The sequence below is a fragment of the Mesonia profundi genome (assembly GCF_031085155.1).
Lineage (GTDB): Bacteria > Bacteroidota > Bacteroidia > Flavobacteriales > Flavobacteriaceae > Mesonia > Mesonia profundi.
In genome coordinates this window covers 1-57,671 of the sequence record NZ_JAVHUL010000003.1, presented here as the reverse complement: position 1 = coordinate 57,671, position 57,671 = coordinate 1, and the positions used below count along the sequence as shown (strand labels likewise).

The 57,671-nt window shown below is 36.7% G+C and carries 50 protein-coding genes (1 of these 50 running past the window's edge); 24 read left to right on the top strand and 26 right to left on the bottom strand.

The window, feature by feature from the left end:
- The 5 genes from RBU60_RS01925 to mfd all read left to right on the top strand — a co-directional run.
- Positions 1–233: the 3' portion of a patatin-like phospholipase family protein gene (locus RBU60_RS01925; protein ID WP_308862938.1), read on the top strand. Its footprint begins 1,003 nt before the window's first position; the window shows 233 of its 1,236 coding nt (coding positions 1,004–1,236); its start codon lies beyond the left edge, outside the window; the stop codon is at positions 231–233.
- Between the two features lie 78 nt (positions 234–311).
- Entirely contained in the window at positions 312–902 is a 591-nt protein-coding gene (locus tag RBU60_RS01920; protein WP_308862937.1) for an N-acetylmuramoyl-L-alanine amidase, read from the top strand.
- 53 nt (positions 903–955) lie between these two features.
- Positions 956–1,381, top strand: coding sequence for an NRDE family protein (locus tag RBU60_RS01915; protein WP_308862936.1), 426 nt, complete (start codon positions 956–958; stop codon positions 1,379–1,381).
- A gap of 2 nt (positions 1,382–1,383) precedes the next feature.
- Complete coding sequence (locus RBU60_RS01910; protein WP_308862935.1) at positions 1,384–1,707, top strand: hypothetical protein; 324 nt, start codon at positions 1,384–1,386, stop codon at positions 1,705–1,707.
- A gap of 98 nt (positions 1,708–1,805) precedes the next feature.
- Entirely contained in the window at positions 1,806–5,183 is a 3,378-nt protein-coding gene (gene mfd / locus RBU60_RS01905) for a transcription-repair coupling factor (RefSeq protein ID WP_308862934.1), read from the top strand.
- Positions 5,184–5,228: 45 nt separating this feature from the next.
- Here the strand turns inward: mfd and RBU60_RS01900 are convergent, their stop codons facing one another.
- Complete coding sequence (locus RBU60_RS01900; protein ID WP_308862933.1) at positions 5,229–5,588, bottom strand: YraN family protein; 360 nt, start codon at positions 5,586–5,588, stop codon at positions 5,229–5,231.
- A gap of 173 nt (positions 5,589–5,761) precedes the next feature.
- On the opposite strand from RBU60_RS01900, the gene RBU60_RS01895 reads away from it, so the two are divergent.
- Positions 5,762–7,618 (top strand): S9 family peptidase, encoded by a 1,857-nt coding sequence (locus RBU60_RS01895; RefSeq protein ID WP_308862932.1) that lies wholly within the window; start codon positions 5,762–5,764, stop codon positions 7,616–7,618.
- Positions 7,619–7,752: 134 nt separating this feature from the next.
- On the opposite strand, the gene RBU60_RS01890 is transcribed toward RBU60_RS01895, so the two are convergent.
- The 3 genes from RBU60_RS01890 to RBU60_RS01880 all read right to left on the bottom strand — a co-directional run bounded on the left by RBU60_RS01890 (position 7,753) and on the right by RBU60_RS01880 (position 12,358).
- The gene (locus RBU60_RS01890) at positions 7,753–8,730 is read right to left on the bottom strand and encodes a YfaP family protein (protein WP_308862931.1); all 978 of its coding nucleotides are present in this window, start codon (positions 8,728–8,730) and stop codon (positions 7,753–7,755) included.
- Between the two features lie 198 nt (positions 8,731–8,928).
- A complete protein-coding gene (locus tag RBU60_RS01885) occupies positions 8,929–11,010 on the bottom strand; it encodes a TonB-dependent receptor family protein (protein WP_308862929.1) in 2,082 nt (693 codons plus the stop codon).
- 55 nt (positions 11,011–11,065) lie between these two features.
- Positions 11,066–12,358, bottom strand: a complete 1,293-nt coding sequence (locus RBU60_RS01880; protein WP_308862928.1) for a PQQ-dependent sugar dehydrogenase — start codon at positions 12,356–12,358, stop codon at positions 11,066–11,068.
- A gap of 126 nt (positions 12,359–12,484) precedes the next feature.
- Between RBU60_RS01880 and RBU60_RS01875 the strand changes: the two genes are divergently transcribed.
- A complete protein-coding gene (locus RBU60_RS01875; RefSeq protein WP_308862926.1) occupies positions 12,485–12,718 on the top strand; it encodes a hypothetical protein in 234 nt (77 codons plus the stop codon).
- Positions 12,718–13,035, top strand: a complete 318-nt coding sequence (locus RBU60_RS01870; RefSeq protein ID WP_308862925.1) for a type II toxin-antitoxin system RelE/ParE family toxin — start codon at positions 12,718–12,720, stop codon at positions 13,033–13,035. The genes RBU60_RS01875 and RBU60_RS01870 overlap by 1 nt, the downstream gene beginning before the upstream one ends.
- Before the next feature lie 181 nt (positions 13,036–13,216).
- On the opposite strand, the gene RBU60_RS01865 is transcribed toward RBU60_RS01870, so the two are convergent.
- The gene (locus RBU60_RS01865; protein WP_308862924.1) at positions 13,217–14,113 is read right to left on the bottom strand and encodes a S66 peptidase family protein; all 897 of its coding nucleotides are present in this window, start codon (positions 14,111–14,113) and stop codon (positions 13,217–13,219) included.
- Positions 14,114–14,285: 172 nt separating this feature from the next.
- Here RBU60_RS01865 and metG point away from each other — a divergent pair, with 172 nt between their 5' ends.
- Entirely contained in the window at positions 14,286–16,346 is a 2,061-nt protein-coding gene (gene metG, locus RBU60_RS01860) for a methionine--tRNA ligase (RefSeq protein WP_308862923.1), read from the top strand.
- Positions 16,347–16,562: 216 nt separating this feature from the next.
- A complete protein-coding gene (locus tag RBU60_RS01855) occupies positions 16,563–17,465 on the top strand; it encodes a histone deacetylase family protein (RefSeq protein WP_308862922.1) in 903 nt (300 codons plus the stop codon).
- Here the strand turns inward: RBU60_RS01855 and RBU60_RS01850 are convergent.
- The 4 genes from RBU60_RS01850 to RBU60_RS01835 all read right to left on the bottom strand — a co-directional run bounded on the left by RBU60_RS01850 (position 17,462) and on the right by RBU60_RS01835 (position 20,483).
- Positions 17,462–17,929: a CBS domain-containing protein gene (locus RBU60_RS01850; protein ID WP_308862921.1), complete on the bottom strand. Its 468-nt coding sequence runs from the start codon at positions 17,927–17,929 to the stop codon at positions 17,462–17,464. The genes RBU60_RS01855 and RBU60_RS01850 overlap by 4 nt on opposite strands.
- Before the next feature lie 307 nt (positions 17,930–18,236).
- A complete protein-coding gene (locus RBU60_RS01845; RefSeq protein WP_308862920.1) occupies positions 18,237–19,058 on the bottom strand; it encodes a ferritin-like domain-containing protein in 822 nt (273 codons plus the stop codon).
- 28 nt (positions 19,059–19,086) lie between these two features.
- A complete protein-coding gene (locus RBU60_RS01840; RefSeq protein WP_308862919.1) occupies positions 19,087–19,860 on the bottom strand; it encodes a ferritin-like domain-containing protein in 774 nt (257 codons plus the stop codon).
- A gap of 287 nt (positions 19,861–20,147) precedes the next feature.
- Positions 20,148–20,483, bottom strand: a complete 336-nt coding sequence (locus tag RBU60_RS01835; RefSeq protein ID WP_308862918.1) for a single-stranded DNA-binding protein — start codon at positions 20,481–20,483, stop codon at positions 20,148–20,150.
- A 175-nt stretch (positions 20,484–20,658) separates the two neighbouring features.
- On the opposite strand from RBU60_RS01835, the gene RBU60_RS01830 reads away from it, so the two are divergent.
- Positions 20,659–21,432, top strand: coding sequence for a nitrilase family protein (locus RBU60_RS01830; protein WP_308862917.1), 774 nt, complete (start codon positions 20,659–20,661; stop codon positions 21,430–21,432).
- Here RBU60_RS01830 and RBU60_RS01825 read toward each other — a convergent pair.
- A complete protein-coding gene (locus tag RBU60_RS01825) occupies positions 21,419–23,038 on the bottom strand; it encodes an Ig-like domain-containing protein (protein WP_308862916.1) in 1,620 nt (539 codons plus the stop codon). The two genes, RBU60_RS01830 and RBU60_RS01825, sit on opposite strands and share 14 nt — an antisense overlap.
- Positions 23,039–23,086: 48 nt before the next feature.
- Complete coding sequence (locus RBU60_RS01820; RefSeq protein WP_308862914.1) at positions 23,087–23,773, bottom strand: ComF family protein; 687 nt, start codon at positions 23,771–23,773, stop codon at positions 23,087–23,089.
- Positions 23,774–23,828: 55 nt separating this feature from the next.
- On the opposite strand from RBU60_RS01820, the gene RBU60_RS01815 reads away from it, so the two are divergent.
- Both RBU60_RS01815 and RBU60_RS01810 read left to right on the top strand, forming a co-directional pair.
- Positions 23,829–24,710, top strand: coding sequence for a hypothetical protein (locus RBU60_RS01815; RefSeq protein ID WP_308862912.1), 882 nt, complete (start codon positions 23,829–23,831; stop codon positions 24,708–24,710).
- Positions 24,711–24,764: 54 nt separating this feature from the next.
- Positions 24,765–26,306 (top strand): glycine--tRNA ligase, encoded by a 1,542-nt coding sequence (locus tag RBU60_RS01810; protein WP_308862911.1) that lies wholly within the window; start codon positions 24,765–24,767, stop codon positions 26,304–26,306.
- A gap of 53 nt (positions 26,307–26,359) precedes the next feature.
- Here RBU60_RS01810 and RBU60_RS01805 read toward each other — a convergent pair whose 3' ends face one another.
- A complete protein-coding gene (locus RBU60_RS01805; protein ID WP_308862910.1) occupies positions 26,360–29,740 on the bottom strand; it encodes a hypothetical protein in 3,381 nt (1,126 codons plus the stop codon).
- A gap of 144 nt (positions 29,741–29,884) precedes the next feature.
- On the opposite strand from RBU60_RS01805, the gene RBU60_RS01800 reads away from it, so the two are divergent.
- Together RBU60_RS01800 and RBU60_RS01795 are read left to right on the top strand one after the other, a co-directional pair.
- Positions 29,885–30,646: an exodeoxyribonuclease III gene (locus tag RBU60_RS01800; RefSeq protein ID WP_308862909.1), complete on the top strand. Its 762-nt coding sequence runs from the start codon at positions 29,885–29,887 to the stop codon at positions 30,644–30,646.
- An 11-nt stretch (positions 30,647–30,657) separates the two neighbouring features.
- Positions 30,658–31,623, top strand: coding sequence for an OmpA/MotB family protein (locus RBU60_RS01795; protein WP_308862908.1), 966 nt, complete (start codon positions 30,658–30,660; stop codon positions 31,621–31,623).
- A gap of 404 nt (positions 31,624–32,027) precedes the next feature.
- On the opposite strand, the gene RBU60_RS01790 is transcribed toward RBU60_RS01795, so the two are convergent.
- From RBU60_RS01790 to RBU60_RS01780, 3 genes are all read right to left on the bottom strand, one after another.
- Positions 32,028–36,089: a T9SS type B sorting domain-containing protein gene (locus tag RBU60_RS01790; protein ID WP_308862907.1), complete on the bottom strand. Its 4,062-nt coding sequence runs from the start codon at positions 36,087–36,089 to the stop codon at positions 32,028–32,030.
- Between the two features lie 177 nt (positions 36,090–36,266).
- Positions 36,267–36,635, bottom strand: a complete 369-nt coding sequence (locus RBU60_RS01785) for a response regulator (RefSeq protein ID WP_308862906.1) — start codon at positions 36,633–36,635, stop codon at positions 36,267–36,269.
- Positions 36,636–36,642: 7 nt separating this feature from the next.
- Positions 36,643–38,943, bottom strand: coding sequence for an ATP-binding protein (locus RBU60_RS01780; RefSeq protein ID WP_308862905.1), 2,301 nt, complete (start codon positions 38,941–38,943; stop codon positions 36,643–36,645).
- Positions 38,944–39,134: 191 nt separating this feature from the next.
- On the opposite strand from RBU60_RS01780, the gene RBU60_RS01775 reads away from it, so the two are divergent.
- The 4 genes from RBU60_RS01775 to arsM are packed head-to-tail and all read left to right on the top strand — an operon-like array spanning position 39,135 to position 42,015.
- Positions 39,135–39,632 (top strand): rhodanese-like domain-containing protein, encoded by a 498-nt coding sequence (locus RBU60_RS01775; protein WP_308862904.1) that lies wholly within the window; start codon positions 39,135–39,137, stop codon positions 39,630–39,632.
- Positions 39,633–40,232, top strand: coding sequence for a TIGR04282 family arsenosugar biosynthesis glycosyltransferase (locus RBU60_RS01770; protein WP_308862903.1), 600 nt, complete (start codon positions 39,633–39,635; stop codon positions 40,230–40,232).
- A 1-nt stretch (position 40,233) separates the two neighbouring features.
- Positions 40,234–41,043, top strand: a complete 810-nt coding sequence (locus RBU60_RS01765) for a purine-nucleoside phosphorylase (protein WP_308862902.1) — start codon at positions 40,234–40,236, stop codon at positions 41,041–41,043.
- 3 nt (positions 41,044–41,046) lie between these two features.
- On the top strand, positions 41,047–42,015 hold the full coding sequence (arsM, locus tag RBU60_RS01760) for an arsenosugar biosynthesis arsenite methyltransferase ArsM (protein WP_308862901.1): 969 nt from the start codon (positions 41,047–41,049) through the stop codon (positions 42,013–42,015).
- A 129-nt stretch (positions 42,016–42,144) separates the two neighbouring features.
- Here the strand turns inward: arsM and greA are convergent, their stop codons facing one another.
- Positions 42,145–42,621, bottom strand: coding sequence for a transcription elongation factor GreA (gene greA / locus RBU60_RS01755; protein ID WP_308862900.1), 477 nt, complete (start codon positions 42,619–42,621; stop codon positions 42,145–42,147).
- A gap of 122 nt (positions 42,622–42,743) precedes the next feature.
- Between greA and RBU60_RS01750 the strand changes: the two genes are divergently transcribed.
- Positions 42,744–43,184: a Rieske (2Fe-2S) protein gene (locus RBU60_RS01750; protein WP_308862899.1), complete on the top strand. Its 441-nt coding sequence runs from the start codon at positions 42,744–42,746 to the stop codon at positions 43,182–43,184.
- A gap of 79 nt (positions 43,185–43,263) precedes the next feature.
- Here the strand turns inward: RBU60_RS01750 and RBU60_RS01745 are convergent, their stop codons facing one another.
- Positions 43,264–43,968 carry a T9SS type A sorting domain-containing protein gene (locus tag RBU60_RS01745; RefSeq protein WP_308862898.1) on the bottom strand — a complete coding sequence of 235 codons (705 nt, stop codon included), beginning with the start codon at positions 43,966–43,968 and terminating at the stop codon, positions 43,264–43,266.
- A 95-nt stretch (positions 43,969–44,063) separates the two neighbouring features.
- Complete coding sequence (locus RBU60_RS01740) at positions 44,064–46,460, bottom strand: TonB-dependent receptor (protein ID WP_308862897.1); 2,397 nt, start codon at positions 46,458–46,460, stop codon at positions 44,064–44,066.
- A gap of 278 nt (positions 46,461–46,738) precedes the next feature.
- Here RBU60_RS01740 and RBU60_RS01735 point away from each other — a divergent pair, with 278 nt between their 5' ends.
- A complete protein-coding gene (locus tag RBU60_RS01735) occupies positions 46,739–49,159 on the top strand; it encodes a hybrid sensor histidine kinase/response regulator (protein WP_308862896.1) in 2,421 nt (806 codons plus the stop codon).
- On the opposite strand, the gene RBU60_RS01730 is transcribed toward RBU60_RS01735, so the two are convergent.
- The 8 genes from RBU60_RS01730 to RBU60_RS01695 form a co-directional block, all read right to left on the bottom strand.
- Entirely contained in the window at positions 49,156–50,523 is a 1,368-nt protein-coding gene (locus RBU60_RS01730; RefSeq protein ID WP_308862895.1) for a sigma-54-dependent transcriptional regulator, read from the bottom strand. The genes RBU60_RS01735 and RBU60_RS01730 overlap by 4 nt on opposite strands.
- Before the next feature lie 136 nt (positions 50,524–50,659).
- Positions 50,660–50,977: a hypothetical protein gene (locus RBU60_RS01725; protein ID WP_308862894.1), complete on the bottom strand. Its 318-nt coding sequence runs from the start codon at positions 50,975–50,977 to the stop codon at positions 50,660–50,662.
- Positions 50,978–51,217: 240 nt separating this feature from the next.
- The gene (gene arfB, locus RBU60_RS01720) at positions 51,218–51,622 is read right to left on the bottom strand and encodes an alternative ribosome rescue aminoacyl-tRNA hydrolase ArfB (protein WP_308862893.1); all 405 of its coding nucleotides are present in this window, start codon (positions 51,620–51,622) and stop codon (positions 51,218–51,220) included.
- A 1-nt stretch (position 51,623) separates the two neighbouring features.
- Positions 51,624–53,132, bottom strand: coding sequence for a DUF4301 family protein (locus RBU60_RS01715; RefSeq protein WP_308862891.1), 1,509 nt, complete (start codon positions 53,130–53,132; stop codon positions 51,624–51,626).
- Complete coding sequence (locus RBU60_RS01710) at positions 53,122–53,694, bottom strand: ATP-binding protein (RefSeq protein WP_308862890.1); 573 nt, start codon at positions 53,692–53,694, stop codon at positions 53,122–53,124. The genes RBU60_RS01715 and RBU60_RS01710 overlap by 11 nt, the downstream gene beginning before the upstream one ends.
- Entirely contained in the window at positions 53,655–54,287 is a 633-nt protein-coding gene (pnuC, locus tag RBU60_RS01705) for a nicotinamide riboside transporter PnuC (protein WP_308862889.1), read from the bottom strand. Before pnuC ends, RBU60_RS01710 begins: the two co-directional genes overlap by 40 nt.
- Positions 54,271–54,531 carry a thiamine-binding protein gene (locus RBU60_RS01700; RefSeq protein ID WP_308862888.1) on the bottom strand — a complete coding sequence of 87 codons (261 nt, stop codon included), beginning with the start codon at positions 54,529–54,531 and terminating at the stop codon, positions 54,271–54,273. Before RBU60_RS01700 ends, pnuC begins: the two co-directional genes overlap by 17 nt.
- Positions 54,532–54,605: 74 nt before the next feature.
- Complete coding sequence (locus tag RBU60_RS01695; protein WP_308862887.1) at positions 54,606–55,235, bottom strand: 4'-phosphopantetheinyl transferase family protein; 630 nt, start codon at positions 55,233–55,235, stop codon at positions 54,606–54,608.
- Between the two features lie 62 nt (positions 55,236–55,297).
- On the opposite strand from RBU60_RS01695, the gene ahcY reads away from it, so the two are divergent.
- From ahcY to RBU60_RS01680, 3 genes are all read left to right on the top strand, one after another.
- Positions 55,298–56,614, top strand: a complete 1,317-nt coding sequence (ahcY, locus tag RBU60_RS01690) for an adenosylhomocysteinase (RefSeq protein WP_308862886.1) — start codon at positions 55,298–55,300, stop codon at positions 56,612–56,614.
- 127 nt (positions 56,615–56,741) lie between these two features.
- Positions 56,742–57,098, top strand: a complete 357-nt coding sequence (locus RBU60_RS01685; protein WP_308862885.1) for an ISAon1 family transposase N-terminal region protein — start codon at positions 56,742–56,744, stop codon at positions 57,096–57,098.
- A 55-nt stretch (positions 57,099–57,153) separates the two neighbouring features.
- The coding region (locus tag RBU60_RS01680) for an ISAon1 family transposase (protein WP_308863016.1) at positions 57,154–57,671 on the top strand (518 nt) is incomplete at its 3' end.

Here is a 57,671-nt window from a genome sequence, read left to right as displayed (position 1 = left end):
TTAGCACCATGCGTCAAATACACGATTATGATTTCCTCTTGCGCAATCCCGATTATAAACAACTAATTTGCCACATCGATGCCGATCTTCAATACAACTGGTTAAACTTTAATATGTCTTTCCAAGATCAACAAAACCTATTGCTGATGGGCGCACGAAAAGGATTAGCATTTCTTCAAAACTTTGACTGGAATGCGTACAAATCCGTCAGGGAAAAAATACAAGAATGCTAAGATTCATCAGAGAAAAACCCGAAAATATTTAAAAATTTCTTAAATTGTTAGGTGAATAGCAACTAAAAGGGATGTTTTATGCTTGTATTGTTAGATAACGGTCACGGCGGACTCATAAACGGAGTCTACCAAACTCCCGGAAAGAGAAAACAATGGAACGAAGGCATCATTTACGAAGGTGAATTTAATCGCGCTATCGTTAATGGCATTATTGAAGAACTCACCCGTTTGCAAATACCCTACATCAATATTGCTCCAGAGTATTGGGATGTTCGATTGGTGACTCGGGTGAAACGCGCCAATGCTTATGCACATTTACCCTGTTTTTATTTGAGTGTTCATGCGAATGCTGGCGGAGGGGAAGGCGCAGAAATTTTCACCTATTACCGTCAAACAAAAAGCGATGCGATTGCTACGGTCTTTGGAGAAGAATTTAAAAAAGAATTTCCTTCTGAAAAATTGAGAACCGATTATAGCGATGGCGATTTAGATAAAGAAGCGTCATTTTATGTGCTTCGGAAAACCATGATGCCCGCTATTCTTACCGAGAATTTTTTTATGGATAACTGGAGAGAGTTTTCAGAGATTCTAAACACTCCTCAAGGGAGAAAAAAAATTATCGATTACCATATAAAAAGTATCCTTCGGGTGCGGGAAGAGTTGTTTTGAAACTTCAATTAAAGCTTATGAAAAAAATAAAAATTATATACAGCCTCTGTTTCATGAGTATTTTCTTAGTGTCTTGTGAAGGACTAAGAACCGCAGCATTTGACCAATACTCCTACCAAAAAGCAACCGAAATTAAAGTAGAAGCCGCCAATTTATTAGACAGCGCTGTTTACCCTTATGCAGAACACGAACAGAAAGTAGAAAAACTGCGGGAAGACTTACAAAAAATTATAGAATACGAGAAAAATAAATCCTATAACGACATTAGCTTAGCGATGTGGCAAATCCTTTCTGATGAAGAAAAAAATCTACTCGCGGGTTTGCTAAAGCGCTGGGAAAATCAACAACAACTATCCCCTGCTTTTGTACAAGAATCTAAAGCCCAAGTGATGGAGGCCATCAATTTGATTATAAAATATGAAGCTGCGAAAGACAAGACTTCCAAAGCGCAATTACAAAAACTCATTAATACCTACTAATTATGGATTTTGAAGAACTATTAAAAGAAATGCGCAACAGCCTCTTGCTTCTGGTAAGAGAACAATACGCTGACTTTTCAAAAGCCGGAGAAGACACCGTTACCCAATTTTTAGAAGATGCTAGAGAAAAACTCAGAAAATGGACGTTCCTCTTGGCGGAAGAACTCATCACTCCCGCAGAATATGAATGGCTTTTAAAAAGCCAAAAAGATCTTTTTTTGATGCATACTTTATACAGTGCAGGAATCTCAAAAATTAGACTGGGTATTTTTAAAAACAAAGTCATCAATACCATTACCGATGTTGCGATTAAAGCTTTGTTGTAGTCACTAGGACAGATAAATCCCTTAAAAAACCATAAACAAAGCGTTAAAAATAATTAGTACTCTTGTGAACTAAGTTAGAAGGAATTACCTTTGACGGAATGAGTTTATCTAAGATTACCGAGAAATTTTCACGGCTCCCGCAACAGCAGGAACTGGAAAAAGCTATTGCCCAGCCCAAAGAAATCACTGCCAAAATACATGCGAAAGGTCTCGTGGGTTCTGCGCTCTCCTTCGCTGTAGCCAATGCTTTTAAAGCTTCAGAAAAACCTTTTTTACTCGTGTTTAACGACAAAGAAGAAGCGGCTTATCACCTCAACGATTTAGAACAGCTAGTGGGAGAGAAAAACGTTTTGTTTTATCCCGGCAGTTACCGCAGGCCTTACCAATTGGAAGAAACCGATAATGCCAATGTGCTATTACGGTCTGAGGTGCTTAACCGCATCAACTCGCGTAAAAAACCAGCGGTGATCGTTACCTATCCAGACGCCTTGTTTGAAAAAGTGGTGACCCGAAAAGAATTGGATCGCAGCACGCTCAAAATTAATTTGGGCGACGAACTCTCTATAGATTTTGTGAATGAGGTGTTGTTTGAATACAAATTTAAACGCGTAGATTTTGTAACTGAACCTGGGGATTTTTCGGTGCGGGGAGGAATTATTGACGTATTTTCTTTTAGCAACGATGAACCTTATCGCATAGAGTTTTTTGGGGATGAAGTAGATAGTATTCGTAGTTTTGATGTAGAAACGCAACTTTCTACAGAAAAGGTGAAGAAAATTTCGGTGATGCCGAATGTAGAAAACAAACGCCTAGAAGAAATTAGGGATAGTTTTTTACATTATATCGCGAATAAAACCGTCGTTTTCATTAAAAATCTCGATTTATTAGGCGCAGAACTCGATAAATTATTCGGTAAGGCCGAAGAAGCTTTTCAGAATCTTTCTGAAGATATCAAGCATAGCGAACCAAAAGAATTGTTTTGCAGTACCCAAGAAATTCAGCAGCAACTGGATGAATTTTCTACCGTAGAATTTGGTAGTCAGGCGTATTTAAATCCGCAGCAGCGAATAGAATTTCATACCAAACCTCAACCTTCTTTTAACAAGAATTTTGACCTACTCATAGAAAACCTTAGACAAAACCATTCCGCAGGGTATACCAACACTATTTTTTGTGTGAGTGCCCAACAAGCTAAACGCTTTCACGACATTTTTGAAGACCAAGGGGAAGAGGTGCATTATAAAACCATCGTGTTTTCTATGTTTCAAGGTTTTGTGGAAGAGGATACCAAAACCGTTTGCTATACAGATCATCAAATCTTTGAACGTTACCATAAATTCCATCTTAAAAATGGGTATGCCAAGAAACAGGCCATCACCATAAAGGAATTGACGAATCTGGAAGTGGGCGATTATGTAACGCATATTGATCACGGAATTGGGAAATTTGGCGGACTCCAAAAAATAGATGTCGAAGGAAAACAACAAGAAGCCATCAAGTTGATGTATGGGGAGCGGGATATTTTATACGTTAGCATTCATTCGCTTCATAAAATCTCTAAGTTTAATGGGAAAGATGGGAAACCGCCAAAAATCTATAAGCTTGGAAGCAAAGCTTGGAAGACTTTAAAAAATAAAACCAAAGCTCGCGTAAAGCATATTGCCTACAATCTAATTGAGTTGTATGCCAAAAGACGCCTGGAAAAAGGATTTGCTTTTGGCCCCGATTCGTATTTGCAACATGAATTGGAAGCTTCATTTATCTATGAAGATACGCCAGACCAAAGCACGTCTACCCAAGCGGTAAAAGAAGACATGGAAAGTGAACGCCCTATGGACCGTTTGGTATGTGGGGATGTAGGTTTTGGAAAGACCGAGGTTGCCATTAGGGCGGCTTTTAAAGCGGTAGATAATGGCAAGCAAGTAGCGGTTTTGGTGCCTACTACAATTTTAGCTTTTCAGCATCAACAAACCTTTACGGAACGCTTAAAAGATTTACCAGTATCTGTAGATTACCTAAATAGATTTAGAACCGCCAAAGAGCGTAAACAAGTACTCGAGGAACTGGAAAACGGGAAAATAGACATCATTATTGGAACACACCAGTTAGTGAATAAAAACGTCAAGTTTAAAGATTTAGGCCTGCTGATTGTAGATGAGGAGCAAAAATTTGGCGTGGCAGTAAAAGACAAATTAAAGACCATCAAAGAAAATGTAGATACGCTTACGCTTACAGCAACGCCTATCCCGCGTACCTTGCAATTCAGTTTAATGGCGGCGCGGGATTTAAGCACCATTAATACGGCTCCACCCAACCGTTATCCTATAGAAAGCCACGTGATTCGTTTTTCTGAAGAGACGATTCGCGATGCGGTTTCGTATGAAATTCAGCGAGGCGGACAAGTATTTTTTATTCATAACCGCATCGAAAACATTAAAGAAGTGGCCGGAATGCTACAGCGTTTGGTTCCCGATGCGAAAATTGGCGTAGGTCACGGCCAAATGGAAGGTAAGAAACTCGAAAAGCTGATGTTGAGTTTTATGAATAATGAATTTGACGTGTTGATTTCTACCACCATTGTAGAAAGCGGTTTGGATGTAAGCAACGCCAATACCATTTTTATCAATAACGCCAATAATTTTGGTTTATCAGATTTGCATCAGATGCGAGGACGCGTGGGACGAAGCAATAAAAAAGCTTTTTGCTATTTTATCACTCCGCCTTATTCGGTGATGACCGATGATGCTCGGAAACGCATTAGCGCTTTAGAGCAATTTTCTGAATTGGGTAGCGGCTTTAATATCGCGATGAAAGATTTAGAAATTCGGGGTGCCGGAGATTTATTAGGAGGCGAGCAAAGTGGCTTTATCAATGAAATAGGCTTTGATACCTACCAAAAAATATTGAGTGAGGCTATTGATGAGCTAAAAGAAAATGAGTTTAAAGACTTGTACGCCGATCAAGAGAAGCCAGAAAATAAGGTGTTTGTAAAAGAAACGCAGATTGACACCGATTTTGAAATTCTTTTCCCCGATGATTATGTGAACAACATTAGTGAGCGCTTAAATTTATATACCAAACTCAACGAATTAACTACCGAAGAAGAACTACAAGAATTTGAAGTGGGACTAAAAGATCGTTTTGGAGAATTACCTACAGAGGTCGTAGATTTATTAAATAGCGTGCGTATAAAGTGGATTGCTTCGCAGATTGGGATTGAAAAAATCATTCTAAAGAAAGGCAAGATGGTTGGTTATTTCATCGCAGATCAGCAATCGGCTTTTTATCAAACCACCACCTTTACGAAGGTTTTGCAATTTGTGCAAAGTCATCCGCAACAATGCATCATGAAAGAAAAAGACACCCGTAAAGGCTTACGTCTTTTACTTACCTTTGATAAAGTGACCACGGTAGAAAGAGCCTTAGAAGTTTTACAGCCGCTAAAACCGAAAGAAGCTGTAGCAGAAAAGGTTTAATTTTTCTTTACGGAATTGTTTAAAGGCTAAAAGTAAAATAACCGCTTAAAAATGTAAAAAAGCATCTTCCAGATGTTCCAATCTGGTGCCGCTCTTATTTTTAATAATAGCTACAATATCAAATCGCACGTCCACGTCTAAATCATTTGCATTCACATAGTGGTCAATGGCTTTTACCAGTTGCTGAATTTGCTTAGGTTTCACAAAGTCTTGAGGATTTCCAAAATCTGGTGTACTGCGGGTTTTAACCTCAACTGCACAAAGGGTATCTTTCAGTTGAGCAATAATATCCACTTCCGCTTTTTGAAATCGGTAGTTGCGTTCTAAAATTTTATAGCCTTTTTTCAGTAAAAAATCTGCGGCAAGCTGCTCTCCTTTATTTCCTAAATCGTTATGCTCTGCCATTTTTTTTAATTTTCCTCTTCTAAGATACTCAAATTAATTCAGTTGTAATTCCCTCCGATAAATAGGTTTATTTGCTAACTTTGAAATTGCTTTTTTAAAAGCACCTCCCTAAATCTAATATGATGAGAACAAGTCTAGTTATTTTAAGTTTAATATTGAGTACCAACCTAGTTATGAGTCAGCAAAAAATGACCCCAGAAACCTTATGGAGCCTAAAGCGTTTAAGTGTAATGGGCGTAGATGAAGCCCAAAAGAATATCTATTACAAATTAAAAATTCCTAATGTAGAAGAGAATAACTTTGACACCGAGTTTTATAAAATATCCATTACAGGCGGTTCTGCTACCAAAATTAGCGAAGATGCCGTAGAGGTAGTATCCAAGAACATTTCTCCTAATAAAAAATATGAGCTCTTTGACAAAACAGTACGTATAGAAGAGGTAACGGGAAAAAATCGTTATAAAAATCTACCCAAATCCAATGCTTATGTATATACCGATTTGGATATTAGACACTGGGATACGTGGAATGACGGTACTTATAGCCATGTTTTCTACAAAGCAAAAGACGCCAAAGAGGAGGAAGGTATCGATGTGATGCCAGAGGAGCCTTATTATAGTCCACAGCGCCCATTTGGCGGGGATGAAGATTATATTTGGGGTCCAGATAGCGAACACATTTATTACGTAAGCAAGAAAGTAAAAGGGAAGGCATACGCACAAAGCACCAATACTGATATTTACAAGTACAACCTTAAAACAAAAAATACCGAAAACCTTACGGAAGAAAATAAAGGTTATGACATGCAACCTGCCTTTTCTAAAGACGGAGCGCTCGCCTATTTACAAATGAAAACCGAAGGCTACGAGGCCGACAAAAATGATATCATCATTTTAAAAGATGGTGTAAAGCAGAATTTAACCGCACAATGGGATGGTACGGTTTCTAGCTTTACATGGAATAAAGATGCTAAAAGCGCTTATTTTACGGCTCCAGTAGATGGTACTATCCAATTGTTTGAAGTGGATTATCCCGGCAAAAAACGAAAAATGCCCCAAGTAAAACAACTTTCTAAAGGGGATTTTGATGTAAAAAGTATCGTGCTGCAAAAAGAGAATAAGCTCTTCGTAACGCGAACCGATATGAATCATGCAGCAGAGTTATTTACTTTCGATTTGAAAACGAAAAGCTTTACACAACTCACCCACATTAATGATGAAGTTTATAAAAGCTTGGATCTACCCAAAGTCGAAAAGCGTTATGTAACCACCACCGATGGAAAAAAAATGCTGGTATGGCTTATTTTACCGCCTAATTTTGATGTCACCCAAAAGTATCCAACCTTGGTGTATGCGCAAGGCGGACCTCAATCGCCACTTTCTCAATTCTACTCCTTTAGATGGAATTTTCAATTGATGGCTTCTCAAGGTTATGTCGTGATTGCACCAAATCGTAGAGGAATGCCAGGACACGGCGTGGAGTGGAACGAAGCGATTAGTAAAGATTGGGGCGGACAAGTAATAAACGATTACCTCAGCGCTACAGATGAATTATCCAAAGAATCTTTTATAGATGAAAACAGGATGGCAGCCGTAGGCGCTAGCTTTGGAGGCTATTCTGTATTTTACCTTGCCGGAATGCATAACAAACGCTTTAAAACTTTTATTGCTCACGACGGTGTTTTTGACACCAGAAGCATGTATGGAACCACCGAAGAATTATTTTTCGTCAACCATGATTTTGGAGGTGCCTATTGGGAAAAAGAGAATGAGGATGCTCAAAACACGTATGGAAAGTTTAATCCCATCAATCACGTGGCTAAATGGGATACGCCTATATTTATTATTCAAGGAGGAAAAGATTATCGAGTACCTATTGAGCAAGGTTTGGGAGCCTACCAAGCAGCACAATTGCTTGGTTTAAAAAGCAAATTGTTATACCTCCCCGAAGCAAATCATTGGGTTTTAGAACCTCAAAATGCCTTGGTATGGCAACACGAATTTTTTAATTGGTTAAAAGGTACTTTGTAAGAAAGCAGTCTGAATTTTAAACATTGCTGCTGTATATTTAGGATTCACTTTCCAAGTTCTCTCAAAAAAAAGACAGACACCATCTAAATTGATGATGCCTGTCCTAACAGCTTAGCTTGATTAGTTAGTTTAACTTATCTATTCTGAGAGAATTCAAGTTTTCTTTTAGCTGATTCTGTCATTGGTTTTGGCTGAAAGTTGGTTTCTACCTGTGCAGGTCTTGAAGAAGAACCTTCTGGTACTTCAAAAGAAAAAACAGGGTTTATATCATTTTCAATTCCTGAACCACCTCCATTACTAGGAAAGTCTACGGGGAAAGTTGCATTAAACGGATTTTGTGTAGAAGTTGGAATCTCCACTCCGTTTAGATAAACCGATGCCACATAATTTGTCGCAATACTTGGGTCGCAATTAGAGTACATATCTACATATACATAATACGTACCAGCATCTAATTGTGCTTCTTCAGGATAGGTAATATTTTCGTTGTTAATCCCATCAATAGAACAAGCTGGATTAGAATCTAAATCTAATTCTCCACCATTGCTGCTATTCATACTTCCGTAGTAAATATGTTCTCCATCGGGCTCAATAAGGTGTAAATCTACATCTTTATCATTATCAAAAGAAAGACTAACTTGTAAAGTACCTGTCCCTACACTGGTCACCATTAAATTAGCAATAACAGCCTGACTCACTTGATTATTTTGGTCTAAATAAGCCAAGCGAACGCTAAAGTTCTCCTCTTCATTTAACTGACTAATCTTTAAGATAAAGCTTTGATCTAAGTCAGAACTACTCTCAGGAGTAAGCTCAAAGTATCCCAATTCATCTACAGCACCTATATATATTCTCTCTGCAGGCGTACTGGTTTGAATCGTTGCGTAAGAAGTTCCTCCAGGAATAACATTGGTATTCATGTTGAGAATCTCTAAACTAGCCTCTGAACTTGCCGTGGGGAAATCTCTATTCTGCAAAATAGCATCTTGCACGTTAAACAAATTGTCAACGGTCGCATCAATTTCATTATTAGCATCGTCATCGCTACTACAAGCACTAAAAGCAAGTAATACGAAAACTAATAATCCATAAGTAAGTATCTTTTGTTTCATAACTATAAAATTTAGTTTTTAAATATTTAACTAATTTAACACGTTATTCTTACATATACTAATCAGAATGTACGAATAGTACGTAATAATGTATATTCTGTAGAGATCTGCTTATAGATTACTTTTTAATTTTATCCTAATTATTATAAATCAAGTTGAGGGAGATCATAAAAGCATTTACAGAGGTACTAAATTCTTTTAAAGTTTATAACTCAAACTTAATCCGCCGTAAAAATTCCGATTGTTACCAGGGTAGAAATACCGAGATTCTTTCCCTCCAAAACCAACCGCATTGGGAAGAATGCTTGCCGCATAGCTTTCGTTTAGTACATTATTTATACCTAGATTAAAATCCATCTCAATTTTCGGAAGCAACTGTAAACGATAAAATGCTTTTAGATTCAGCAATTGATAAGCATCGCTATAGACCAAATTTTCATCATTCAGAGGAATTTCAGCAACCCAAAGCGCATTGGTATTTAAGCTGAAATGTTTAAAAATAACGGCATCTACTCCAAGGTTAATTTTATGATCTGGCATTCCGGTTAATTCATTACCGCTAAAGTCTTCTCCTTCATCGTTAAAATCATCAAAGGAATACGCATTTAATTCCGCGGAAGCGTAAGTTTGAAACTGAAAATTTTGGTTTAAATTCCAGTTGTATCTTAATAAAAACTCTAAGCCATTATGATTGGTTTTTCCCGCATTCTTTCCTATATATTGATCATTTTCTACACGTTCGGCCACGAGTAAATCACTCACTTGAATGCTATACAAAGCCAATTCGATATATAAATTTTTCTCCCAAGAGCCTTTAAAACCGAGTTCATAATTCCATCCTATTTCTGGTTTTAACGTGTTGTTGATATTCCCTCGCGGAGTCAAAGTTTCGTCCACCGTGGGAATAGAAAATCCTTTGCTTAGATTTATATACACATTTTTCTGCGGAGTGATTTCGTACAAGGCTGCTGCTCGCGGAGCTACAATGCTTTCAAATTTCCCTTCACTTGTGGGCGTTGCGACTTCTTCCGTAAAGAGATTGGTTAACGTGTAATTGGTCGCGTTGATATTGAGCCCGCCAACCAACTTTAATTTTGGTAAAACTTGGAGTTCTCCTTGCGCAAAAACATTGTAATAATTACGGTTTTGCTCAAGATTGCTAATCATTACTCCACGCACACTTCCTTGATTAGGAAACTCTTCGTATAAATTTTCAAAATTGCTACCCGAGTAATTCTCCTGAAGAATCTCTGCCCCAATACTGGCTTTTATAGGAAGTTGAAACACCTGATCTCGATACGTAAAACGCGTTCGTGCGCCTAGATTATAGGCTTTTTGTTTTAAAATATCGAAAGGTCGAGGCTCGTAAGCATCTTTATAATTAGTGAAGAAACTGGTAGTTTGCGCTAATTTCTCTGAAAATTGGTATTCGTAAGAAATTCCTAGCAGAAAACGGTCATAAGATTCATAACCCTGAGCAGTTTTCCAAGTAAAAGCAGCTTGCCGCGGATTTTCTTTAAATACCGACAAACTGATCGAACTCGAGATATAAGCTTTTAAGCGCGTGAAATTTCCTAAAATATGAAGTTGAGACTTTTCTGAAATTTGAATACTGCTATTAAGATGAAAAGTTTTTCGATCATAATCGGCATTTTCCCGATAACCTTCTTGCTTTAAATGGTTGTAGCTCGCAAAAACCGAAGCATTTTTCTTCGCATATCCTAAGCTCGCCGTTTGCTTTTGCAATCCATAACTCCCAAAAACACTAGAAAGTTTGGTAAAAGATTGATTCTCGCTAGACTGAAAAGGCATCACTTGAATCACGCCGCCTAAACCAGAGCCGTACAGACTAGAATTGGGTCCTTTAATAATTTCTACACGATCTACCGCTTCTAAATCAATGTCGTTCAAAACGGTTTCTCCGTCACCTGTGCTTAACGGGATTTCGCTAAAATATGCTTTCACGCGATTAGTGCCATATTGTGCTCTAGAACCAATCCCCCGAATCGTAATTCTATTGGTATTTAAAGCGCCCGCTTGCGTATAAACTCCGGGAATCCGATTAAAAATTTCGGTGAGCAGGTTGGTTGATCCTCGGTTGAGTTCGGGTGTTTCTAAGAGATTTACCGCAGCTGGGGTTTTAGTGAGTTCTCCTTGCAAACTAGGTGCTTTCAAAATAACCTGATCCAACAGCGTACTATCTTGGTATTTTTGCGCTTGAGCATTCCAACAAGAAAAGATAACGAAAACAAATCCGTAAAGAAAAAATGGTGATTTCAATAAATTGGGGTTTTTAGACGAGGTAAAATCTTATTTACTTGTTTATAAATAAAATCTATTTATCTGCCGAAACGCGCCAAATAATTCCCGAATCATCATCGACCACCAATAGATCTCCTTGCTGAGTCTGAGTTACGCCAACAGGTCTTCCCCGCACTTCTGAAGCTTCTTCATTCGCAATAAAACCAGTAAGGAAATCTTGCGGCTTTTGAGGCTTTCCGCTGGCATCAAAAGGAATAAACACCACTTTATAACCGCTCAATACCGAACGATTCCAAGAACCATGCTGACCTACAAAAGCTCCGTTTTTATAGTTGGAAGGAAAACTTTCTCCCCTATAAAAAGTAAATCCAATCGAAGCCGTATGTGCCCCCAGTGGTACATCTGGAACTATCGTTTTTTCTACCATCTCTGGATGCGGATCTTCTTCCCAACGCGGATCTCTAATTTGTCCGTAATACGCATAAGGCCAACCGTAAAAACCACCTCCTTTTACACTAGTTGCATAATCGGGCACCAAATTATCGCCTAAGTTATCGCGTTCATTGACTGCTGCCCAAAGATCTCCCGTTACAGGATTCCAATCGATTCCAATAGGATTTCTAATTCCTGAAGCATAGGTTTTCTCGCCAGAACCATCTGGATTAATTTCTATAATTCTTGCACGACGCTGCTCTTTTTCCATTCCATACTCCCCCACATTGCTCGAAGAACCAACGGTAATGTAAAACTTGCTTTTCTCTTTATTAGTAATGAGATTACGCGTCCAATGGTGATTGTAACCTCCTGCAGGAAGCTCTATAATTGTTTCTCCTTCTCCTTTCAACTGATTTGCTCCTTCTTGATAAGGAAATTTCACTACGCCATCTACATTGGCTACATAAAAATGCCCATCATAAATCAACATCCCAAAAGGCTGATTAAGACCTTCCTTAAAGACGTGCTTTTCATCGGGAGAACCGTCGTTATTGGTGTCTCTAAAAAGAATGATTTTATTGGCACTAGTTTTAGCACCATCAGATTCTGCTACGAAGGTATCGCCGTTTGGCCCTATATAAATCCAACGCGGATGTTCTAGGTCTTCAGCAAATCGTGTTACGGTAAAACCTTGCGGTGCGGTAGGAGTTTCTCCCTCTTGCCACCCCACGTTTTTAGAAACTTTAGCCACTGCTTCAGTTGCAAAAGGAGCCTCTAAAGTAAGTTCACCAATGGCAGTTTTCACCGTTGTGGCAGTACTGTCTTGAGCGATTTCTTCTTTCTTATCGTCAGAAATTTTGGTGTTGTTTTTACAACTATACGTGAAAAGAGCGGCCATAATTAAGCTGCTAAAAAGGAATTTTGTTTTCATGGAATTGAATTTGTTACTAAAGTAGAGGAAAAAATGGTAAAATACAGTTGGCAACAGGCTAAAAAAATAGCTTTGACAAAAATATTGAATATTAAATAAATTGTATATTTGATAAAAATGCAACTTATGGACATTGAAACACGAAAAATAGAATTTGTTCAGGAGTTTTTAAAACTTCAAAGCGAAGAGGTAATATCAAAATTTGAAAAAATCCTAAAAAAGGAAAAAGAGTCCTCTAATGATTCTATTGAAAATTCAATGACAAAAGAGGAATTAAACGCTCGAATTGAAAAATCAGAATCAGATTTCAAAAACAAACGATGTAAGAAAACCTCTGAACTTTTAGAGAAATATCGATAATGGAATTGGAAATAATCTGGGCGGAATTTTCCGAATTTCAACTTGATAAAATATTCGAATATTACAAAAAAGAAGCAAATTTTGATATTGCATTAGAAATTATTGAAGGTATTTTAAACGAACCTGAAATACTCAGAAAAAATCCATTTGTTGGACAAAAAGAACCGCTTTTAAAAGAAAGAACAATAGAATATCGCTATTTGGTTTATAAAAGTTTCAAAATCATTTATTCTGTTGATGAGAAAAATGCGAAAATTAAAATTGCTGACGTTTTTGGTACAAGACAATTTCCAGATAAGATAAAAAGAAAGAAATAAAGACAGTTACCAGCACCTTATATATCATATCTGCATTTCTTCTCAACAGAATTTGATTATAATTGGAAAACCTTAAGTCTTTTGATTTGGATAGTTGAGTGCCCGAAAAATACTGCCTAACTTGCACGATACTGGTGATATAAAAACACTTAATTAAACGAATAATCTACTGATAAAAATATTAAAAGTAGCTCACGTGACTCTCCTTAGCCTCCACTTGCAATCTTACTTTTCTTCCCAAAATTAAGGCTTGATTGTCTTCTATATGTCCCGCAAGAAAATTAAAAGCTACTGGAAAATCGTATTCGGCCGTGATTTCGGCGATAATCTCCTTTGCGGTTTTGCCAAAAGGAACAGTATTGTCATTCATATCATTCATTCCGCCAATAATCAAGCCGCTAATTTGATCAAACCAGCCGTTACGTTTCAGGTTTTGCATCATTCGGTCGATATGGTAAAGATATTCATCCAAATCCTCTAGAAACAAAATTTTTCCTTTCAGATCTAAATCCGATTCACTTCCGATAAGGGAAAAAAGAACCGACAAATTTCCCCCTACAAGTTCTCCCTTAGCAACGCCTTTTCTGTTGAATTCCGAAGACGGAAAATGATAATCGAAATCTTCTCCAAATAAAGCTTTCCTTAAAGTTTCTCGGCTCGCTTCACTTTTGGTTTCTACACCCAAACACATCTGTGCGTGTAAGGTAGATATTCCTAAGTTATTGATTTGAGAATGCAAGGCGGTAACATCGCTATAACCCACAATCCATTTTGGATTTTTTGAAAAGTTAGAAAAATCGAGTAAATCTAAAATTCGCACCGTTCCATAACCTCCCTTAGCACACCAAATCGCTTTGATGTTGGGATCCTCCATTTGTTGTTGCAAATCTGCCGTCCGCTCTTGATCAGTTCCAGCAAATTGATGTTCTTCCAGTCCAATGCTAGATCCCATCATAGTAACTAAACCCCAAGATTTTAGAAGAGAAATTGCGGGTTGCAATTCTTCTGGAGTTACTTTTCTAGCTGTGGCGACGATGGCAATTTGGTCTCCTTGATTAAGTTTTGCTGGTATTTTCATAGATATCAATTTCAGAAAATGAAAGATAAAAAAATCTCTTCATTTCCCTAGTAACAAATCAAGAAGGATGGATAAAAAATAACACGCATCAACACGAGTGAAATTTAGTTTTGTGGAGTTTATTTAAAACGATGCTTTCCTTACCTTTGTGGCCTATTAAAAATCAGAAAAAATGAGCACACCCAAAAGATATACCATTACCGCCGCATTACCTTACACCAACGGACCCATTCATATTGGGCACTTGGCTGGAGTTTATGTCCCTGCCGATATTTACTCTCGTTACTTAAAAATGCGAGGAGAAGATGTGGTTTTTGTTTGTGGTAGCGATGAACACGGGGTGCCCATTACCATAAAAGCTAAAAAAGAAGGGATTACTCCGCAAGATGTAGTGGATAAATATGACGGAATTATCCGTAAATCTTTTCAAGATTTCGGAATTGAATTCGACAACTATTCTAGAACTTCGGGAAAGACACATCACGAAACGGCTTCGGCATTTTTTAAGAAATTGTACGAAGACGGCAAGTTTATAGAAGAAGTAACCGAGCAGTTGTATGATGAGGAAGCTAAGCAATTTTTAGCCGATCGTTTTGTGGTGGGAACCTGCCCTAAATGTGGTTACGAAGAAAGCTATGGTGATCAATGTGAAAAATGTGGTACTTCTCACAATGCCACCGATTTGATTAATCCAAAATCGGCGATTACAGGAAATATACCTACCTTAAAAGAAACGAGACACTGGTTTTTACCCTTAGATCAATATGAACCTTGGTTAAAAGAATGGATTCTTGACGGACATAAAAAAGATTGGAAGTCTAATGTTTACGGTCAGTGTAAATCTTGGATTGATGATGGCTTGCGTCCGCGTGCCGTAACTCGGGATTTAGATTGGGGAATTCCTGTGCCCGTAAAAGGCGGCGAAGGAAAAGTACTTTATGTGTGGTTTGATGCGCCTATAGGATATATTTCTGCCACCAAGGAATGGGCAGAACAAAATAATAAAGATTGGGAGCCTTATTGGAAGGACAAAGACACCAAACTGGTGCATTTTATAGGGAAAGACAATATTGTTTTTCACTGTATCATTTTTCCTACGATGTTAAAAGCTGAAGGAAGTTATATTTTACCCGATAATGTGCCTGCCAATGAATTTTTGAATCTCGAAGGCAACAAGCTTTCTACTTCTAAAAATTGGGCGGTTTGGTTACACGAATATTTAGAAGATTTCCCAGGCAAAGAAGATGTGTTGCGTTATGTGTTAACGGCCAATGCACCCGAAACTAAAGACAACGATTTTACGTGGAAAGATTTTCAACAACGTAATAACAGTGAGTTGGTCGCTATTTTTGGGAATTTCATTAACCGTGTGGCGGTGTTGACTCATAAATATTATGAGGGTAAAGTTCCCGCTGCTGCGGAATTAAAAGAAATAGACGAGCAAACTTTAGCCGAATTAAAAGCTTATCCTGCCGTTATTGCAAGTTCTATAGAGAAATATAGATTTAGAGAAGCTCAAGCCGAAATGATGAACGTGGCTAGATTAGGAAACAAATACCTAGCCGATGAAGAGCCTTGGAAAACCATTAAAACCGATGAAGCACGTACCCAAACTGTGATGTATGTAGCGCTTCAAATCGCTGCAGCTTTAGCCACTTTATGCAAGCCCTTCTTACCGTTTACTTCTACCAAACTGAATAAAATGTTAGCCCTAGAAAATGCGAATTTTGATTGGAATTCCATCTCTTCAGAAGAAGCTTTATTAAAAGAAGGGCATCAAATTAAAGAAGCTGAATTGCTTTTTAGTAAAGTGGAAGATGAAGAGATTCAGAAGCAATTAGACAAATTAGAAGCGACTAAAAAAGCAAATGCTGCCGAAGTTAAAGCCGCAGAACCTCAAAAGGAAATCGCTACTTTTGACGATTTTACCAAATTAGATTTACGTGTGGGAACGATTGTGGAAGCCGAAAAAATGCCGAAAACCAAAAAATTATTGGTCTTAAAGGTAGATACGGGAATCGATGTGAGAACCATTGTTTCTGGAATCGCCGAAAGTTTTAAACCCGAAGATATCATAGGAAAGAAAGTTACAGTTTTGGCGAATTTAGCACCTAGAAAATTACGCGGCACGATGAGCGAAGGGATGATTTTGATGACCGAAAATGCTGAAGGAAAATTGGTATTCGTAAATCCTGATGAAGAAAAAATGAACAACGGAACGGTCATTTCTTAATTTGTAGAGGTGATTATGTACTTAAATACTCGAATATAAAAGATAGCTATGATGTCAGGTTGAGCGGAGTCGAAACCTCTTGTTGAAACCGATTAGATCATACCGCGACACAGCTTACCCTACTGTAAAGATGGGCTCTGCAAAAGCTTTTATAAAGGGAAAATATATGCGGAATTAAATAGTAGACTTTTTTTAAATCTACCCTAATAAACAATCATGCTCAAAATCAGTTTTCATCCTAGTTACATTCATCCGCTGCCTGCACGGCATCGTTTTCCTATGGAAAAATACGAATTGCTACCTCAGCAATTGTTGTATGAAGGAACTTGCGAAGCAGAGAATTTTTTTGAACCCGAAGTTTTAAACGATAAATATTACCTAGCCGTTCACGACCCCGAATATTTTTATGATTTTATCAATTTAAAATTAAGTCAGAAAGAGATACGAAGAACGGGGTTTCCGCTTTCGCGGAGTTTAGTACATAGAGAATTATTAATTGCGGGAGGAACCTTACAAGCCGCAAAGTATGCGTTAGAGTATGGCGTGGGAATGAATATCGCAGGAGGGACGCATCACGCGTACACCAATAGAGGTGAAGGTTTTTGTATGCTTAACGATCAAGCGATTGCCGCAAAATACCTACTAAACAAAGGCTTGGCGAAACAAATCTTAATCATTGATTTAGATGTGCATCAAGGCAATGGTACCGCAGAAATTTTTAGAGAAGATGCTTCGGTGTTTACCTTTTCCATGCACGGCGCAAAAAATTACCCTTTTAAGAAAGAAGAGTCTAATTTGGATATTGGATTGCCCAATGAAACCGAAGATGAAGTTTACCTAGAAAAATTAAAAACAACTTTACCGAATTTAATTGAGCTGGTAAAACCCGATTTTGTGTTTTATTTAAGCGGTGTTGATGTGTTAGCCACCGATAAATTAGGAAAGTTAAGCTTGAGTATTGCTGGTTGTAAGGAAAGAGACCGCTTTGTGCTACAACTTTTAAAAGATGCACAACTCCCAACCCAAATAAGTATGGGTGGCGGTTATTCTAAAGAAATTAAATATATCGTAGAAGCACATGCTAATACGTATAGACTAGTGCAAAATATATTTTTTTAGCTTTTCCAATTGTGTCCGTGCAAGGCCAAAGCCGTTTTTAAAACATTCTTCTGACTCACTAAACCTATGATTTTGTTTTGGTGGCAAACAGGAAAGCGTCTTATTTTTAAGGTAAGGAATTTGTTAGCCAGGTCAAATAAGTGCATATCTGGATCAACAGTTTCCACATTTTTAATCATATAATCTTCTACATTAGTGGCTTCCATGGGTTGGTTGTAATACCGCGATTCAGAAATTTGTTTGATACAATCCCCTTCAGAAATAATGCCTATTAACTTACCATCTTCATCCACCACGGGGCCACCAGAAATCCCCAATTTCACCAAAGCTTCCATAACCTCTAAAATAGGTTGACCTTTTTTAAACGTGGTAATATCTTCTGTCATAAAATCGCGCACCGTAATTTTTTCTGCCTCAGCTGCTTCTTTTCCTACATGATTCCCTTGAAAATTTTTGATTCCCATAATTTATTTATTTTCAGTAATTTATACCAATTTAATTTTGAAATGTCGTACAGAAAACGAAGCTGCTTTTTCATTCTATGACGCTGCGATTGGTTTGCATAGGCATAGCTATTATGAGCAACCCGTCCGACCGGAACGGGCGGGGGAAATAGAACGGAAAATGAACGAGTTTAAATGCGACATTACATTGTTAATTTGGTATTAAATATAGCGAAATCAGTTGAATAAAGAAAATGAAATTTGTAATAAAGAAAAACGCCCCGAAGACGGAGCGTTTTTATACTTGTTAGAACCTAAGTGGTTAGCATTAAGAAACAATAAATGTTCCTGCAATCGCAAGTACTTCATCCATAGTTAACGGCTCGTCAAAAGCTTCTGTTAAGGCATTGTCTCCCCCCAGAGAACCAAATGCCCCAGAAAGCTCCACTCCTCCTTGAGAAGTGTTTTCTTCCCCTGCATAAATCGCACTAAATGCTGCTGGAAGTGTATTTTCATTTTTGGTAATTAAACCTTTTTCTCCTCTCATTCTTCTTACTTGTGAAGCATGACGTGCTTCTACAGAGTGAACTTGAAGTGCATAAGTCAATAAGGTGTTGTCATTTGCTAATGCTCCTGCTTGACCTTTAAAAGCTCTTACTCCCGTATCTTCAAACCCTTGCGCTAAAGCCATGAAAGTTTCATAGTTTTGAAACGTATCAAGATTTAATCCTCCTGGTGCTCCTGTAAAATCAAAAGTAGGCTTCAAATCACCATCAGAAAGTCCTAGTGCAGTTACAAAGAAAGATACGTGAGAACTTTCATGATTAAGAATAGTTTGGAATACCGTTCTATCTTCTTCTGGGATTAAACCATTAGTATCCATTCCTATTTGATAAAATTCACGCTCTAAATATTCTAAAGAAAGAGCAAATTTTAGCACATCGTTATTATCTGCCATAAACGCAGCTGATGCCATTGAATTGGTGGCGGCTTTCGTAGAGTTACTTGTTGCAGCCATTGCAAAAGGAATAGAAGCCATAGCGGCATTTTTCCCTATATCTTTTAATTGTTGCAAAGAATCTCTTCTAGAGCCTTTGGCACTCAAGGCTTCTCTATCTGATAATGTATCTAAAAATTTTATAAAATTCATAATTTTGTTTTTTAAGTTGATAAATTAATTACGATGTAGGTAAATTATTGGCAGTAAAGGCTGTGGTGATAAACCCAAGATTTCCTACGGCAGCTAAAATATCTGCTGGTAGAATAGCTTTATCATAAGAATTACCAGTTCCTCCAAGATTTACTAAGATATCATCGCCAGCAAAATCCATTGACCCTGGGTTGACAAGATCACGAAAAGCAGACGCGTGTCTAGCTTCTACAGAAACTATTTTACCTGCTAGTCCTAGGTAAGCTTTCCCTGCATCATTACTTACATCAATTAATTGTCCTGCTCCGTTGTAAGCAGAAACTCCTGTATCTTCTAAAGCTACAGAGGTAGCTAATACTACATCTCTACTATTAAAGTCTACCGAAGAAAAATCAAAAGATAATTCTGGCAATACTTGGTCTGCCGAAACTACACTACTAATGGCAGTTTTAAAGAATTCTCTGTGAATGGCTTCGTGGTAATATACATCGTCTAAAAGCTGACGTTCAGTTCCACTAGTTCCTGCATAATACTGTCCTTCTCTGACTTTAGCATAAAAAGCAGCTTCTAACTGTTCTAAAGCGTAGGCATAATTTAAAATACCAAGATTTCCACTTCCTAAATCAAAGACATTTGGATCTGGATCTGGATTCGGATTCGGGTCTGGATCTGCTGGCACAAAATCATCATCATTACTACACGCCATTAAAAGACCCGTTCCTGCAAGAGCAAGACCACTCACTTTTAAAAATCTTCTACGGTTGTTATCAACCGTTTTTACATTCATTTTCTCATTTTTCATAATACTTAAGTTTTGTTGATCATTAAAACTTACGTAAGAAGGAAAGCCTTGGTTTTATTTTAGGTATATTTTTTTATTTTTTATTTATCCCTATCGTTAAAAAAAGTGATTATTATCGATTTTTCAGTCAACTACTTGTTGTTTTTACAGTTAATCCAGAGCATCTTTTAGAATCAAATAAAAATGTAGACAAAAAATAATACAAATCATTAATAACCTTGAGCTAACATAAAGCTGCTGTTACTTATGATTTGTATTTTATAGTTCTAGAGAAATAAAAGACGTGCCTATTTATTATTTAACATCAATAGTTCTTGACAAACTATTTCAGTAATATATCTTTTTTCTCCCGTTTTGGCCTCATAACTTCTAGAAGCTAACTTTCCTTCCACCATCACTTCTTTTCCTTTAGATAAATAGTTTTCTGTGATTTCGGCTAGCTTTCCCCAGGCTATAATATTGTGCCATTGGGTATCGGTTATTTTTTCTCCTTGTGCGTTCTTATAGGTTTCGTTGGTGGCGATAGAGAATTTCGCTAATTTTTTACCGCTTTCTAAAGCAATAATTTCTGGGTCGTTTCCTAGGTTTCCGATTAACTGTACTTTGTTTTTTAAAGAGTTCATAATGATAAGATTTAAGATGTTGATTTTCATTCGTTCATTTCAACAGTACAAAGATGAGGACTCACTCTAGTTTTATTCGTCTGATAAATAGTTGTTTACGTTTAATTTCGTTTCCAAACGTTTGTAGTCGTTTAAAAACGTATTAATTCTGATGAGAATTGAATAACTTTACAAAATGGAAGAATTACGTGTCAGCCTCATACAAACCGAAATCCTTTGGGAATCAATTGAAGAAAATCTTCTTCGGTATACCGAAAAAATAAAGGATCTCCAAAACACCGACCTCATCGTATTGCCTGAAATGTTTAGCACCGGCTTTACTATGAATCCCATTCCTGTAGCCGAAAAAGAATCTGGAAAAGCGGTGCAATGGATGATCCAGATGGCGACTTCCAAAAAAATAGCGCTCACCGGAAGCTTGGTCATTGAAGAAAACAAAAAATATTACAACCGTCTTTTTTTTGTTTTTCCTGATGGTAGTTATAAGACCTACGATAAAAAACATTTGTTCTCCTTAGCTAAGGAACACGCCAACTATTCCGCGGGAAGCGAAAAAATAAGTATTGATTATAAAGGATTTAAAATTTGTCCGCTTATTTGCTACGACCTGCGTTTTCCCGTTTGGGCTAGAAATGTAGAAGATTATGATGTGCTTATCTTTGTCGCTAATTGGCCCCATAAAAGAGTGAAAGCATGGGATGCCTTGCTAAAAGCGCGTTCTATAGAAAATATGTGTTACACTATTGGCGTAAATCGCGTGGGAACCGATGGAAATGATCTTTTTTATAGCGGCCACTCTGCCATTTACGACATTTTGGGAGATCAAATCTCTGCTCCATTTCAAGAAACCGAGTTGATACAAACCATATCTTTAAGTAAAAAATCTATATTGGAAGCCAGAAAGAATCTAGGTTTCTTAAGAGATCGTGATGAATTTAATTTAAAATAAAACTCTCATTAATATCCCAATTAGCACGCATTTCTACCATCTTAGGAAAATAGATAAGCGTTTCGGGTTTGGTTTGCTTCAGGTAGTTTCCTGAATCCCATTTTCCGTTATTATTTTTATCGTAGATAAGTCTTACCCTATACTTTCCAGGCTTTATAAATTCAAAATAAAACGAACTGCCCTCTTCCGCCTCATGAATCTTTTTTTCAATCACTTCCCCCTTAGTATCAACCAACTCTACTATAATAGGATAGGTTTTTACGTTAGAAACATTCAACGTCAACGTACCTAAATCTGCAATGGCGGGAGTTCTCACTTTAAAGTTCAAAGTGTCGTTTGGCGTATCATAGAAATCCGTAAAGGCATTGGGTAGCATTTGAATACTATAAATTTGCTCTTCTTCTTTCTCAAAGTCCAGCATCAGTTTATTTTCTAATGCCAACAAACGCGGTGTAGATTTCACCGCAACAGAATCTTTGTTGAGAATGCTTATTTTGCTACTGTCTACCTCCTTTAAAGGAATGTTGACATAAATCCCAAAATCTTCCTTTAGTCCGAGGTTGCTGGTATTAAGTTTTTTTATTTCTAAGCTATCTTTATACAACTCCTTCATCCTAGTAACAAGCGTGTCTTGATAGTTGTTTTGAGTTAAAGTTGCCACTAAACTGTCTTTCTCTATGGCAGGTTGAAACCAAAAATGCAAAGAATCTTTGTCAAAATCTTTAACGAGTCTTGTGCTAAATTGAGCCGGATTTGGATCTAAAATTTCTAGTTGAATACTGTCATTTAACTCTCCTTCATAGCCATAAACCACTCGATTTGCTCCCATTTGTTTTGTTTTGCTTACGCGGAAGTCTTTCTGCTCCATAAATATGCTAAACTCCAAGGATTTATCTGTAGGTAAGCTAAGCGTATCTTGTAAAAAATCAATTTTATCTTCGGAAGGATTAAAGAGGTAATTAGAATTTTTATCTTTTAAAGCGATTACCTTATACTTTCCTGCTTTCATATTTTCAATCTGAAAAGTATGTGTAGAATCTTGCGTATATCCTATATAAGTGGGCGGTGATTGATACACCAAAGAATCTGAATATTCCTGATCAATTTCATAAAGCAACACCGAAATAAACTCGTCTGTTTCTGCTTCAAAAGCATCTTTTATTTTCCCCGAAACTTGCAAAGAATCAATATAGCTTCCGGTAGAAAATACATATTTAAAAAACGGCAATGCATTTTCCTCGTTGTTGTCTATAATGCTGTTTCCAAAATTAATCGTGTAGGTGGTATTCTCTTTTAAAGAATCACCCAATTTAATGGTGACGTACTTTTTTGGATTTCCTTGTGGGGAGATCACAGGTCTGGGATCTATGGGCGGTGAAATAATAATTTGCCGCTGCGCATCTTCCAGCTTTATATACTCGTCAAAATAAATTCTAATTTCTTCTCCCTTAAAGCTGGTGGTGAAATTCTCTGGAGTTGATTTTAAAAACACAGGAGGAATGGTATCTAAATCTCCCCCTGTAGGCATTCCTCTTTTGGCGCAATTAAAAAATGCCGAAAACACCAAAAGACAAATCAAAAAATATAAAACACGCTGTATTTGCATAGCCACAAATTTTACGCAAAGAAACGATTATTTTTCTAAAATATCCTTTTATAAAGTAATCGCCATCGTCGCAATGCTTAGTTGCAGATTTGGAGCTTGCAACAATATTTGAGCACAAGTTTCTAAGGTAGTCCCTGTAGTAATAATGTCATCTACCAAAAGAATATGTTTATTAGCGATTAAAGCTTCATTTTGAAGTTTAAATAAATCGTGTTTCATTTCGGCACGCGCACTTCTATTTTTAAACACTTGTGTCGCCGATGGGGTTTCTTTTACCAATACCTTATCGGAATAAGAACAACCCAAATGTTTCGCCAAATTCTCTCCAAAGCCAGCCACTTGGTTGTAACCTCTTTCTCTCAATTTCTTCGCGTGTAAAGGTACCGGAATCACTATATCGAAGGCTTTTGCCCAAGCAACGGTTTTTAACTCTTCTCCTAACCAATCTCCCAAAACAAAACTAATTTCTTCTTTTTCCTTATATTTTAATTGATGCAGAAGCTTTTGTGTCATATTTTTTTTGTGAAAGACAAAAAGAGAAGTTATGTTTACCAAAGGAATTCTACCATAGAATACTTTTTTAGCAGTATTTTCGTTTTGGTAGTGAAAGTTGGTCGTAGGAAGCTGATACCTGCAATACAGGCATATCATTTTTTCCTCCTCCAGTAATGCTGTTCCGCAGCAAACACAAGCTTTAGGAAAAACAAATTCTAAAAAATCGTTAAAGACATTCAATTAAATTGATTTTTATTAACCTCAATTTAATCAAAAATAGAGTAAGTATCTGTGTATGAGCGAAAAAAAAGACAATCGTGTACTTAAAATCTTAATAGGAGTACTTAGCTTATTTTTATTGGTTTCTATTGTTTACACTTTCAGTTTCTACCAAGAGAAGGAAGAAAATGTCGAAATTATTTCCAAAGAGAAGAATCGCTTAAAAAACGAATTAGACCGACTACAGAAAAAATACGAAGACATTGTGATTGACAATTCTTCTTTAAAGAAGGAACTTACGAAAGAAAAGAAACGTATTTCTACGCTATTAAACTCTCTGGATAGTTCTAAAATGACCAATAACCAGTTACAGCGTTATAAAATTGAAGCAGAACTTCTTAGAAGACAGCGACAAAAATTACTAAAAGTAGTTGATAGTTTTTCTCAAAAAAACAAAGCGCTTCAAGAAGTAATCGATAGCACTTCTAGCGTACTACAACTCAATCAGCAAAAATCTGACTCGTTAAGTTTTGAAAAACAAGTCTTGGAAAGTCAGGTAGAGAAAGCTTCTGTTCTTCAGCTAAGCAATTTAAAAGCAGAAGGGGTTTACATCAAAGATAAAGATGAACTTCATCCCACCAATAAAGCAAGCAAAACCAAACAACTACGAATTTGTTTTACTTTATTAAAAAATGAGTTGGCTTCACAAGGATATAGGCAGGTATTTATTCAGGTTATTAATCCTAAAAACAAGCTTTTAGGATCCCAAGAACTAGTTTCTTTTGGAAATAAGCATTTAAACTATAGCGTTGTCAATACAATTCTTTATCAAAATAAGAAATTAGAAACCTGCATCCTCTTTGAGGTTTCACCAGCAAATATCATTCAAGGTCGTTACATTGTGAATGTATTTGACGGAGAACATCGCATGAAAACAAGCACTTTTTTCTTAAAATAAAAAACTTCAAGGCTAAACCTAAATTTAAGTCCGTATAATTATTATTTTTGTGCTATGGCAAAACAACAAGACACTTTTAAGCAAGTTATATCCCATGCCAAAGAGTATGGGTATATTTTTTCGTCTAGCGAAATATACGATGGTTTAAGCGCAGTTTATGATTACGGTCAAAACGGAGCAGAACTAAAGAAAAACATCAAAGAGTATTGGTGGAAAAGCATGGTTCAAATGAACCAAAACATTGTAGGCTTAGACGCGGCGATCTTAATGCACCCCAAAACCTGGGAAGCTTCTGGGCACGTAGATGCGTTTAACGATCCGCTTATTGACAATAAGGATTCTAAAAAGAGATATAGAGCCGATGTTTTGGTAGAAGATTATGCCGAAAAAATCAATCAAAAGGCTCAAAAAGAAATCAATAAAGCCAAAAAGAGGTTTGGTGATGATTTTAACGAAGAGGAATTTGTAACGACCAATCCTAGAGTGATTCGTTACCGCGAAGAACAAAAAACAATTTTAGCGCGTTTGGCAAAATCCTTAACGGAAGAAAACCTTGCCGATGTAAAAGCGCTTATTGAAGAGTTAGAAATTGCCTGCCCAGAAACCGGATCTAAAAACTGGACCGATGTAAAGCAGTTCAACTTGATGTTCGGCACCAAATTAGGCGCTTCGGCAGATTCTGCTACAGATTTGTATTTAAGACCAGAAACCGCTCAAGGAATCTTCGTCAACTTTGCGAATGTGCAAAAAACCGGAAGAATGAAAATTCCTTTTGGAATCGCACAAATAGGAAAAGCCTTTAGAAACGAAATTGTCGCGAGACAGTTTATTTTCCGCCAGCGAGAATTTGAACAAATGGAAATGCAATTCTTTGTTCGTCCGGGGGAAGAACTTAAATGGTTTGAACATTGGAAAGAAACCCGCCAAAATTGGCATGCTTCTTTAGGTTTGGGAGAAGATAATTACCGTTTCCACGACCATGAGAAAATGGCGCATTATGCTAATGCCGCTACTGATATTGAATTTAATTTTCCTTTCGGATTCAAAGAATTGGAAGGAATTCACTCCAGAACAGATTTTGATTTAAAAGCCCACGAAAACCTTTCTGGTAAAAAATTACAGTTTTTTGACCCAGAACTCAATAAAAACTACGTTCCCTATGTGATCGAAACTTCGATTGGTTTAGACCGTATGTTTTTGGCTGTTTTCTCTAGCGCATTACGCGAAGAAACTTTAGAAGACGGTTCTACGAGAACGCTTTTAAAGCTGCCTTCTATTTTGGCTCCTATAAAAGCTGCTGTTTTTCCATTGGTGAAAAAAGACGGTTTACCCGAAATTGCTCAAGAAATCATAGAGGAGCTACAATGGGATTTCAACGTGATCTATGATGAAAAAGACGCGGTAGGAAGACGTTACCGTCGCCAAGATGCTAACGGAACGCCGTTTTGCATTACCGTAGACCACGACACGAAAGAAGACGGACAAGTAACCATTCGTCATCGCGATACGATGGAACAAAAACGAGTTCCAATTTCAGAAGTAAAGGGAATTATAGCACAAGAAGTAAGCTTTAAAAATTGGATGCAGAAAGCATAAGTTTTAAAGCTAGATAAACAAAACCCGCTTAGAAATAAGCGGGTTTTGTTGCATTAAAAATAAGCCCTTAACTGCACACTCCCAGTATGGATGGCTTTGGCGTTTTCGCTTTTTCGGCCAAAATAGGATAGATTGAGGTCGAGATAATTGGTGAGTTTTCGTTGCGCCAACAGCGTCCACGTGAAATTTTTATTGGGTTGTAAACCTTGCAACATTTGGTAGGCAACGGGAGAAAAAGCACTGCCTGTAAACTCATTAAAAATATAATTAAACTCACCACTCAGCGCATATTTTTGAGCATTGGCAAAATTAAAAGAAGCACCTAGTTTTTGCTGTTGTAATTCTTCTTGGTTTCCCAAACTATTGGTTTGAGTGTTGTATTGGTAAAACACATCAAAACGCGTACTCCTAGAAAGTAAATAAGAGACCTTAGGATTGGTGGTGTAGCTTAAAATATCATAATTACGGTTACCAAAATTCTCTGAAGTACTTACCGTCGTCGTGGTTTGGTTATCAAAGTTAAACAACCAGCTTTCTTGCACTTTATGGTTAAATTTTAACTGATGACTTTCAATATCGTTTTCTTGAAAGCCTGTAGAAAGCAAGTTTTTGGCTCGGCTAGAAATATAAGTGTAAGACGTGGTGTAATTTTGCTTCCCCCGATTAAAGAAAATCGTATTCCTAAAATTAAGGTTGACAGCAAGCTCCTGACTCCCCGTATCGTTAAATGGATTCAAGTCAAAATTATCTCCCTCGCGTTCTATCTTTCGGTCTACCAAATAGGAAGTCTGATTGTAAAAATGTTGTAAAAACTTCTTGGCACTCGCATCATCGCTTAATTGCATAAAATTAAGCGTCACCACCTGGCTAAATTTATTCTGGTGCGTCTTTAAAAAAACCTGATTAGGAAGCAATACCCTTACATATTTTGCTTGGTCTGGATAAGGTGAAATTTCAAACTCTTCTAACTCCTGCAAGCCGTTATCGTTGTAATCGTTCCAGGTATATTGTCCCTCGCCAGGGTTTACTTCCACGTAAGTGAATTCTTGCTGCGCCACAGTTCCACTATTGGTTTCGTAAGCGGTGTTAAGACTTAGCACTTTGTTGAACAAAAACTGGTTGTACAACACCCGAGAGTTCAGCGATTGCTCATCTTCTACATTTTCTTCCTCATTAACCAACTTCCTGTAATTTGCAAATATAGAAAGTTGCGTATTTTCATTTTGTATCAATTGAGATTTTAAATAGTAGTTGTTAGACCGGCTCACACGCTGTAGATTATTGTTGCGCAAACTGTCGTTTACCCGATGACGATAACCTATTTCAGCATAAACCGCGGTACTGTCTCCCTCTCCCGCAAATACTTCGTAACTATTAAACCGCTGACTGATACCCGTTAGTTGCTGCGTCTCGTTTTCTTTCTGCTGATTGTCTTCTAGATTTAAGCGCGTTCCTGCCCAAACTTTACCAAAATCGTACACTGCAAAAGCATTCATGCGTGAAAATTGGGAATCGAAGATTTCAGATTCACTTTTTAAATAGCTTCCGTAAAGTTGCGTTCTCAGTTTCCCAATTTGATGCTGAGAAGTAATAATATGGCGAGTTCCGCTATAATTTTCTGAATAATCTAACTGTTCAAAACGGTATTGGGAGCTTCCGTTGTGGAGGGTTTTAAAATTGATTCCAGCCTGAATGTAATTTTGATTCCCTAGCGGATTTACTAAATTCCAATCCCTGTTAAATTCCACATTATACAAAGGTTCGATGCTCTGAAAATCATTTTGTATGTAATTTATTCCGGCGAAAGCCTCAACAAGCGAAGAATCTTTAAACCGAACCACGCGTTGATTCACTTCCACTCTTCCCGCAAACCCATCATTGTCATCATTATCTAATTCAGAAAACAAATTTTCATCGTTATTGCTGGCGGCAAATTCAAAATTAATCTTTGTTTTTTCTGAAGGTTGGTACTTTCCATGCACCACCCCAACTTGTAATTTGGTGGGTGCAAAAAGCCTAATGACAGGCTCATAATTTCCTTGCCGAATCCCGTTTACCGGAAGTACATACTCATAAATTCGCGTGATGGCACTCGCATTGGTTAAGACGTAATTTCCTTGATTTTCTCCTACTTTACTGAAGCGCACCTGAAAAAGATCCTCTTCGGGATTCGTAGAATACACAAAGACTTCTTCCCCATTTACGAGTTCTTTGGTGTACAAAACTTTGTTTTCATCAAATGTATCGGGTACGGCACTGGGCGCAATCATTTGGTCTATATTGTCTCCTGCACTGGCTAAGATTAGCGCTTGCTCTTCGTTTAAATTTTGCTGTAATGGCTGATTTTTAATGTCATTTTCTGAATACACAAACGCGCCAATTTCTAGCTTTTCACTGGTATGTTTTCCTCCACCTGTTGCGACTACGCGCGAATAATTACGATCTGAATATTGATATTCTACCGTGATTCTCATTTCTGAAGTGATGGGATAGGTTGCGTTAAAAACAATCTCTCCCGCATTATAATCAATGATATAATCTTCATTTTCTCCCCTTTCTAAACGGATTCCATTCACAAAAACCGACTCACTTCCAGAAACAATAAGTACAAACAATTCGCCATTGGGCCCCGTTAATTTATATGGCCCTTGATTGCCTTCTTGCGCTTGAAATTGATTTCTGGTAAACACCCCTTTTACCAAAGCCCCGGCGGCAAAAACTTCGGTTGTATTGCCATTGGGGTTGAGCGTGGCGCCAAGCGAAAGTCCCTGAACCTTTTTATGATAAGAAGCAAAATAAGAATCGTCTTGTACCAAATCTACATCTCCCGCTCTAATGTTCCAATTTTTGCCGTAAAGCTCAATAAAAATCTGATCGAATTCGTTTAAGTTTTGAGAATATCCACTCTGCTGGATGGGAATATTAGAGTCTTGCAAGGAAGCCCGAAGGTTAACATTATCTGATATTTTCCCCGTGATTTGTAAATCTAATTCAGAATCCAAGACCGCATTTTGATTGGTTCCCATGGTAATCCCTCTAGAAATACTTCCGCTAGTTGTTAATCCATCAAAGGGAACAAAACTTCGTTGATTTTTCTCTTCGCCCAATTGGTAAATTCGGTTAACGCGGTTTTCATTCCCTACAATAATATTGGGGTCAAATTGGTAATAGCGTTTGGTAAAATAGTCAGGATATTTTCTATAGACTACTTTAATAGAATCGTTTTGCTTCCGTAAAGAATCATTGAGAATAAGATAACTTTTGGAAAAATCTACTTGGTAGGCGGTAGAATCAAGTAACTTCTTTTGGGAGTTGTAAACTTTAAACTTAAAAGGATTTATGCTTACTGAATCTATAGCAATGGTATCGCTGACCGCTAATTTTTTTTCTTTAAAATCGCCCTCATACACCTGTGCTTTTACAGCAAATGTCAAAAGAAAAAGAAAAATGAAGCTAAGCGCACGCATATGAGGTAAAACTAATGCTTTTGCTAAATATTTTATGACATGCCCATCAATTTTTAAGAAACAAGCAATCTTAACCCCTACATTATTCTATTTTTGTAAAAAAATAAGTTTATGGTCGTTGTTTCCTATAATGTGAATGGCATTAGAGCCGCATTAAGAAAAGAATTTATCACTTGGTTGACGCATGCAAATCCAGATGTGGTTTGTCTGCAAGAAATTAAAGCCAATCCAGAGCAATTTGATGAAAAAGTGTTTCATGAAATTGGTTATAAATATTGCTATTGGTATCCTGCACAAAAAAAAGGCTATAGCGGCGTGGCGATTTTAAGTAAAACCGAACCTAATAATGTGGTTTACGGAACAGGAATCGATTATATGGATTTTGAGGGAAGAAGCATACGAGCAGATTTTGACGAGGTATCGGTGATGAGTTTGTACTTGCCTTCGGGGACCAATATGGACCGGTTGGAGTTTAAGCTTACATTTATGGATGATTTTCAAACCTACATTAATCAGTTGACGCAAGAGATTCCTAATTTGGTGATTTCTGGAGATTATAACATTTGCCATGAAGCCATAGACATTCACGATCCTGTGCGTTTAAAGAATGTGTCTGGATTTTTACCGGTAGAAAGAACTTGGTTAAGCGGGTTTTTAGAAAGCGGATTCACGGATTCTTTTAGACATCTAAATCCGGAGCGGGTAGAATATTCTTGGTGGAGTTATAGAGCCAATGCCAGAGCAAATAATAAAGGCTGGCGACTAGATTATCATTTAGTGAGCGCTCCCTTACAAGAAAAAATAAAAAGAGCCGTTATCTTACCAGAAGCAAAACACAGCGATCATTGTCCTGTTTTGGTTGAAATCAATTAAACTCATTACCTATGCAAAAGAAATTTTTTATACTTCCGGCACTTATTTTATGCCTTGGGGTTTCTTGCGTTCCTGCCAAGAAATTAGCCGATCTTGAAGATCAATATTCCGAACTTGAAAATAGAAATAGTGTTTTAGAAAGTAGATTAGCCGATTGCCGAGAGGAAAAAACACAAACGGGGCAAAACTTTAAAGATTTAAGCCTCTCCAATGAAAATCTAAAACAAGAAATTAAGGAGTTAAAAAATGAGTTAGGTTTAAAAACCAACAACCTGAATCAACTCCAAGATTCTTACAACGCTTTAGAATCTAACAGTTCTGCTAATCTCGCCGAAAACTCTAAACGCAATCGCGAACTTTTAGCTCAATTAGAGAAAAAAGAAAAGGCCTTGGCCAATGAACAGCAACGACTAGAAAAACTTAAAAAAGATTTGGATTCGCGTTCGCAACGGGTGGACGAATTAGAAAGTTTAATCGCCGCTAAAGATGCCAAGATGCAAGCTTTGAAAAAGAGTGTTTCTAATGCCTTAATGAATTTTGAAGGCAAAGGTTTAACCGTAGAGCAACGCAATGGAAAAGTATATGTCTCTATGGAAAACAAACTCTTATTTAGCAGCGGAAGCTGGGCTGTAGGAACCCAAGGACAACAAGCGGTAAGACAATTGGCTAAAGTTTTAGGAGAAAACCCAGATATTAATGTCTTGATAGAAGGCCATACAGATAATGTGCCTTACGGCGGAAATGGAGTCTTTAAAGACAATTGGGACCTTTCTACCAAAAGAGCTACTTCCATTGTGCATTTATTACAACAAAATACGAAGATCAACGCCAAACGCTTAACCGCTGCCGGACGTGGAGAATATGCTCCTATCGCACCAAATACTTCGGTGACAGGAAAAGCGAAAAATAGACGTATTGAAGTGATTTTAACGCCGCAATACGATGAGCTTTCCCGTTTGTTAACCGACGAGCAATAGGAATTACGAAAAGCTAGGGAAACGAGCGAGGAATCTTTTGAGAAGTCTTTGGATGAAAGCATGAAGACATTTCGACTCCCTGCCCGTTCCATTCTGGCCCGCCCGCCAGAATGAGTTCTTTCGTGGCGCTCAATGTGGCAAGTTGTCTGGAACGACAAAATATTTTTTTAGTCCTTCAGAAGAAAACATGAGATTTCTACTTCGTAGAAATTGTAAATGTTAGGACTAAATATAAGAAACAGATGCTAAAACAATCTCACCTAAATAAATCCACTTCGGGCAGATTCAGTATGACAGGAGAAAAAACTCTTCGACTATCGCTCAGTGTGATAAGACAAGCGAAGTACAAGAACCCTCTAAAGAAGTTTTAGAGGGTTTTTAAACATAAGGCTAATTCTAAGAAGCTATCGCTTTAGGGTAAAATGAGATTTAAAAATCCTTTCATTTCCTTTATAAGTGAACACCACTTTAAACCAATAATCATTAGAAGGTAAGTTTTTACCGTTTAAAGTACCATCCCATCCTCTTTTTCTAGGACTAAGCGTAGTGATTAATTTCCCGAATCTATCAAAAATATAAACTTGAGCTTCAGGATATTCTCTTAGGTCTTTGATGTTCCAAAAATCATTTATTCCGTCGGTATTAGGCGTAAAGAACTTAGGGTATTTTATCACTTCTACTTCTTCTACAACTTCCCCACAACTACCTTCTACTCCGCGGACTCGCACCGTGTGGACACCTGGAGTTACATCATAAAACTCGTTGTTTTGTTGAAACTGTCCATTATCTAATTGATATTCTAACTCACCAATTACACCCTGTACAATAACTTCTATCACGGCTATATCTTCAAAAGGCTCGGTGACGTTAATATCTATAATAGGCTCGCTCGATTCGGCTATAGTAACTGTCGTGGTTTCATAACCACAATCTGAAGCTGAGATAGGGTTTAGAACAATACTTTCAACCGTATATTCTCCGGGCTGAGTTACTTCATAGTTCTCTCCCGTATGCACTAAAGTTTCGTTTAAATACCAATAAACTTCAAACTCACTTTCTGACAATCCCGATGCTAAAAAGACGGGAGAAATCACTTCTCCGGTTTCAGGATTTTTACAAATTACACCGCCGTCTATTTGAAGAGCTAACAAAGGATAAATAGTAATTACTATCGTTTTTTCTACCACACATGATGGGTTTCCTTCCGCGGAAGCGTAAATATAAATTGTATAAGTTCCCGGCTCATTAAAGAAGAGTTCTTCTGGAGTTAATAAATCTTGCTGATTGGGAGAACTATAGAAATTGACTTCTGCATTTGCAACGCTAATCGTTGATAGGTCGTAACTACTACAAGTTTCGATATCTTGAAATTCATCTAGATTGGGCATAGGGATAACTTCTATTTGGAAAGTTTCCTCGCTTTCACAAGCAAAACGGTCTGTAGTTATTGCATACACAAAGATTTCTTGTGAAGTAGTAATTGTAAGTCCCGCTTGAAGCATATCACCTTCTCCTCCACTTTCAGTATAGTAATTCCCTGCTTGTAAAGGTGGTAAAACATAAGCATCACAAGCCTCTACATCTTCAAAATTCCCCAAATCAATACCATTTATATAAACCGTAAACGAATTTTGATTATCACAGGTATCAAGTTGCGGCCAGCTGTTATAAATGAATATCTGCTGCGTGGTATTGATAAAATCTCCTTCTTGTAATTGCTGACCCATTCCGTTAGCTTCTGTATAGAAGCTTCCCTCAGTTAAAGGAGGCAATTCGTAGGGATCACACGAGTAAATATCAGTAAAATCTTCAATGGGAGGTAATGCCAGTACCTCTACCATAAAGCTAGTTTCATTGCTACAAGAGTTTTCTAGATTATTAATATAAATCGTAGTCGTTTCCGCGACAGCGTCACCTTCAAAAAGTTGATCCCCTCCTCTATTAGTCGCTGTAAAGTAGTCCCCATTTGCTATATTAGGCAATACATAAAGATTGTCTTCACACGCCAATACATCATTAAGACTATCTACTTGCGGAATAGGATTGACCTCTAAATGGAATTGTTCATTTTCTGTACAGTTGGGACTCGTGGTTGTTTCTACAAAATAAAAAACGTCTTGCGAGCTCGAGATAACTTCTCCCTCTGGTATAGAATCTCCGTTTCCTCCTGCCTCTGTAAAATAGCCTCCTACTTCTAGGTTGGGCAAAGTGTAAGTCCCACAAATATTAAGGTCTTGAAAATCTGGAGTAATCCATACCTGAAACGTGTGCTGGTTGGTACAACTCCCATCGTCATTAAAAACATAAAGAGTTTGGGAGTTAGTAATCTCATCTCCTGGAGACAATTGATTTCCTCCTCCGTTTGGTTGTGTAAAATAAGTTCCGTTTTGCAAAACTGGCAATACATGTGAAGTACAAGTCACCACCTCTGCAGGTTCATCTACTAAGGGTAGAGGCAGTATAGTGATAGGAAAAACTTCTTCTTTACAAAAAACGCCGTCTATTTCTACATATAAATAGATAATTTGATTGGTCGTAAAAATAGTCCCCGGATCAATGATTTCTCCACTTCCATAAGGTCCATCTAGTTCCGTATAAAAATCTCCTGCTGGCGGGGAAGGAACTTCCATTTTTTCGCAATATTCTTCTTCAATAGTATATAGCTCCATTAAAGTTACGGTGAAACTAATCTGATTAGAGCAGCCATTGGCATCTGGACCGCTATAAATAAAATAGGTTCCCTCCTCATCAATCACGTCTCCAGCAAACATCATATCTCCCGTCCCTTGCGAACCTGTATAGTAATTTCCATATGTAATTGGCGGTAAAGTATATTCACTACATTCAATTATGTTTTCAAATGGATTTAATAAAGGCAAAGAATTTACAATAATTTCAAAGTTTCCTATCTGAGAACACTCAGGCATATCGCTATTTTCTACCCTCATCCAAATTGTCTGTGAATTATTGCTAATTGTAGGAACATAGTTTTCTGCATCTAAAATCGGCTCAGCATTAGTTTCTGCTTCGATATAAGATTCGTAGAAGTAGAAATTATAATCGTTAGCATTGGCAACAATATCTGAATTGTTTTGATTTAAATCTACTACAAAATTCATACTAGGCGTTTCGCATAATTGAATATTTGGTGGGGTTAAAACAATAGGGTCATTAACCAATAGTTTAAAATTGTATACCGCATCACAATACAAATTAGTATCTAAAGAGATTAATTTGATATAAATAGTTTGGTTTGCTTGTCCGTTATAATTAGGAAGTTGATCCTCAGGAATCGGATTATTGATATTTAGATCTTGTTGAGAAGCATAGTACACTATTTCGTATGCACCTGCAGAAATCTCCAAATTCTGGTAAGAATTATCTAACAGATTAAAGGTATAATTTCCTAATGCATCATAACAAACCCTTAGGTCTTCTGGTGCTTGAGTAGAAGTTTCCGTAAAGATAATTTCATCAGTTAATTCACAACCCGAAATGTTATCTGAAACCACAACACTGTAAGTAGCAGGAGTGGAAACCGTTAACGAATTTCCGTTTTCTCCTGGAATTACAGCTCCATTCATTCTCCAAGTATGAGAATAGTTTTGAGTGCTTAAACCAGTGGAAATAGTCTTTTCACTTCCCTGACAAAAGCTGGTATCTGCTCCTAAATTAACATTGGTATCAAAGCTTCCTGCGGAAAGAAAAATTGCAGAATCAAATTCTGAATCATTAGAATCTCCTATCACCAATCTAATTCTATACGTATTACCTGGGGTTATTACCGCTGAAGCATTCATCACCTTCGTATAGCCTCGCATATTCACCGTAGATAGTGCAGGCTCATCTACATTGTACACATCAAACAAAGAAGCATTGTTTGAACTACACGAATTATTGTAGGAACGATCTTTAATATTCTTAACAGAAACTGGCGTTTGGGTTCCTGGAACTAGCGCAAGATTGGTAGTTTCTCCTGTAGTCAAATCGGTCAACACAAAAGCAAAAACATCACTAGACACACATTGCCACATTCCATATTCATTGGAAGCAAATAAAAAGTCGAAACTAAATTTTTTTGATAACGGTGTAAACTCGAACTCAAGAAAGGCAACATCAGTAATGTCTGTGTTTTGTCCCGAGGCATTGTTTAATTCTTCTAGATAGGAACTACTATTGGTATTCTCTTGAGAACTCAAATTGTTCCCAGTATAGATACCTGCTGTATAACTTGCATTCCCACTTCTTATAATAATTCCTTCTGAAATTGGAAAAGCCCCAGAGTTATTATTAAAATAAGAAATTGATTGCAGCGAAGAAACCAAGCTATTTGTAACATTAGCACAGGCATTATCTAGTAAAATATTTACTAATTCTCCAGTAGTATTGTTTTGATCAACACTTATACTTTGTCCAATACCAACATAGGGAATTAGAAATAACAAGGGGTAAAGCAACTTCTTCATAGACATCTAACATTACAATCTCGATAAATATAAACGATAAAACGTAACTTTTAAGAGGTAAAGTGTAAAAGCCTTACTTTTCTATGCTAAGGGTTATTAGTTGAAAAAGATAAACACTTAACCTAAACGTATGCAAATATATGGTTCGCAGATTAAAAGAATAGAAGTGAAAAGGGTTTATTTAATAATTTTTTCCATCGCCTCTATGGTGATAGGCTTGGTAAGGTAAGCTTTTACCAGATCGCACGAAGCGACCTTTAATTGATCACTTTCTGAAATGGAAGAGGTAGAAACGTAAATTTCGGGAGATGTGCTGTTATTAGTAATTAATTCTTGATACCGCTCAATAAACTCCCATCCATCCATTTTGGGCATATTAAGATCTAAAAATATCATATCGAAAGAAGAATCTTTCTGTTTAAAAAACTCCATCGCTTCCTCTCCATTATGAAACGAGTGGACTGTGACTTCTTTATTTACAATATGGATTATTTTCTTTAAAAGAAATTGATATATTTTATCATCATCTATTATACATATCTTCATAGCCTAATTAAAAAAATAAATTAAATACACTTCCTTTTCCCAATTCGCTTTGAACAGTAATTTTACCTCCTAGGGCTTCCATTTGGCCTTTGCTAATAAATAACCCTAAACCTCTAGACTCAGTATCTTTTGAAAATGTTTTATACATTCCAAATAATTTTTCGCCATTTTTCTCAAGGTCAATGCCTATCCCATTGTCTTTAATTTTTAATACAGGACGGTCTTTTAGTACTAAGTAATCTATAAGGATTGTAGAAATGCGGTCTGGGTGTTTATACCTAATTGCATTAGAAATAAAGTTAAGCAAAATACTTTCAAAATAGGCCGGGTTGAAACTAATTTTTATTTCTGCAGGCACATTGATGAGAATTTTTACATTTTTTTGGGATATCTCTACTTGTAGAACTTCTAGAACGCGTTGTATGTATTTTCTAACTAAAATACTCTCTATAAATATGCTGGTATTATTTTGAATATTAATGACATCATTTAAATCAAACAATGTGTCATCTAATGCCTGGGAGACAGAACTCAACATACCAAACATTTCTTTCTGTTCCTCTGCATGATCCATATCTAAAAGCAAATAAATTAAAGATTGAATGTTACTTGCATGCGATCTTAAGTTATGAGATACAATATAAGAAAAATTAATCAAGCGTTGATTTTGTTTCAAAACCATGTCATAAGACTGATTCAGCTCTTCTTTAATTCTTTTTTCACCGCTTATGTCAATAAGAGTTCCTTTTAGCTTTATTACTCTACCCTCTTTGTTTATCTCATTTTCTAAATGTCCCATCACGAAGATAAGACTACCATCTGGAGCTAAAATTTTTGCTTCATAAGGTGAACTACTTCCCCCATCTAATAGTGTCTTTAATTTACTTATATAGCGTTGAACATCTGAAGGGTGAACCTTTGAAAGCACAAACTCTCCTGTCAACTTGGTGTCATTTGCCACTCTATAAATCTCATACATGGTTTTAGTCCATAAAATCTCGTTCGTATCTATATTCCATTCCCAATACCCCAATTGGGCAATATGAGCAGCCATTTCCATCCTAGATTTTAATTCTTTTAAAGCAGATTGAGTTTTATTTCTTTCGGTAACATCTTCAATAATAAAAATATAGGTAGGTGTATCTATGTGTTTCAAGCAAGTAATTGCCATCCTCATGTTATTTTTGTCTCCCCCCTTTTTTATAAAATCAGTTTCTAACTTCCCCCCGCTTTCTAACAAGGTTTTCAAATCTTCTGGCTGTTGACAAATAGCATCAAAAGTAATCCCGTGTATTTCTTCTAGGCTATAGCCCAACTTGTTTAAAAAGTGTTCATTTGCAGTAATAAACTTATGATTATTCGCAGCGATGTGCACAATTCCAATAGGAGCTCGATTAAAAATTGTCTTAAATCTTTGTTCAGAGTTTAAAAGTTTAACGGCCTGATCATCTACTTTTTGTTGTAGTTTTAAAAAATTGGCAGTAAACCAGCCAATCACTATTGAAAATAAGAACGCTGCAACAGTTAAAGACAATAAAGGTAAGAGTAAGTGGTCTTTATTTTTTGAATATATATAAATATTCCAGTCACCATCTTCTATATAAACTTTATGAGAACTACTAGAGTCAAAGGCATTCTCTTGTCCATAATAGAAAGCTTCTTGAGAAGAGTTTTTGTATACTTTAGAGAGTTTAAAATCAAATCCTTTTTTAGAAAATTTATTAATTCCAGCATTTTCAATAAAATCTTTCTTATTGATAAGAACTACAGAAAAACCCCAAAACTCATTTTTAATAAAAATAGGGAGCCTACCTACCACTGCCTCTCCTCCTTGTATTAGATTTATAGGCCCTGCAAAATGCATGTTTTTATCGATTATTGCTTTTTTCGCTTCATCATTTAATTTTGAATCTTTAAGTATATTTAATTTTAAAGCTTTTCGATTGGGCACATAAGGATAGACATGAGATATGATTCCATTAGGCACTAGTTGCAAACTACTAATCGTAGTGCTTGAAGAAAGAATCTTTTCTGCAACCTTATTAAAATTTTCTGGCTCACCTTTGTCGTTGATGGTCAAGGCTAAAGTTAAAGCTGCCATATAACCACTTTTAAAAGACTGCTCTATATTTTGTTCTACAAAGGATAATACTTCCGCCTCTTTTTCATTTTCTTGATCTTGAGAAAGAGAATATTCTTGATAAATAATAAAAGAAAAAACTAATAAAACAGCAAAGAAGACGGCAAAACCAGTAATCTTAGGACGATTAATAAACCAAGAGAAAAATACATTTAATTTATTGCTCATCGATAGGAGAAATTTCTTAAGCTATAACTTGATATAATAGACCATTTATACAAAAGTTTCGTAAGTATGTTGAATAGGAATTCTATAAATATATCATTTTTTTTAGCTTAACCTTCTCTCGCTTAATATAATTTCAATACCTTCCTCCTAAGAACACTGAAAAATAGCGCTTCGTCTCAAGATAAAAATTTATGAAAATTGTTTTAAGCTTTATGCTCTTCACCTCTTCTTTTTGTATGGCACAACAAGAATTTCAGCAAGCTTTACAAAAATATAATGAGGAGAGTATCCCCTACATTAAGGTAAAAGAACTTCATCAAGAACTAGAAAAACCTAATTTGATAAGTATTCTTGATGCCCGTAAAGTAGAGGAATATCAAGTAAGCCACCTGCCTAACGCCATTTTTGCAGGTGATAAAGAATTTGATATTCAGCAGGTTCAAAAAAGAATGTCTTCTAAAACTTTATCCATTATCGTCTATTGTACCATTGGAGTCCGATCAGAAAAAATAGCAAAGAAGCTAAAAGAAGCAGGCTATCACCAGGTAAAAAATTTATACGGAGGCATTTTAGAATGGAAAAATAAAGGCTACAAACTCTACAACCTCCAATCTAAACCTACCGATAGCGTTCATACCTACAATAAAAAATGGAGCCGTTACTTACATCAAGGAAAACCCGTATTTTAAATGTCTAAAAACTTATTACTACTCTTTACTAGACACCCAGAATTGGGAAAATGTAAAACCCGTCTTGCCCAAAAAATCGGAGATCAAAAAGCCTTAGAAGTGTATTCTTATTTGCTTCAACACACGGCGAATGTCACCAAAAATATAAATGCAGAAAAGCAAGTTTGGTATGCCACCCAACCCTTAGAAAATGATATTTGGAACCCTAGATATTATACGAAAAAGGCTCAGCAAGGTGAAAATTTAGGAGCACGTATGGCTTACGCTTTCGCGGAAGGCTTTCAAAAAGGCTACAATAAAATTCTCATTCTAGGCAGCGATTTAATAGATCTCAACGCAGCACGCGTTGAAGATGCGTTTACAAAGCTGGATGAAACCGATTTCGTGTTAGGCCCTGCAGAAGATGGTGGTTATTATTTATTAGGCATGAAAAGCTTCCGTAAAGAAATTTTTGAAAATAAAAATTGGAGCACTCCCAGCGTATTTAACGATACCTTAAGCAGTATGGGAGATAAATCTGTAACTTTGTTGGAGACACTTAACGATATTGACGAATATGAAGATATGCAAAAGCACCCCACACTAATGAATTTATTATAATATGCAACACATAGAAGAAACCACCAATTATTTAAAACAAAAAGGATTTGAAAATCCCGAAATAGGAATTATTTTAGGAACTGGCTTAGGAAAGCTATTAGAGGAAATGGAAATCACTCATGAAGTGAGCTACAACCACATTCCTCATTTTCCTACCGCTACGGTAGAATTCCATAAAGGAAAACTTATTTACGGAATTATTGAAGGAAAAAAAGCAGTCGTCATGCAAGGTAGATTTCATTACTACGAAGGTTACAGCCTAAAAGATGTGACGTTTCCCGTAAGAATTATGCATCAATTAGGCGTTAAAAAATTATTGGTTTCCAATGCTTCGGGCGCCATTAACCTCAACTTTAAAAAAGGAGAGCTCATGCTTATTAATGATCATATCAATTTATTAGGCGATTCTCCTCTCGCGTTTAAAGGCGTTTCTAAATACGGAGAGCGCTTTGTAGATATGAGCGAGCCTTACGATAAAAAAATGAGCGATAAGCTGCGTCACATCGCCAAAGAAAATAACATTCCTTTGCACGATGGCGTATATGCTTCCGTGGTGGGGCCTCAATTAGAAACCAAAGCAGAATATCGGTATTTAAAAATTATTGGCGCCGATGCCGTTGGAATGAGCACCGTACCCGAAATTATTGTCGCCAATCACCTCAACTTACCCGTGATAGCAGTTTCGGTATTGACAGATGAATGTGATCCAGAGCATTTAGAGCCTGTGAACATTAAAGAGATTATGGCTATGGCCGCAAAGGCTGAACCTCATATGATTCAACTTTTTAAAGAATTGATAAAAGATTTATAAGTGATGAGCTATTTAGAAACTACTAAAAACGTTTATAAAGATGCAGCACTTAGCCCAGATGTAGGTTTATGCTGTACCACCAATCCTGTTTGGGAATTACCGGGCTTAAAAATCCCGAAAATTATGCAAGAAATGAACTACGGCTGTGGCAGTACCGTTCATGCAAGAGATTTAGCCAACCAACCCAAAACATTATATGTTGGTGTGGGTGGCGGAATGGAGCTTTTACAATTTGCGTACTTTTCTAGACAAGAACAAGGCGTAATTGGGATTGATGTGGTAGATGAAATGCTGGAAGCTTCTCGCAAAAATTTTAAGGAAGCCAAGGAAGTTAATCCTTGGTTCAAGTCGGGATTTGTAGATTTACGTAAAGGAGATGCGTTAAATTTACCTGTAGAAGATGAAAGTATTGATGTTGCCGCTCAAAATTGCTTATTCAATATTTTTAAAACTGAAGAACTTAAAATGGCGATTGCCGAAATGTATCGTGTGCTAAAGCCTCACGGAAGATTGGTCATGAGCGATCCTATTTGTGAGCAAGAAATGAATGATACTTTACGGAATGACGAACGTTTGCGTGCCCTTTGCTTAAGCGGAAGCCTTCCCTTAAAAGAATATGTAAAAATGCTTACTGATGCTGGTTTTGGAACCATAGAAATAAGAGCCAAGAAACCCTATCGAATTTTAGATCCCAAAAACTATCCTACAGACGAGCTTATCTATATTGAAAGTATAGAAGTGGCTGCCATTAAGGACCCTATGCCCAAAGACGGACCTTGTATTTTTACGGGAAAAGCAGCTATTTATTACGGTGATGAAGATTTTTTTGATGATAAAGAAGGGCACATTTTACTTAAAAATCAGCCTATCGCCATTTGTGACAAAACAACTGAGGCTTTAAAAAGCTTAGATAGAGATGATATTTTCTTCAGTGAATCTACGTATCATTATGATGGTGGCGGTTGCTGTTAGAAAGTTTTCAAACCAAACAGTTTAAAATAAAAAGCCTTTTCAATTTCTTGAAAAGGCTTTCTTATTTTGCTTCCGTAAAGCTTAGTTTTTATATCAATTTGAATACGTAATGTCGCAATTAACTTGGTATTATACTCTAGAAATTTCAAGAATCTCAAAAGTCATTGTTCCATTAGGAACTTGTATTTCCGCTTTATCGCCTACCACTTTTCCCAGTAAACCTTTCCCAATGGGAGAATCTACAGAGATTTTCCCCGACTTTAAGTCGGCTTCACTTTGAGCCACCAACTTATAAGTCACTTCCATTTTATTGGTGGTGTTTTTTATTTTTACCGTACTATGAATCAATACTTTTGAAGTGTCTAATTGTGATTCATCAACAATTCTTGCGTTAGAAACCACCGCTTCCAATTTAGAAATTTTAAACTCTAACAAGCCTTGCGCCTCTTTGGCGGCATCATATTCGGCATTTTCACTTAAATCTCCTTTGTCTCTAGCCTCCGCAATGGCCTGAGAAGCATTTGGTCTTTCTACGTCTCTTAACTGGTTTAATTCGTCTTTTAATCTTTTTAAACCTTCTGCTGTGTAATAAGATACTTTACTCATAACTTCATCGTTTATATAACAAAAAGAATCCCACTCACATGGGATTCCTGTAACAAACAAAGATAATAAATTTTAACAAGCTTAGCAATTATATTAAATTGCGGTCTAAAAACCCCTTTCTCATGAAAAAACTCCTTATCGGAATTTTATTTCTTTCCGTGATCACCGCCTGCAGCAGTGATGATACGCTTAACAACAATCCTAATTTATTGGATGTGAATGTCAACTTCCAAATCGATTTAAGCTTACCACAATACAATAGCCTTAATTTTCCTTCTAGTCCTGTTTATGTTCCCAATTATGGAAATGCAGGTATCGTGATTATGAAAAATGGAGCCGACTCCTTTGTCGCTTTCGATGCCGCCGATCCCAATCATCCTAGAAAAAATGAATGTGTAGCCATGGAGCTGAACGGTATTCACATCTTTTGCGGTTGTGAAGGCAATACCTACGACTTATTTACAGGCGGAGTGGTTGAAGGAGACGAAGAAAATTTAAGATATCCTTTATTTAGATACCGCGTGGTTCAAAATGGTAACGGCTTACTGAATGTAAGAAATTAAATTTTCTTTCCTCTCGTATAAAATTAAAAAGCAAAAAAACCTGAAATTAAATTTCAGGTTTTTTTGCTTTTATCTCTATTTACCGTTTCACTATTTTAATGATACTTTTTCCTTTTTCGGTTTCTGTTTGTACAAAATAAATTCCTTGACTTAACTGTAAAACATCATAAATAGATTGAGTTTCATTAAATTTTAATACTTCTTTTCCGTTAACGGAAAAAATACGCACTGATTTTATTTCTTTTCCCTGCTCCATCTCCAACTGAAAGTTACTCACCACAGGATTTGGAGAAAGTTGAACCTGAAGCTTGTTCTTACTTACCACTACCAATTGCTCATTACTGTAAATAGCCTGAACACCATTAGCGTTTGTTATAGTTAATTCTATATAAGTAGATTGATTATTAAAAGTGTAGACATAGGGATTAAACCCTGGTAAACCTAGATTTGTAAAATCTTCCATAAATATTTCTTCAAAGTCTATAGCATATGCTGGCACACCGCCGCAATCTAGAGGAGTACCAGTATTATTGATATTAAAACTTTGATTTTGGTTGTAAGTTAGATCCGTATTTAATGGATAACAAGGAGCATCAAATAAACAAGAAGGATTATTGTCCTCAAATATTACAGTGTAAGAATTTTGATAAGCTACAGGTGGTGGAAAATCATTGCCGTTAATGACCAGTTTTTCTAAATACCATGTATAGTCTTGTAAAGGAGCTACTTGCGCAAAACCCTTAAAACTGAACAATAAAATAATCAAATAGGTAATTTTTTTCATAATTAACTGGTTGTGTTAGCCTTATAAAGGTAAAAAAAAAAAAAACGGTTTAGAAAAATCTAAACCGCTTTTTAAAATTCAACATGGGCTAAAACTTAGAATTTTAATGTAATTCCCGCTAAGAAATTAATCGTCGCTTGTGGGTAATATCCTGCGCCTTCTTTAGTTTCTATTGTTCCTGGATTAGAATAATCATCCTCAAAAGAATAATAGTATCCATTAGAGATATATTCTACATCAAAAATATTGTTGACCATTCCCGTGAAAACTACTTCTTTAAATAAAGACGATTTTTTCCACACATATTGGATGCTAAGATCATTGATAAAATAGCTTTCTAGTAAAGAGGCTTCAGATTCTATATTGCTCATATATTGCTCGCCAACAAACTTACTTAGGAAGTTGAACTGTAAATTAGAAATGGGCGAATAACTAATTCTATTTCCCGCCACTATTTCAGGAGAAAAAGAAATACTGGTATCTCCAAAGTCTTGAAGTTCGCCATCAAATTTGGTATTAAAATCTCTATTTTTATTTCGGCTTAAAGCCACATTAGGATGAACGCTCAAATTAGGTAAGAGCTTTACCGAAGCTTCTATTTCTACTCCTAAACGGTAAGAGTCTCCACTATTTTCGCGTACCGGTTCCCCCGAATTATCAATACCTCCCGTTAGTACCAGTTGGTTTTTATAATCCATATAATATAGGTTCGCATTTAGCTGAAACTTTTCCGCTTTTAAACGATATCCCAACTCATAATCGGTTAGTTTTTCTTCCTCTGGCTTATTGGCATTATTAAATAGAGCATTTTTATAATCGGTTCTTGTTGGTTCCCGATGTGCTATCGCCAAAGAAGCGTACAACTGATTGGCTTTATCTAATTTATAAGTCAATCCCACTTTGGGATTAAAGAAAGTAAAGCTATCATCTATAAGCAAATCTACGCCTTCATCTAACAAGCCGCTGGTGGAATAACTAAGAGTTCTTAATTGCAAGTCTCCAAAAGCTTTAAAGTTTTCAAAAATAGCGACCGTTGCTTTTCCGTAGATATTAAAATCAGTTTTATTGGCTACATTAAAATAATACTCGTTATCAGGATCTAGATTCTGGGCAAAGCGCGTATAAATAACTTCTCCAAAATGATCGCCTTCGTATTTATTAATTCCTCCACCCAAAATCAATTCCATTCTTTGGTCTTTATAAGTTCCGTTGAAGGTAAGTCCGTAAAAGTGATTGTCCAGCCAAGTTCTATTCACCAAATCTGAAGTACTTATTTCAGTTCCTTCGGAATTAAAATCGGGTAAACCGAAATCTACTAACACGGCATCTTCTTGGTATTCTTCATAATAGCCTTTCCCTATCGTATAATGCAAACCTAAATTAGTGGACCAATTAGCATCGTATTTTTGATCCCACAGCAATTGAAAATGATCTTGCTGGTAGTTATCGGTTTGGTTGTCGTAGTACTTGGTATTTCCATCTTCATCGGTATATTCCCCGGCAGGATTATGTCTTCTATCCTCTTTCAATTGATCTTCCTCAATCCCGTACCAAGCTTGATAAGTTTTTTGTTTTCCGCCAAAAACGAGAGCTTTTACCAGCGTATTGTTATTCACGTAAGCTCCTTGTAAAAAGTAAGATTTCAATTCAGACTCGGCGCGATCTATATAACCATCACTTTTTATGAGAGAAGCCCTTCCGGCGAATTCCCAATGTTCATTAAATAAACCTGTGCTAAATTTTGCGGTGTGTTTATGCGTGTTGTAAGAGCCGTAACTATTAGAAATTTCTGCGTAAGCTTCTTCCCTGTAACGGTCTGTCAAAATATTAAGACTGGCACCAAAGGCTCCGGCTCCGTTAGTAGAAGTCCCCACGCCGCGCTGCAACTGAATGTTCTCTACCGAAGAGGCGATATCGCCTAAGTTGACCCAAAATGAACCCTGACTTTCAGAATCATTATAAGGAATCCCGTTAATGGTTACATTAGTTCTGGTAGCATCGCTTCCGCGAACGCGCAAACTGGTGTAACCTACTCCGTTTCCAGCATCTGTAGTAGTCACCACAGAAGGCAGGTAATTCATCAACACAGGAATATCCTGACCTAGATTACGCTGCGCAATTTCCTCATTACTCAAATTGCTATAAGTAATGGGCGAGTCGGCAGCGACCCGAATAGAAGAAAGGAAAACCTCATCTAATTGTTCTTGCGCGTTAGACATATTAACGATGATGTGTTGATCTTTAAATGCTTTGACTTCTAGAGTTTTTGAGTTTCCGTAGGTAAATTTTAGCTGATAATTTCCTGGGAAAACGTAAAATTTAAAAGCTCCATTAAGGTCGCTAATCGCAGCTTGGCTAGTTCCTATTATTTCTACGGCTACATTTGGTAATTCGTTAGCATCTTGAACGACAGTTCCAGAAATAATAATTTTGTCTTGAGCAAAGACAAGTGTCGTAAATAGTAAAGACACTGCAAATAATACATTTTTCATTCGTAATACATTTTTTACGAATAAAAGGGGCGATTATTCTTTGGTTTAAAATTAAATAAAAAAATCCTGAAGACTTTTTAAAAGTCGTTCAGGAGCGCATACTACAAAAGTCGCTAGCAAACTTTTGCATTTCCCTTGGCAGCATTACCTGCCCAGGTTCATTGGGTATGATCTCAGCCTAAAAAGACACCCCTTTGAGATATAAAACAAAATTAATCTTATTTTTTAATTTATCATAATTTTAATTGCTTTTTAAGCAAAGGATTTTATTTTTGAATATGCCTAGAAATACCAAACGCTCCATCACCTTTAAAGTTGTTATAGGATACCTCCTTTTAACTGCCTTTACCGCTATTTCTATTTGGTTTATTTACAGCAATGTGATTGGTTTAAACAGCGCTAATAAACTAAGCAACGATAACCAACAAAAATTGTTACTCATGAATGAGGCCGTGACCAATGTATACGCTGCCGAAGCCATTAGTAGGGACATTATTCAAAATCAAAAGCCCGAAAACTTACCTCAATTTAAGCAACAATTAGACACTATTTCTTCTCTCATAAAAAATCTTCAACAAGTTTATAAAGAGAATGAAATTATAAACGAGCTGGATAGTTTGCAAAACCTTTTGCTTCTTAAAGAGCAAAACTTGCACGAACTCCTAAAAGTGAGAAAAAACAATTCGAGTGAGAATTATTATGATCGCGTGCTCAACAATCTTCAAAAAGTAAATTATCTATTTGAAGAAGACAATTACAATGAGCTTCTTAAAGATTACAATCCCGAAGCCAGACATGCGATGGTGAAATGGTTGGAATACGCCAAGAAAGACAACGCACAAAGATTAACGCAACAGTCGGCAGACTCCTTGATTAACACCGTAAAAAACGTGCTGAGTGAGCTCGAAGTTGAAGAACGAAGGTATCAACAAGAGGTGATTAAAAAAGAGAATGAACTACTAAAAAATGACCAAGAACTTTCTTCACAGTTAAGAAAAATCAGGTCGGAGATGGAGCGAGAGCAAATACAAAAATCGGTGGAGCAGGTAAACAATTCTAGTGCCGTAATCGAGGAGACAGCAACCATCATTGCCGTATTGGGAATTGCTTGTATTCTTACGATTATTTTTTTTGTTGTCCTCATTATTAGAGACACCAATAGTAGCCAGCGTTACAAAGAGGAGTTGGAAAAAAGTAAAGCTTACGCGGAATTCTTACTCAAAAGAAGAAAACAAATTATGGCGACGGTAACCCATGATTTACGCTCTCCCCTAAATACGATTATGGGCTACGCAGATTTACTGAAGAAAACCTCTTTATCTGACAAGCAGCAATATCACTTGGATCATCTTAAAAAATCCTCTTTCTATATTTTGCATTTGGTGAACGACCTTTTGGATTTTTCAAAACTCGAAGCTGGAAAAATGACCATAGAAAAACTACCTTTTCAGCCTAAAAGTATTATTGAAGATAGCATCCAGACCAGTATCCCTACGAGTATCAAAAACAACTTGGTGATTCACACTTCCTTAGACAAAACCACAGAAGAAACTTTTATGAGCGATCCTTTTAGGATTCAGCAAGTGTTAACTAACTTATTGGGCAACGCCTATAAATTTACGGAAGAAGGCAGTATTCACATCAAAGCTTCTATTGCTTCCAAGACTAGAAAAATAAAAAAACTTCATATAGAAATTAGCGATACTGGGATTGGCATTTCTCAAGAACAACAAAAAAATATCTTTGAAGAATTCTCCCAAGCCGATTCTCGAATCGAAAAGCAATATGGCGGTTCTGGGTTAGGCTTAGCAATCACAAAAAAGATTGTTGATCTACTTAAGGGAAGCATACGTATGGAGAGTGAACTGGATAAAGGAACCACTTTCTATATTGAATTCCCCATAGAAACCACTTCACAAACCAGTATTGAAACCGAAGAAATCTCTATCAAAAACACGCAAGGACAAAGAGTTTTGATTATTGACGATGAACCGTCGCAGCTAATGCTCACCAAAGAAGTAATTTCTCAAGCTGGGTTTAAGGTAACGACTGCCAAAGACGGAAAAGAGGCTTTGGAGATTCTAAAAAAGCAAGTCTTTGATTTGGTGATTACCGATATACAAATGCCAAAAATGAACGGTTTTGAATTGATTAGAAAGCTGCGGAAGATTCCTAAATTTAAAACGCTTCCGGTTATTTCATTATCTGGAAAAACCGATGTCCCCGATGAAATCTACCTCAAAAAAGGGTTTACGACCAACTTTATAAAACCTTTTAATGCGAACGAACTTTACTTAGAAATTGCCAATATTCTTGATTTGGAAGTGTCTAGAAGTTTGGTAAAAGAAAAGCTTGCAAAATCTTCCGAGTCTTATGATGTGTCGGAATTACTTCGGTTCACCGAAGGAGATCGAGATTCCTTAAAAGTGATTTTGAATAGTTTTATAGAAAGTTCTCAGCAAAATTTAGACGCTTTAAGAAAAGCTTCCGCGGAAGCGAATCTTCAACAAATTGCCTTTATCGCACACAGAGTCTTACCTATGCTGCGTCAATTAAAAGCCGAAAAAGTGGTCGTATTCTTTGAAAAATTAGAGCACCAGCAACAACATAACCTGCAAGCAGAAGAAGTGATGACGATGCTAGAGAAGGCTAAAAAAGCCTTAGAAAACTTATTAGAAGAAATCAAAAAAGAAGTTTAAAGCTCGATGTTATACTGCTTTAATTTATTGTAAAGCGTCTTGCGATCTACATCTAAAATTCGTGCGGCTTTGCTCTTGTTTCCGCCTGCTTCTTCTAAAGCATCTAAAATCAATTGTTCCTCATTATGATTTTTAAACAACTTGTAAGATGAGGCTTTAGAAGTGTGGGTTACAATATTTTCGGGTAAATCTTTCTTTTCTATCACTTTGGTTTCCGATAGTAAAACCGAACGTTTGACGCTGTTTTGCAATTCTCGCAAATTTCCAGGCCAATCATAATTTTTTAACGCCTCTAAAGCTTCATCAGAAAAGCCTAAGCTTTCTTTCCCCAACTGCTGATTTGCTTTGTCTAAAAAATAATTAGCAAACAACAACAAATCTTCTTTTCTATCTTTAAGCGCCGGCACCTGAATGGAAAACTCGTTAAGACGGTGAAATAAATCTTGTCTAAAGTCACCCAATTCTACCGCTTTTTCTAGATCCTCATTGGTGGCCGTTATCACCCTAATATCTACCTCTATTTCTTTATTGCTCCCTACGGGTTTCACTTTTCTTTCTTGCAATGCACGTAGCAGTTGCATTTGTAGGTCATAGCTTAAATTCCCTACCTCATCCAAAAAAAGTGTTCCGTGATTGGCGGCCTCAAAATGACCTATTTTATCATTAATCGCACCTGTAAAAGACCCCTTTACATGTCCAAAAAACTCACTAGAAGCGATTTCTTTGGGAATGGCTCCGCAATCTACTGCGATAAACACTTTCTCTTTACGTTTACTTTTTTTGTGTATGTTTTTGGCGACATATTCTTTTCCCGTTCCACTTTCTCCAATAATCAATACAGACATATCTGTAGGCCCCACCAACTTGATGTAGTCATTTAGTTTGTTAGAAGCATCACTTACTCCAGCCACATAACTGTTGCCTACTCCCTCTTCTTTTTGAACAGGTTCTTCTTTATTATTTTTTTGAGGAGTTGAAACACTCTCTGCAGAAGAGTCTTCTTGCAATGCCTTTACTGCTTTTTGAATCAAATCCAGCATTTGCTCTGGATTAATAGGTTTCGAAATATAATCGAAAGCTCCCTTTTTCATCACTTCAACCGCTTTGCTTACCTCGGCATAACCCGTCATAAGAATCACTTTTGTGGCCAATTGCTTTTCCTTTACCATTTCTAACAGCACCGTACCTTCTTTCTCTGGCAATCTTACATCGGCTAGAATAACTTGAAATACAGCATCATTCAGCTTCCTAATAGCATCTTCACTACTAGAGCAAGTGGTTACCTGATATCCTTTTTTCTTCAAAAAGGTTTCTAGCATTTTACCAAATGCCAAATCATCTTCTACAATTAAAATGTGCTGCACGAAAAGTATTTTTTTACAAATCTATTAATAAGCTTAATAGTCTGCCTCAAATTTATCATAAAAAAAGACCCTTTACAATAAAGGGTCTTTTTCATCTCAATCTAATTAACTGGGGGTAGTTAATTTTCTTTCGGGTTTAAGCGGTTGGTTTAATCCACTCTCCATCTGCATTAGCATAAACTGTTTTAGCCTCTGCTCCTTCAGCCTTAAGAACTAACTTAAACTCTCTTTTCTTATTGATATAGGCTTTTTCAACGTCTGCGCCTCTAAAATCTTTAACTATCGCTTTTTTAACAGCATCTGGAAGCTTATTGGCCTCTATCTCCTGAAATCCATCCTGTACAGTTTCATGTACTTTCTCTGGAGCTTTTTGTACTTTTTCGGTTTGTGCATTTGTATTGGCTGTTGCAAAAAACATTGCTACTACTGCGGCGGTCATCATTAACTTTTTCATAATCTTCTGTTTTAGTTTTTAAATTAAAGTTTTAGTTGGTTATTCTTTGTTGGTTAATTTCAATTAATACAATAGGAATACTATGCCACAGAATTTCGAAAACACTTAAAACAAATCAAACCCCTAAAAATAAACCTTCTACACTATTGTCACATCTATTTGAGACATTGATGCTACTTGTAGAAAATAAAAAATTCTACAGTTGACTGTAGAATTTTTACACACTTTTAAATCTAAAAACTACAATTTGGGTTTTTTGCGATTGACTTTTAATTGAGATTTTCGTTTTTTATTTTCTAAGCGCTTCTTTTTGGAAGCCTTACTCGGTTTTGTTTTTTTACGCTTCCGCGGAATATGAAGACCTTGCTCTATGAGTTTTAAAAACTTTTTAATAACTACTTCCTTGTTTTTATGCTGACTTCTACTGTGATCTGAAGAAAGCTGAAGCACTTGTTCTTTGGTAAGCTTAGCCGATAACTTATCCTGTAAACGTTCTTTTTCTTCTTCCGTAAAGAGTTGAGTATTTTCTAAGCTCCAACTCAGCACTACTTTCGTGCTCGTCTTGTTGGCATGCTGCCCTCCTGGACCACCGCTAAGCACCGCTTTAAAATCTACTTCCTTTACGAGTTCTTCTTTAGAAAACATATTAAGTTTGAGGTTGGTGTGATGTTTTTAATAGATCGACTACTGTTTTCACCGGATTAAAAGTAACCAAAGGCACTTCTACAAAAATAGTATTCCAATGCGCCATCGCACCATTCCATAAACCTGGAAGTTCTAAAGCTTTTAAAGCTTTTCCGTCTTTAGATTTCTCTGAAATAAATCCTTTCGAAGCATCTACAAAATCTAATAAATCAAATTTCTCACCCTGGTAATTTTTTAATCCGCACACTAAATCTACCGGATTAAAATGCGTCGCTTTTGCAGCAATATCTTGCTGACTCTTATTATTAGCATCGATTTGTGCTCCTTCTACAATTTGTAATGATGCTTTTCCTGCGGCATCCAATACCCAAAACGGACCACCACCGGGAGCGCCTTCATTTTTCACCATTCCACAAACGCGAATAGGACGGTTTAGAAGTTCTTTCGCTTCCGTAAAACTTTTAATTTGTTCTTCTGAATGAAAACAAGAAGACAAAAGTTGGTTAGCTTCGGCTAAAGCTTCAGGATCTTTTGCATCGATTTTCTTTAAAACCTGAAACACTTTTTCTTGAATTTCTAATAAAATTCCGCCAAGGGCTTTTTTATAATCAACAATCTCATTCAAATATTCGTGTACACATACATTGTCTATGTTTTTTATAAAAACAAGATCGGCTTCTACTTGATTAAGATTTTCGATTAAAGCGCCGTGACCTCCTGGTCTAAACAGGATTTCTCCATTTTTCTCTCGAAAAGGTTGGTTGTCTATGGTTGCCGCCAGTGTATCTGTATTTTCCTGTTGATAGGAATAGTCCACACAAAAATCATTCTCGGGATACTTCTTTTCTATCTGGGCTTGTGCTTTTTCAAACTTATCAAGATGCTTTTTGGCCACCGTAAAATGCAAATGAGCCACCTCTTCATTTTGAGTATAATTCATCGCTTCTAAGAAATGAATTTCGAAAGCGGTTAGAATTTCATCTCTATACTTATGAAAAGGCACCAAACCTTTAGGGTAACTTCCGTAGCCTAAATTAGCTTCATTTAATAAATTTTGAACAAAAGGAAATGCCAAATCATCTAGGTTTGACTTTTTGTCTAATTGCGCATAATCGATTACTTCTTCATAAAAAGGAAGCTTCTCTAGCTGATGAAAAAACTTGGTTAATTCATTCTTACGCGTTCTGGCAATAAACTCTTGCAGGCTCTCCTTTTCGGAATCAAATTCTTCTAAAAAGAAAAATAAATTCTTAAACATTCGGGTTGCTGCTCCACTGGCGGGAATAAACTTCACTTTCTTTACGGAAGCCTTTTCTAAACGATCCACCCAACTTTGAAGCTGATTATCATCTAGTTTCATAATTCCGCTTCCAATACAAGCTGGAGCTTTTAAATTCTCAAAAGCAATTCCTCTTTCAAATTCTTGCAATTGTTTCTCTACCTGCTCTACCGCTATTCCTTTTGCTTTCATCTGCAAAAGATCCTCGTCTCTCCAAGTGTTACTTTCCATGCTCTTTCAATAAATTTTCTACCATCGCAATAGCCTTTTCTAGGCGTTGTTGCTTTGTTCCTTTTAAAACTTGATAAGGTTTTTCATTAACCTCTAACGAAGCTTTAAATACCTTATACATATATTCTCTTTCTTGGGGTTTATCCCTTAAATCGTCCTCTTCCCAAGGCGTATCTATATACGTGAGCAAATATAAATCATATTGATGCGCTTTTATGACCTCTTCAAAAACTTTAGAGGTAAAACCTTCATAATATACTTGCGCATACGTATAGGTTTGAAGCACATTGGTATCTATAAACAATACTCTATTTGCCTTTGGTGCTAGTCGGTTTTCAGCAGCTATTTGTCCTTTCGCAATAGGAATTAGATCTTCTTGCTCACAAGCTTCGCTGCAGTTATCATATTTTTCTTGCAAATAATTTCTAGCAAATTCTGGCACCCATTGGGTATTAAAATAAGCTGCCAATTGTTGTGCCAAAGTGGTTTTTCCAGTAGATTCTGGTCCGTAAACCACAACTTTTAAACAGTCTGAATCTTTTTGAACAAGAGTTTCTTCCATGAGAAATATCCTAAAATAGCTATTATGATTAAAAAGACATATAGAAGCGCGCTAAAGCTTAGTCCTTTATAGAAATACAAAGGAACCGAAATGATGTTTCCTATGAGTAAATAAATCCAGTTTTCAATTTTCTTTTTAGCCAAGAGCCACATTCCCACAAAGAAGAAAGCCGTGGTAAGAATATCTACATAAGATGGCCAGCCCTGCCATTTATCAAATGTTTGATATACCAAGCTTATCAAAATCATACTTCCTATAAATATAGCTGCAATGGTTTTGTTTTCTTTCTTAGTTACGCTGGTGATCGGCGTAACGTGTGTACCATCTACTTTTCTCGTCCACACATACCAGCCGTAGACACTCATACTAAAATAGTACACATTAATAATCATATCGCCCAACAAGCCATAGACGAACAAAATATATACGTATAGCAAAGTGCTGACAATCCCCGTAGGATAAACCAGAATGCTATTGTTTTTAGAATAAAGCACACTCAGTATGCCAAAAAAAACACCAAACAGTTCTAAGACTATAAGGTGCGTATCGATTCCTTGGTATTGAGAAAAAAGCCAATCAAAAATGGGGCTCATAATCGCGACGGTCAGATTTTACTATTTTCATATAAATAAGTCCGCGTTCTACCGCTTCTAACGCATTTTTCATTTCTTTATTCAAGACCTTCATCACCTCATCATAATCTCCATACACTTGCGTGCTTAACGGATTTTCTTTGACTTCTAAATCTGAATCTCTAAGTGCATCGATAAAATTGATAATCGCTGGCTCATACTCATCTTGAATGGGAGTAAGGGTTAACTCTACTGATATTTTCATGGGATCTATTTTATAAATTATCTTTCTTAAATTTTTGTTGAATTTGCTAAGGGTTATTTCTTGAGGCTTCTTATTTACAAAGGCAACGCATAAACACAGGTAAAACCTTCAAATTCTAAGTAATCAATTTTGAAGGATTCTTCTTTTCCTTGGTAATTCACCTTGGCAGTCGTTTTCATTTCATCAAAATCAAAATCATCTACATAGATATGATGTAAAAAAAGCAATCCGGGAACACTCATATACTTATAAATAGATTCTTTTGCACCCCAAACAATAGTTAACTTTCTAATAATCGCGTCGTCATTTGCTAAGGTACGGTATTCCTTAAGTGGTGTAAATTTATGCGCAATCTTCATGATTTTCTCTCGCTGCTTTTCGATATCGATACCAATGGGTTGATCACTAATAATAATTCCGGCAAAGGTAAATGAATGTGTAATCGAAATAAATTTACCATCTTTAAGGTGAGGCTTTCCGTGATCATCATAATACAAATCGTGATCTACATAGCCTTCCGCAGCCAATAAATGCCTAATACACATAAAACCTCTGCGGTGAAGATCGCTTTTCATGCTATCTACTCGGTTTCGGCAATGCGGAGTCAATTCAATCCCCTCACTAAGCCATTCAAAACTTTCTTCTATCTTCCAAATGAGAACTTTAGTAGCCTCATCAATTGTTATTGTTTTGTAAAGAGCCATGAATTTAGATAGATATTATGTATTTTTGTCACACAAAATTGCTTAATCACAAATATAAGAATATGAGTACGAAAACGGTAACATACACGCCATATAAAGTTAAAGATATTTCTCTAGCCGCATGGGGTAGAAAAGAAATGGAGCTTGCTGAAGCAGAAATGCCAGGATTAATGTCTTTAAGAAAAGAATATAAAGACGAGCAGCCTTTAAAGGGTGCAAGAATCGCTGGGTGTTTACATATGACCATTCAAACTGCGGTTTTAATTGAAACGCTTACCGCTTTAGGAGCCGAAGTAACTTGGAGCTCTTGTAATATTTTCTCTACACAAGATCAAGCTGCTGCTGCCATTGCAGATACTGGAGTTTCGGTCTATGCTTGGAAAGGGATGAGCGAAGAAGAATTTGACTGGTGTATAGAACAAACTTTATTTTTTGGAGAAGATCGCAAGCCGCTAAATATGATTTTAGATGATGGGGGAGATTTAACCAATATGGTTTTAGACCGTTATCCGGAATTGGCAAAAGACATTAAAGGTCTTTCTGAAGAAACGACTACTGGAGTTCACCGTTTATACGAGCGTGTGAAAAACGGAACGCTTCCTATGCCAGCCATTAACGTAAACGATTCGGTAACCAAATCTAAATTTGACAACAAATACGGATGTCGCGAGAGTGCTGTAGATGCTATTCGCCGTGCTACCGATGTGATGCTTGCAGGTAAACGTGTAGTTGTTTGTGGCTATGGAGATGTTGGTAAAGGAACTGCCGCTTCTTTTAAAGGAGCTGGTTCTATTGTAACCGTTACAGAGATTGATCCTATTTGTGCTTTACAAGCTGCAATGGACGGTTTTGAAGTGAAGAAATTAGAAACAGTTTTACCAAAAGCAGATATCGTTATTACCACTACTGGAAATAAAGACATTGTAAGAGGAGAACATTTTGAAGCGATGAAAGACAAAACTATCGTTTGTAATATTGGTCACTTTGACAATGAAATTGCTGTATCTTGGTTAAATGACAACTTTGGAGATACCAAAGATGAAATTAAACCACAAGTAGATAAATATACCGTTAACGGAAAAGATATTATTTTATTAGCTGAAGGTAGACTGGTTAACCTTGGTTGCGCCACTGGACACCCTAGTTTTGTAATGAGTAATTCCTTTACGAATCAGACGTTAGCACAAATAGAGCTTTGGAAAAATACAGATCAATACAAGAACGACGTATATATGTTACCGAAGCACTTGGATGAAAAAGTAGCCCAATTACATTTAGAACGTATTGGTGTTGAGCTTACTGATTTGTCTCAAGACCAAGCAGAATATATTGGAGTTGAAGTAAAAGGACCTTACAAACCAGAATATTACAGGTACTAATTAAGAGTATTATCATCATAAAAAAATCCCTTCAAGTAACTTGAAGGGATTTTTTTTGCTTAAAACGGCTCAACACAAAAAGTTGTGGAGTAACTAAAAATTAGGGAACTTTGAAATAAAGATTTCTATGTCCTCAGATTCATTATTAGCTATTGCCAATTTATTACTTCCAGAAGTACTGGTCACCTATTTTGATTTAACAAAGCATGAGATTAAAGGCGAAGAACTGCACTTTTATTTCACAGAACTAAACACAGTTCCTGACGAATATAGCGGTGCCAAGCTTCATTCTAAAGGCTTCTTTGCGCAAGCTACGGTTCAGGATTTTCCCATACGAGGTAAGAGCGTTTTTTTACATATAACCCGGCGTAGATGGTTTAATGAAGCTACTGGGAAAGTAGTTACCAGAGATTGGGATTTAGTAGCAAAAGGAACTAGGATAACTAGTGAGTTTGCTACTTTTTTAAAAGAGGTCTGTAGGTAATAATGCTACTAGCACAGCGGTTGTAGCTAAATTCTTTGGTGTCAACCCTAGAAGCCTGCAAAGGCAATATAAAGATTATCTAAGCGATTTTAAATCTTGGGATCAAAAACAACACGCAACAGATTGGATTCTATTTGCCGAAAATATTGGAAGTAATCTATCTCTTGATGAAACAGCTTTCTCTAACGGAGATCTCTACACCATACTAACCAATAAAAAAGCAAAAGGAAAGAAAGGAGCTTTAGTAGCTATGATTAAAGGAACCAAAGCCGAAGTAGTTATAAGCATACTCCATAAAATCCCCCTAAAACAAAGAAAGAAAGTTAAAGAGGTAACCTTAGATATGGCAGGCAATATGGGGCTTATCGTCAAAAAAACATTCCCAAGCGCAACCTTGGTGATAGACCGTTTTCACGTCCAGAAACTGGCATTGGATGCACTGCAGGAAATCCGAATCAAGCATAGATGGGAAGTTCTCGACTCAGAGAATGAAGCTATAGAGCACGCCAGAAGTAAATCTATAAAATACACTCCAGAACTCCTCTACAATGGAGACACATTGAAGCAATTGCT

Excerpts from the sequence above, each read along its gene's own strand:
- RBU60_RS01890 (WP_308862931.1), bottom strand. The coding sequence starts at position 8,730 with ATGAAACAAAAGATACTTACTTATGGATTATTAGTTTTCGTATTACTT.
- RBU60_RS01910 (WP_308862935.1), top strand. The coding sequence starts at position 1,384 with ATGGATTTTGAAGAACTATTAAAAGAAATGCGCAACAGCCTCTTGCTT.
- RBU60_RS01710 (WP_308862890.1), bottom strand. The coding sequence starts at position 53,694 with ATGGAAGAAACTCTTGTTCAAAAAGATTCAGACTGTTTAAAAGTTGTG.
- RBU60_RS01725 (WP_308862894.1), bottom strand. The coding sequence starts at position 50,977 with ATGAAAAAGTTAATGATGACCGCCGCAGTAGTAGCAATGTTTTTTGCA.
- RBU60_RS01895 (WP_308862932.1), top strand. The coding sequence starts at position 5,762 with ATGAGTCAGCAAAAAATGACCCCAGAAACCTTATGGAGCCTAAAGCGT.
- RBU60_RS01780 (WP_308862905.1), bottom strand. The coding sequence starts at position 38,943 with ATGAGCAATAAATTAAATGTATTTTTCTCTTGGTTTATTAATCGTCCT.
- RBU60_RS01715 (WP_308862891.1), bottom strand. The coding sequence starts at position 53,132 with ATGGAAAGTAACACTTGGAGAGACGAGGATCTTTTGCAGATGAAAGCA.
- RBU60_RS01825 (WP_308862916.1), bottom strand. The coding sequence starts at position 23,038 with ATGCAAATACAGCGTGTTTTATATTTTTTGATTTGTCTTTTGGTGTTT.
- RBU60_RS01750 (WP_308862899.1), top strand. The coding sequence starts at position 42,744 with ATGAAAAAACTCCTTATCGGAATTTTATTTCTTTCCGTGATCACCGCC.
- RBU60_RS01920 (WP_308862937.1), top strand. The coding sequence starts at position 312 with ATGCTTGTATTGTTAGATAACGGTCACGGCGGACTCATAAACGGAGTC.
- RBU60_RS01700 (WP_308862888.1), bottom strand. The coding sequence starts at position 54,531 with ATGAAAATATCAGTAGAGTTAACCCTTACTCCCATTCAAGATGAGTAT.
- RBU60_RS01830 (WP_308862917.1), top strand. The coding sequence starts at position 20,659 with ATGGAAGAATTACGTGTCAGCCTCATACAAACCGAAATCCTTTGGGAA.
- greA (WP_308862900.1), bottom strand. The coding sequence starts at position 42,621 with ATGAGTAAAGTATCTTATTACACAGCAGAAGGTTTAAAAAGATTAAAA.
- arsM (WP_308862901.1), top strand. The coding sequence starts at position 41,047 with ATGAGCTATTTAGAAACTACTAAAAACGTTTATAAAGATGCAGCACTT.
- RBU60_RS01875 (WP_308862926.1), top strand. The coding sequence starts at position 12,485 with ATGGACATTGAAACACGAAAAATAGAATTTGTTCAGGAGTTTTTAAAA.
- RBU60_RS01775 (WP_308862904.1), top strand. The coding sequence starts at position 39,135 with ATGAAAATTGTTTTAAGCTTTATGCTCTTCACCTCTTCTTTTTGTATG.
- pnuC (WP_308862889.1), bottom strand. The coding sequence starts at position 54,287 with ATGAGCCCCATTTTTGATTGGCTTTTTTCTCAATACCAAGGAATCGAT.
- RBU60_RS01845 (WP_308862920.1), bottom strand. The coding sequence starts at position 19,058 with ATGAATTTTATAAAATTTTTAGATACATTATCAGATAGAGAAGCCTTG.
- RBU60_RS01795 (WP_308862908.1), top strand. The coding sequence starts at position 30,658 with ATGCAAAAGAAATTTTTTATACTTCCGGCACTTATTTTATGCCTTGGG.
- arfB (WP_308862893.1), bottom strand. The coding sequence starts at position 51,622 with ATGTTTTCTAAAGAAGAACTCGTAAAGGAAGTAGATTTTAAAGCGGTG.
- RBU60_RS01835 (WP_308862918.1), bottom strand. The coding sequence starts at position 20,483 with ATGAACTCTTTAAAAAACAAAGTACAGTTAATCGGAAACCTAGGAAAC.
- mfd (WP_308862934.1), top strand. The coding sequence starts at position 1,806 with ATGAGTTTATCTAAGATTACCGAGAAATTTTCACGGCTCCCGCAACAG.
- RBU60_RS01745 (WP_308862898.1), bottom strand. The coding sequence starts at position 43,968 with ATGAAAAAAATTACCTATTTGATTATTTTATTGTTCAGTTTTAAGGGT.
- RBU60_RS01865 (WP_308862924.1), bottom strand. The coding sequence starts at position 14,113 with ATGAAAATACCAGCAAAACTTAATCAAGGAGACCAAATTGCCATCGTC.
- RBU60_RS01815 (WP_308862912.1), top strand. The coding sequence starts at position 23,829 with ATGAGCGAAAAAAAAGACAATCGTGTACTTAAAATCTTAATAGGAGTA.
- RBU60_RS01870 (WP_308862925.1), top strand. The coding sequence starts at position 12,718 with ATGGAATTGGAAATAATCTGGGCGGAATTTTCCGAATTTCAACTTGAT.
- RBU60_RS01800 (WP_308862909.1), top strand. The coding sequence starts at position 29,885 with ATGGTCGTTGTTTCCTATAATGTGAATGGCATTAGAGCCGCATTAAGA.
- RBU60_RS01735 (WP_308862896.1), top strand. The coding sequence starts at position 46,739 with ATGCCTAGAAATACCAAACGCTCCATCACCTTTAAAGTTGTTATAGGA.
- RBU60_RS01790 (WP_308862907.1), bottom strand. The coding sequence starts at position 36,089 with ATGAAGAAGTTGCTTTACCCCTTGTTATTTCTAATTCCCTATGTTGGT.
- RBU60_RS01855 (WP_308862922.1), top strand. The coding sequence starts at position 16,563 with ATGCTCAAAATCAGTTTTCATCCTAGTTACATTCATCCGCTGCCTGCA.
- RBU60_RS01900 (WP_308862933.1), bottom strand. The coding sequence starts at position 5,588 with ATGGCAGAGCATAACGATTTAGGAAATAAAGGAGAGCAGCTTGCCGCA.
- RBU60_RS01880 (WP_308862928.1), bottom strand. The coding sequence starts at position 12,358 with ATGAAAACAAAATTCCTTTTTAGCAGCTTAATTATGGCCGCTCTTTTC.
- RBU60_RS01685 (WP_308862885.1), top strand. The coding sequence starts at position 56,742 with ATGTCCTCAGATTCATTATTAGCTATTGCCAATTTATTACTTCCAGAA.
- RBU60_RS01850 (WP_308862921.1), bottom strand. The coding sequence starts at position 17,929 with ATGGGAATCAAAAATTTTCAAGGGAATCATGTAGGAAAAGAAGCAGCT.
- RBU60_RS01765 (WP_308862902.1), top strand. The coding sequence starts at position 40,234 with ATGCAACACATAGAAGAAACCACCAATTATTTAAAACAAAAAGGATTT.
- metG (WP_308862923.1), top strand. The coding sequence starts at position 14,286 with ATGAGCACACCCAAAAGATATACCATTACCGCCGCATTACCTTACACC.
- ahcY (WP_308862886.1), top strand. The coding sequence starts at position 55,298 with ATGAGTACGAAAACGGTAACATACACGCCATATAAAGTTAAAGATATT.
- RBU60_RS01740 (WP_308862897.1), bottom strand. The coding sequence starts at position 46,460 with ATGAAAAATGTATTATTTGCAGTGTCTTTACTATTTACGACACTTGTC.
- RBU60_RS01840 (WP_308862919.1), bottom strand. The coding sequence starts at position 19,860 with ATGAAAAATGAGAAAATGAATGTAAAAACGGTTGATAACAACCGTAGA.
- RBU60_RS01810 (WP_308862911.1), top strand. The coding sequence starts at position 24,765 with ATGGCAAAACAACAAGACACTTTTAAGCAAGTTATATCCCATGCCAAA.
- RBU60_RS01915 (WP_308862936.1), top strand. The coding sequence starts at position 956 with ATGAGTATTTTCTTAGTGTCTTGTGAAGGACTAAGAACCGCAGCATTT.
- RBU60_RS01770 (WP_308862903.1), top strand. The coding sequence starts at position 39,633 with ATGTCTAAAAACTTATTACTACTCTTTACTAGACACCCAGAATTGGGA.
- RBU60_RS01695 (WP_308862887.1), bottom strand. The coding sequence starts at position 55,235 with ATGGCTCTTTACAAAACAATAACAATTGATGAGGCTACTAAAGTTCTC.
- RBU60_RS01785 (WP_308862906.1), bottom strand. The coding sequence starts at position 36,635 with ATGAAGATATGTATAATAGATGATGATAAAATATATCAATTTCTTTTA.